Below are 57174 nucleotides of genomic sequence, written 5' to 3' on the forward strand. Positions count from 1 at the left end.
CGGCGCGTCGTCCGGGATCGGCGCGGCCGTCGCCCGCCGCCTCGCCGCCGAGGGCGGCTGGCACCTCGTGCTCAACGGACGGGACCGCGCGCGCCTGGAGGAGGTGGCCCGGGGCACCTCGGCGGTCGCCTACCCGGCGGACCTGTCCGGCCCGGGCGCGGAGCGGCGGCTCGCGCGGTTCGCGCTGGACAGCGCCGGCCGGGTCGACCTGTTGGTGGCCGGCGCCGGAATCGGCTGGTCAGGACCGTTCCACACCATGCCGCAGCGGGCCATCGACGAGGTGTTCGAGGTCAACGTGCTCGCCACCCTGCGCCTGGTCAGGCTGCTGCTGCCCCGCATGGTCGGACAGGGCGCCGGCCGCGTGGTCCTCATCGGCTCCCTCGCGGGCACGGTGGGAGTGCGCGACGAGGCGGTGTACTCCGCCACCAAGGCCGCGCTGGGCGCCTTCGCCGACGCCGTGCGCTACGAGCTGCGCGGCACCGGGGTGGGCATCAGCCATGTCGTGCCCGGCGTCGTGGACACGCCGTTCTTCGACCGCCGCGGGGTGCCCTACCGGCGCTCCCGCCCCAAGCCCGTACCGGCGAGCCGCGTCGCCGACGCGGTGTGGGACGCGGTCGCGCGGGGCCGGGACGAGGTGTACGTCCCCGGGTGGACGCGGGTGCCTGGCCGAGTGCGCGGCGCGGCGCCCGCCCTCTACCGGCGCCTCGCCGCACGCTTCGGCTGAGAGGGGCGGGCGTTCACCCGCACGGGGGCACAGGCCGGTTCACCCGCACGGGGCACACCGCACCGGGCACAGGAAGGAGCGGACGGTGGGAGGAACAGCACCGGGCGGCGGCGTCGCGCGGCCCCTCGCGGCGGCCCTCGCGCCGTTCGCCGTCGTCGCGGCCGCGCACATCGTCCCGGCCGCCACCTGGCTGCCGCGCTTCCGCTCCGCCTGCCTGCCGCGCCTGGCCGGCCTCGGCCGCCCCGGCCACGTGGCGCTCACCTTCGACGACGGCCCCGACCCCGAGTCCACACCCCGTTTCCTGGACGAACTGGACCGGCTCGGCGTGCGGGCCACGTTCTTCGTCCTGGGCGAGGCGGTCGTACGCCATCCGGAGCTCACCCGGGACATCGCCGGGCGCGGCCACGAACTCGGCGTCCACGGCTGGACCCACAGCCGCCCCTGGCTGCCCGCCCCCGGCCGGGACCTGCGGGAGACCGCGCTCACCGTCCGCGTCGTGCAGGACGTCACGGGCCGCCGCCCGGTCTGGTACCGCCCTCCGTACGGCATCCTCACCGCCGGCCGCTGGGCGGCGGCCCGGAGGCTCGGCCTGCGTCCGGTGCTGTGGACCGCCTGGGGCCGGGACTGGACGGCCGAGGCCACTCCCGCCTCCGTGCGCGCCACCGTCGGCGCGGACCTGCGCGGCGGCGGCACCGTCCTGCTGCACGACTGCGACCGCGCCTCCGCGCCCGGCTGCTGGCGCTCGGCGCTCGGCGCCCTGCCCGGTCTGGTGACCGCCTGCCGGGACGCCGGACGGGAGGTGGGCCCCCTGACGGAGCACGGGGTGGGCAACGACCGCCCCGCCCGGCACGACACCCGGCGGACGGGCCGTCCCCGCCCCCGCCGCCTCACTCCCGCGTCCGCCGCCGCAGCAGATACGTGTCCATGATCCAGCCCTTGCGCTCCCGCGCCTCGGCACGCAGGCGCTCGATGCGGGGAGCCGCCTCCGCGATCGGACCGGAGGCGAGGATCTCGTCCGGGGTGCCGATGTAGGCGCCCCAGTAGATGTCGATGTCCTGGTCGGCGTACCGCGTGAAGGCCTGGTGGGCGTCGAGCATCACGACGACGTCGTCCACCCCCTCGGGGAACCCCTCCGCCAGTCGCCGACCCGTGGTGATCTGCACCGGCCGGGCCACCCGGTTCAGACCCGTGCGGTGCCGGGCCACCAGCGCGGAGACACTGCTGATCCCGGGCACGACGTCGTACTCGAACTCCACCGAGCCCCGTGCCAGCACCTCTTCGAGGATCCCGAGGGTGCTGTCGTACAGCGACGGATCGCCCCACACCAGGAACGCGCCCCGCCCGTTCTCGCCGAGCTCCCCGGCGATCAGCCGCTCATAGACGTCCGCGCGGGCGCTGCGCCAGTCACCGACGGCGGGGGAGTAGCCGGCGCCCTCCGCCCGGCGGTCCCGCTCCGGGTCCCGCGCCTCCACCACGCGGTACGTCCCCTCCCGCACGTGCGCCGCCAGGATGTCCCGGCGCAGCCCTACGAGATCCGACTTCACCTCGCCCTTGTCGAGGACGAAGAACACGTCCGTGTCGCGCAGCGCCCTGACCGCCTGAAGGGTGAGCTGTTCGGGGTCGCCCGCGCCGATGCCGATGACATGGATCTTTCGCACGCCCCGAGTCTGCCGTACGGCGCCGACGGCGTGCGCACCGGTGCCGTACCGGGCGCTACGACCCGCCGCGCAGCCGCGGTGCCCGCCCGGCCGCGTCCACGGGGCCGGCCGTCCCGTCCTCCACCGCGTCCGCCAGCTCCCGCGCCCAGCCGACCAGGGCGGCCGTGTCCATGCCGTGCGGGTCCCGGACCCCGGTCTCCGTCGTCCACCGCGTCACCGCGCCCGCGCCACGCCGCAGCAGCCGGGCGCCGCCGGTGGTGTTGCCGCGGGCCGCGTGCGTGAGCCCCACCGCCAGTTGGGCCAGTCCGCGCCACAGCGTGCGCTCGGCGTCCGGCCGCGTCTTCCAGGCGTCCTCGAAGACCTCGTGCGCGTGGAACGGCCGGCCGGCGTCCAGCAGCGCCTGCGCCTCGGCCACCGTCTCCGCGGGGGTGCGCACCACGCCCTCGGGCTGCCGGGGCACCCCGTCGGCGCCGTAGGGCAGGGGGCGCCCGAGCCCGTCGCGCGGCCGGGCGTTGCGCGCCCGCCCCTCACTGTCGCGGTCCCGCGCGCCGTCGGGCCGCCTGGCGGATGTGCTGCTCATACGCCGATTCTCCCCCCGGCCCCGAGCCCCTTTCGGCGCGGCCCCCGGCGTGCGGTAAAGTGACGTTCGCGCGATCACACGGGTCACCCCGGCGTGAGCGCGACGGGACGTGGCGCAGCTTGGTAGCGCACTTGACTGGGGGTCAAGGGGTCGCAGGTTCAAATCCTGTCGTCCCGACTCGTGAGAGTCGCAGTTCAGGGCCGGTTTCGGAGACATCCGAGATCGGCCTTCGCGTTTCCGGGGTCCGATGGGGGACCGAGTGTCCTCGACCGGCGCAGCGGCCGTGATCACCGGGCTCGGCGGGAAGCGGCGCACGAACCGCCGGGAGACCGGCGAGGTGCGCGAGCGCCACGGGCACCAGGGCCGCCGCCCTCACAGCGGACGCCGCCGCCGCGCGGCCTCGCGGACGTAGCGCTCGCGGGCCTCGGCCGCCGCCGGCCGGCCGGCCACCTCGGCCACCGGCACGTCCCACCACGCCTCGGCCGCGGGCGCGTCGGACGGGTCGGTCTCGACGTACACGCACGTCGGCCGGTCGGCGGCGCGGGCGGTGCGCAGGGCCGCGCGCAGTTGGGCCACGGTCCCGGCGCGCAGTACGTCCATGCCGAGGCTGGCGGCGTTGGCGGCCAGGTCCACGGGGAGCGGCGGCCCGCTGAACGAGCCGTCCGGGGTCCGGCGGCGGTACGCCGTGCCGAAGCGCTCGGCCCCCACCGACTCCGACAGGCCGCCGATCGAGGCGTACCCGTGGTTCTGGATCAGCACCACCTTGATCGGCAGCTCCTCCTGGACGGCCGTGACGATCTCGGTCGGCATCATCAGATAGGTGCCGTCGCCGACCAGCGCCCACACCGGGACGTCCGGGGCGGCCTGCTGCACGCCGATCGCGGCCGGGATCTCGTAGCCCATGCAGGAGTAGCCGTACTCCACGTGGTACTGGCGCGAGGAGCGGGCCCGCCACAGTCTGTGCAGGTCGCCGGGGAGCGAGCCGGCCGCGTTGATCACCACGTCCGTGTCGTCGACCACCGCGTCCAGCGCGCCGAGCAGCTGCGCCTGGCTCGGCGCGGCGCTGTCGTCGTCCGCGCGGTACGCCGCCTCGACCACCCGCTCCCAGCGCTCCTTGCCCCCGCGGTACTCGGCCTCGTAGGCGGCGGCCACCCGGTGGCCGGCCAGGCCCTCGGCGAGCGCGGCCAGCCCGGCCCGGGCGTCGCAGACGAGCGTGGCCGCCGCCAGCTTGTGGGCGTCGAACGCGGTGATGTTGAGGTTGACGAAGCGGACGTCCGGGTTCTGGAAGAGGGTGCCGGAGGCCGTCGTGAAGTCGGTGAACCGGGTGCCGACGCCCACCACCAGGTCGGCGGTGCGGGCGAGGTCGTCGGCGACCGCCGTGCCGGTGTGCCCGATGCCGCCCACGTCGGCCGGATGGTCGTGGCGCAGCACCCCCTTGCCCGCCTGCGTGACGGCGACCGGGATGCCGGTGGCGCCCACCAGCGCCTTCAGCGCCTCCTCGGCCGCGCTGTGCCGGACACCGCCGCCGGCCACGATCAGCGGACGGGCGGCGCGCCGGATCGCGGCGGCGGCCCCGGCGAGTTCGTCCGGGTCGGGAGCGGGCCGCCGTACCCGCCACACCCGGTCGGCGAAGAACTCCGCCGGCCAGTCGTGGGCCTCCGCCTGCACGTCCTGCGGCAGCGCGAGCGTGACCGCGCCCGTCTCGACCGGATCGGTCAGCACCCGCATCGCGTTGAGCGCGGAGGGGATCAGCGCCTCCGGACGGGTGATCCGGTCGAACCAGCGGGAGACCGGCCGCAGGGTGTCGTTGACCGAGACGTCCGCCGCCGAGGGGTGCTCCAGCTGCTGGAGGAGGGGGTCGGCGACGTGGGAGGCGAAGTAGTCGCCGGGCAGCAGCAGGACCGGCAGGCGGTTGATCGTGGCCAGCGCCGCGCCCGTGACGAGGTTGGTCGCGCCCGGCCCGATGGACGTGGTGACCGCCTGGGCGGAGAGCCGGCCGCGCTGACGGGCGTAGCCGACCGCCGCGTGCACCATCGCCTGCTCGTTGCGGCCCTGGTGGTACGGCATCACGTCCGCGTGGTCGACGAGCGCCTGGCCGATCCCGGCGACGTTGCCGTGCCCGAAGACGCCCCACATGCCGGCGATCAGCCGGTGCCGTACGCCGTCCCGCTCGGTGTGCTGGGCGGCGAGGAAACGCACCAGTGCCTGGGCCACGGTCAGCCGGACCGTGGGCGTGCCCGGCGCCTCCGGCTCGCCCGGTCCGCTCGGCTCGGTCATGGTCGGTACCTCACTGGAGTAGGGATCCGCACCGGGATCGGGGAGTTCACTGGGCAGGGGCCGTGTACAGGGGCAGCCGGGGATCGACCGGCCGGCCGGGCCAGGTGTCGCGGACCCAGGCGTGGTCGGGGTGGTCGCGGATCAGCCAGGCGCGCTCGGGGTCCGGGCCCGCCATCACGTTGAGGTAGTACATGTGGTGTCCGGGCGCGGCGATCGACGGTCCGTGCCAGCCGTCCGGGATCAGGACCACGTCGCCGTCGCGCACCTCGGCCAGCACGTCCGTGCCCCGGCCGTGTCCGGACGGCGTGACCCGCTGGTAGCCGAGGCCCGGGACGCCCTCGTGGGCGGCGAACTCGAAGTAGTAGACCTCCTCCAGCACCGACTCCTCGCCGGGACGGTGCTCGTCGTGCTTGTGCGGCGGGAAGGAGGACCAATTGCCGCCCGGCGTGAGCACCTCGACCGCGATCAGCCGGTCGCACTCGAACACCCCGGCGGCCGCGAAGTTGTTCACCTGCCGGGAGCAGGCGCCGCTGCCGCGCAGCTCCACCGGTACGCCGGCGGCGGGGCCGTACCGCGCGGGCAGGCGGCGGGTGCAGCGGGCGCCGGTGAGCGCGAACCGTCCGCCGCCGGGCGCCGAGAGGGTCGTACGGGCGTCGCGCGGGACGTACGCGAAGTCGCTCACGCCGCCGAACACGCTGTCGCGGCCGGTGAGGCGGAAGGCGTCCCCGCCGAACTCGTCGGCGCAGCTCACCTCGCAGCCGCCGCTCAGCGGAAGCACGATCCACTCGCTGTCGCCGGTGTCGAAGGTGTGCGTGCCGCCGGCCGGCAGGTCCAGGACGCGCAGGTGGGCGTGGCCCCAGCCGGCGGACCCGGGGGAGACGGCCACGCCGTACGGTCCGTCGGCGGCCTCGCCGGCGGGGAGGTGGTAGGGGCTGGTCAACGGACTCCTCCTCGGCGGGCGGACGGGTTCTCGGGGGCGGGCGCGGTGCTCAACGGGACGGCTCCGTCCGGTCGGTGGCCCGGGCGAGGAGGCCGTCGACCTCGGACGCGGTGGGCATCGCGGCGGAGCAGGCGAGGCGGGAGGCGACGAGGGCCCCGGCCGCGTTGGCGTAGCGCACGGTCGCCGTCAAGTCCCAGCCGGACAGCAGGCCGTGGCACAGCGCGCCGCCGAACGCGTCCCCCGCGCCGAGTCCGTTGACGACCTCCACCGGCACCGGCGGGACCGTGACCCGGGCGCCGTCGCGGCGCACCGCGAGCACGCCCTCGGGGCCCTGCTTGACGACGGCCAGTTCCACCCCGGCCGCGAGCAGCGCCTTCGCGCAGGCCTCGGGATCGCGCACGCCGGTGGCGATCTCGCACTCGTCGACGTTGCCGACCGCCACGGTCGCGTGCCGCAGCGCCTCGGCGTAGTACGGGCGGGCCCGTTCGGCCCCCGCGGCGGCGCCGTCGGTGTCCGAGGGCCAGAACATGGGGCGCCAGTCGAGGTCGAAGACGGTGATGCCGGCCCGGGCGCGGGCCTCGAGCGCGGCGAGCGTGGCCGAGCGGCTGGGTTCCTCGCTCAGGCCGGTGCCGGTCATCCAGAAGATCCGGGCCGCGCGGATCGCGTCCAGGTCCAGTTCGCCGGGGTGGATCTCCAGGTCCGGGGCCTTGGGCCGGCGGTAGAAGTACAGCGGGAAGTCGTCCGGCGGGAAGATCTCGCAGAAGGTGACGGGCGTCGGGTAGGCGCCGACCGGTGCGACCCAGCGGTCGTCCACCCCGAACTCCTCCAGGGCCTCGTGCAGATACGCACCGAAGGGGTCGTCACCCGTGCGGGTGATGACGGCCGTGGACCGGCCGAGCCGGGCGGCGGCCACGGCCACGTTGGCGGCCGAACCGCCGAGGAACTTGCCGAACGACTCCACCCGCGCGAGGGGTACGCCGGACTGCAGCGGGTAGAGATCGACCCCGATGCGGCCCATGGTGATCAGATCGAAGATCCGGGCGGACTCGACTGGCTCGGTCATGCGTGACGCTCCTCGAACCGGGCGGGGCGGGGATCCGGGACCCCTGGGCTGCCGCTTCACAGGTCTAGATCCCCCGGGGCCGGACTGTCAATTTCTTTGTACTTACATTCGGACCTGAGGGAGCCCATGATGTGAGGTGAGGAAGGACGGAGACCGCGCGACCGCTCCCGCACACCCGCCGCCGTCCGGCCGTGGCCGCGACGGCGGCCCCCCGATCCGTACCGGCGTCTTCGGAAGGGAACTGCTGACATGACCCCCGCCCTCGACCGCATCCGGGTCGGCTCGGCCCCCGACTCCTGGGGCGTCTGGTTCGCCGACGACCCCCGTCAGGTTCCCTGGGAGCGCTTCCTCGACGAGGTCGCCGAGGCCGGCTACTCCTGGATCGAACTCGGACCCTACGGCTATCTGCCCACCGACCCGGCCCGCCTCGCCGACGAGGTGGCCCGGCGCGACCTGAGGGTGTCGGCCGGCACGGTCTTCACCGGCCTGCACCACGGCCCGGCGGTCTGGGAGGACACCTGGGCCCACGTCAGCCGGGTCGCCGCCCTCACCCGGGCCATGGGGGCGCGGCACCTCGTCGTCATCCCCTCCTTCTGGCGGGACGACAGGACCGCCGAGATCCTGGAGCCGCCGGAGCTGACCGCCGGGCAGTGGGCCCACCTGACCAAGGGCATGGAACGGCTCGGCCACGAGGTCAAGGAGGCCTACGGCCTCGACATCGTCGTCCACCCGCACGCCGACACCCACATCGACACCGAGGCCCACGTCGAGCGCTTCCTGGACTCCACCGACTCCGAACTGGTCGACCTCTGCCTGGACACCGGCCACTACGCCTACTGCGGCGGCGACAGCGTCAAGCTGATCGAGACCTACGGCGAGCGGATCGGCTATCTGCACCTCAAGCAGGTCGACCCGCGGATCCTCGCCGAAGTCGTCGCGGACGGGCTGCCGTTCGGGCCGGCGGTCCAGCGCGGGGTGATGTGCGAACCGCCGTCCGGGGTGCCGGATCTGCGCCCGGTCCTGGTGGCGGCCCAGCAGCTGGGCGTGGACCTGTTCGCCATCGTCGAGCAGGACATGTACCCCTGCCCGCCCGACCGGCCGCTGCCCGTCGCCGTACGCACCCGCCGCTTCCTGAGGTCGTGCGGCGCCTGATCCGCCCCGGCCCGCCCGCCGCCCGCCCGTGACCTCGCCGCGCTACAGTCGGCGCGGTAAGGAGTCCGAGCGCCATGTCCCACGCCGGTGACCCGGCGGCGCAGCGTCAGACACGCCCTTTGACGGGGAGCCCCATGAGCACACCGCGTGACTTGATGATCGTCGCCCTGGACGTGGCGCCCGGCCGGCCCCTGGAACGCGGCGACCTCTCGCTCGCGCTGGCCGGCGCCGAGGTCTACGACCTCCTCCGGACCGGGGCGGTACGGCTGGACGGCGACCGTCTCGTGCCGCGGGCGAGCCCCGCCCCCGAAGACCCCCTGCTGGCCGAGGCCGCCTCCGCACTGGTGCGCGAGGCGCCCTACGAGTCGCCGGCGGACTGGCTCTGGCGGCGCGGCCGCGGCCTGTCGTCGGCGTACCTGGCCGCGCTGGAGGCGGAGGGTCAGATCGGCTGGGAGCGGAACCGCTGGCTGCCCTTCCGCGGCGGACGCACCGTCCTCAGCGACACCGAGGCGCGGCGGCGGGCGGGCTACCGCTGGGCGGCGGACGAGCCGGTGCTGCTCGCCCTGGCCGCGGCCGCCGGGATCCGCGACGAGCTCACCCCGGCGGAACCGGCGGTCACCGACGACACGGTGCTCACGGTGCTGGCCGCCGTCCACGACGCGGTGATGGAGCTGGAGGCCGTGCGCCAGCGGCGCGCCATCGAGGACGCGGCCTTCGCGAACGTCTGGCGGGGGGCGTGAACACCTCCGGCGGTCACGCGGCCGGGTGACGCCCGCACGGATCCCGGCGCCCTCGTGCGTCCGTCCCGGGACGGACCCCGCGCGTCCCGGTACCGGCCTCAGGCGCCGCGCGTCCCGGCGCCGACGCCGGCCCCAGGCGTTGAGCGCGGGCCCCGCGTCCCGCGTCGGCGGGCGGTGGCGCGACGGCGCTCCTATGCTGAGGACGTCGGGTGGCGGGGGCCGTACGACACCGGACGCGCCGCCGGCGCCCTGACCGGTCCCGTCGGCGTCCGCCGCGGAAGGACGCCCTCGCCCGTCCCGCCCTCGTCCACGACGACCGCGGGCTCCGCAACCACGCGCCGGGAGTCACCCCATGACGCACGCGTGCACACGGCGACTGCGCGCGGGAGCCGTCGCGGCGACCGCCGCCGCGATCCTCACGGCCCCGCTCGCCGCGCCCGCGGCCGGCGCCACGGCCGTCGCCGCCTCACCGGCGCCGCCACCGCCCTCCGCCTCCCCTTCCTCCGGCGCCGACGAGGTCCGCACCCTCGACCCCGGGGTGACCCGGCGGATCGACCGGGCCGTACGCCAGGTCATGGACGAGGCGCGGGTCCCCGGTGTGATCGTGGGGCTCTGGACACCGGGCCGGGGCCAGTACGTGAAGTCCTTCGGCGTCGCCGACAAGAGCACCGGCCGCGGGATGAGCGCCGGCCTGTACTCACGGATCGGCAGCGAGACCAAGACGTTCACCGTGACGGCGCTGCTGCGGCTGGCCGACCGTCACAAGGTCGGCCTGGACGACCCGGTGGGCAAGTACGTCGCGGGCGTGCCGGACGGGGACCGGATCACTCTGCGGCAACTGGCCGGAATGCGCAGCGGGCTGTTCGACTACACGTCGGACGCCGCCTTCGTCAAGGCGCTCACCTCCGACCCGCGGCGCTCCTTCACTCCCCGGCAGCTGCTCGGATACGCCTTCGCGCACCCCGCGCTCTTCCCGCCCGGCCGGGAGTTCTCCTACTGCAACACCAACCTCGTCCTGCTCGGCCTCGTGGTCGAGAAGGCGAGCGGCCGGCCGCTCGCCGACCACCTGCGGACGGAGGTGCTCGAACCGGCCGGGCTGCACCACACCCTGCTCCCGAGCGGCGCGTACTTCCCCCGGCCGCACCCCCAGGGCTACACCGACCAGACCGCGAACGGCGAGGTCGCCGACACGGCCGGCTGGAACCCCTCGTGGGCCTGGGCGGCCGGCGCGATGGTCTCCGACCTCGACGACCTGCGGGTCTGGGCGCGCACCGTGGCCACGGGCGTCCTGCCCGACGGCCGCGACCTGATCAGCCCCGCCCTGCAGAAGCAGCGGCTGACCACACCGCCGACCGCGGTCCCCGGTGCCGGGTACGGCCTCGGCGTCTTCGACGTCCACGGCTGGATCGGCCACAACGGCTCGCTGCCCGGCTACGAATCGCTCACCGTGTACCTGCCGTCCGCCCGGACCACCCTCATCGTCCTGCTGAACACCGACATCGCCCACCAGGGCGTCGAGCCCAGCACGCTCCTCGGCGAGGCCATCACGAAGATCGTCACCCCCGGGCACGTGTTCGACCTGCCGGGCCGGCCCGCCGCCACTCACTGACACGCGCCGGACGGCGTGCTCTCAGAGGCTGATCGCGTACACCTTGCGCAGCGTCTCGTGCACCGTCCACGTCGTACGGTCGCCCTCCCGCAGCACCGCCATGTCCCCGGGACCGACGCGCAGCGTGGGCCCGCCCTCGACCTCGATGGTCGCCGATCCGCTCACCACCACGAACACCTCGTCCGCCTCGGTGTCGGTGACGACTCCGGGGGTGATCTGCCAGACGCCGCGGACCTGGCGGCCGTCCGCCGACTCGTGCACCACCTTGCCCGTCACCTCGGGCGACCCGGAGACGATCTGGCCGGGGTCGAGCGGCTCGGGGACGAGTTCGGCGTCGGGCACGTGGAACGAGAAGCTGTCGGTCATACGGCGACCCTAGCCGCGGCCACCGGGCCTTCGGCCTGGACAGAGTGTGGGGGACGAGGGCATGCGGGCGGACACTTCGTCGCGTGACGGGGCGCGGTGGGTGGCGCGCGTTCCGGCGGGGGAAACCCGCGGCGGCGCGGTGGCGGGGCGCAGGGACGTCGAGGAGGCGCGAAGGCGCCGTGGCGCCGTGGCGGGGGCCGTGAAGTGGCGGGCGAGGGCGGGCCGGGTGATCGTTGACAGGACCTACGCCCCGCCCGCGAAGAGAGCAGCCCATGGCGGACCCCACGGCGCCCGTTCCCCCGCGGTCCGCGCACGACGCCAGGTCCCTGCTGCTCTTCGGCGGGGTCTACGGCGCCGTGGTGGCCAGCGCGATGGTCGCCGCGCTCACCGTCCACGGCCACGACTCGGCCGCCAGCCGCCGCTACGACGCCGCCTGGCTGCTGGTGACGGCGTTCGCCTCCGCCCTCGCGCACGGCTACGCCCACTACATCGCCGAGCGCGGCCCGCACCGCCGCGGCCAGGCCCTGCGGGCGCTGGCCGCCGAATGGCCGCTGGTCGTGGCGATGCTGCCCACCGCGCTCATCCTGGCGGGCGCGGGCTGGGGCTGGTGGCCCGCGGACGGCGCGGAGTACCCGGCGTTCGTCTTCAACGTCGGGCTGCTGTTCGTCCTCGGCCTGGTCTCGGCCAGGTGGGCGGGCCGCCGATGGGCGATCGCGCTGGCGACCGGTCTGGGGGACGCCCTGCTCGGACTGATCGTGGTGGTGGCCAACGCGATCATCAAGTAGCGGGCCACACGGATGCGTCCCGGACCCGCGGTGGGTCCCGCGGGTCCGGCGCCGGTTCGGGGGTTCCGGCACCGGACCCGGGGTCGGCGCCGCACCCGTCCCCACGGATGTGCGGCGCGGGGGCCGCCGCCGCTCACGGCGGTCCCGGTCTGTGTACTGCTTGAGTCACGCAACCATATGCGACTTACTTGAGTCAAGCAAACGCGATCTCGCGACTCCGTCGCCCACAGGCTTCGCGGGCCCCGTCCCGGGGCGGGGGAGCGGGTGGAGCGACCCGGGGGTGCGCTCTCGGTGCTGACGGTGCATCAGTACGGGGATCGGGGTACCCGAGGCGTCGGTGGCGTGGCGCGACCGGGGCTCGGCGCCGTGGGGTCGGCCTTTCCGGTCCGGCCCGGTCCGGCCCGGCTCGGCCCGACTCCGTGCTCGTCGTCCGCCGCGCCGTACGCGCCGTCGGCCGCCTGAGGGGGGCGGCCGACGACGCGGCCCCCGGTGTGCGCATCCGCAAACTACTTGAGTAACGCAACGATATGGTAGGCTGGGCCGTATGCCCATTGCATCATCGCCGACCGGCCCCGTCTCACCCGAGGTGTCCGAGATCGAGCGTGCTCTGACCAGGATCACCTACCTGAGCACGCGGGCCCGGCAGCACGAGAAGCTGATGGGCCTGGCCGGAGTGCCGCTGGACCGTGCGGCCGTCGCGCTGCTGCGCCAGATCGCCGACTCCGAACCGCAGCGCCCCGGCGAGCTGGCCAACCGCCTCGGTGTGGAGGCCTCCCACGTCACCCGAACGGTGCAGCAGCTGGAGAAATCCGGTCACGTCACCCGCGTCCCGGACCCCGACGACCGCCGCGCGCAGCGCATCCGGCTCACCGACGCCGGCCGGGACGCCATCGCCCGCATCCGTGAGGTCGGCGCCCGCGGCATGGAGGTCGCCCTGTCCGGCTGGTCGGCGGAGGAGCTGCACCAGCTCGCCACCCTGTTCCACCGCATGGTCGACGACTTCGTCGCCTACGCCAAGGACGTGGACGCCGAACACGAGGGCGCGTCGGAGACCGCCCCGAGCGGCGGCTGAGCACCGACCGCGCCGGGCACCCGCTCGCGTACGGTAAGGTTTACCTGCGCGTTCACGCGGGTCACCGCACGAACGCATCGGGACGTGGCGCAGCTTGGTAGCGCACTTGACTGGGGGTCAAGGGGTCGCAGGTTCAAATCCTGTCGTCCCGACTCGCGAAAGCGTGAGTCGAAGGCCGTATCGGAGCAGTCCGGTACGGCCTTCGGCCGTTTCCCGGCGCACCCGCCGACTCCGTGGCCTGCCGACTCCGCGCACCCGTCGGCTCCGCACCCTTCCGGCTCGCACCCGCCGGGTCCGCACCGCTCTCGGACGGCACAGCCATCGGCCGGTCCGCGCGGCGGCCGGTCCGCGCGGCGCCGGCCCCCGAGACGTCCGTCCCGAAGGTGTCCTTCCTCGAGGCGGCGTCGTACCTCCCCTTGACTGTGGCTCCAGGCGGCATGACACTCCAGTAGGGAATCCTAGTGAACGGGTAGGGAATCATGGGGCGCCTTGAGCCGGTCACCGGCCGTGCGAGCCGCAGCCGTGCGGCGCGGCCCTCGCCCCTCCTCGCCGCGCCCCTCCTCACCTCCCGCCGGCACATCGACCTGCTGCGCGTCTGCAGCGCGATCGGCCGCTAACCGGCCGCCATCCGGCCGCCTGAGCCGAGCCGGGGCCGTCCGTCCCGCCGCTGTGACCTCCACGTCGTCCGTCATCGCTTCCGCAGCGCGCGCCTGAGCGCGCCCGTACCCGGGGAGACCCATGTCCGTCACACCGCAGGCCGCCCGCCCGGCCGCCCGGCCCGCCCCCGCTTTCCGGGGCCGCATCGGCGCGGACCCGCGCGGCGGTCACTACGCCGTGCCCCGCCGCTACCGCCTCCACCTGTCCACCGCCTGTCCGCAGGGGCTGGCCATCGCCGTCGCCCACGGCCTGCTCGGCATCGGCGACACCTGTCCGGTGACCTTCCTGCCGGCCGTGCCGGACCGTCCGGGCGGCGGTCACGCGGCACTGCGCCCGTTGTACGAGGCGAGCGCCCACCGTTACCGGGGACCGGCACTCGCGCCGGTGCTCAGCGACGACTGGTCCGGACGCATCGTCAGCACCCACGCCCCCGACATCCTGCGCGACCTGGACGAGCACTTCGGCGACGGCCGCACCACGCTGTACCCGGGGGACGCCGAGGCGGGGATCCGGGACGTCGAGCGCCTGTGCGCGCAGGACATCGACGAGGCCGCCCAGCGCGCCGGACGGGCCGACGCCGCCCCCGAGGAGCGCGCCGAGGCGCTGGAGACGCTGCTGGGCGCACTGGGCGAACCAGAGCGCCGGCTGACCGGCAGGCAGTTCCTGCTGGGCGACCGACTCACCGCCGCTGACGTGGTGTTGTGGGTGACCCTGGTCCAACTCGACACCGTGCACCGCCATCACCTCGACGCCCACGCCGTGCACCGCGTCGCCGGCCACCCCGCCCTGTGGTCCCACGCCCGCCGGCTCGCCGCCCGTCCCGCCTTCGGGGCCCACCTCGACCTCGACGGCATCGCCCGCCGGCACCACGTCGGCTGCCGGGGTCTGGAGGCCGCGGGCTCGGCCGTCCAGATCCTCGACTGGGCCGCCCACACCGACGGCGCCCGCCGCGCCCCCCGGCCCTGAGACGTCCGTGCGGTGTTCCAACTGGTGGACCGGACGTTGACTTCCACCAGGACCACTGACTTACTTACGGCAGAACGGTCATGAGCGTCAGCGACAAGCCCTGGCTCGCTGACCGGCAACCCTCGCACCGCGGTGGGGTGCCCCAGGTGACGACCGGACCGGACGACGTTTCGGTAAGCGCGAGGGCCCCTCGGGGCCGGAACGGTGACAGGTGACGGACATGGACGCAGCCCCCCGGACGGCCCCGCGCCGTCCCCAGGGCTGCGTGCCGCCGACCGCTCGACTCCTCGTCGCCGACCGCGCCGTCGACCTGCTCCGGGTCAACAGCGCCCTGTGTACGGCGTCCGGCCGCAGCCGGGGCTGACGACCCACCGCAGCCCCCGGCTCCCCGACGAACACCGCCCGAGCGGTGTGCCGTTGCCCTCCCGGCCCCCGGTCCCGTACGTCGTCCTCGGCGCGCCGCCCCCTCCGCGAAACGGTTGTCCGTCCTCGCGGTGACGAGGGCCGCCGTACCACGGCGGGTTCCGGGTCCCCGACTCCGCTGGAGCCGCCATGAGCGAACCCCTGGGGACTGTCGTGTCCCTCGACACCACAGCCAAGACACCGGACCTGTCTCCCGAGACCGGCCCCGACCCGACCGGCCCCGTCGACACCGGACCCGCCCAGACCGAAGCCGGTCGGATCGGACCCGCCCCGACCGGCCCCGCCGAGACCGGGTCCACCGAGCCCCGACCCGCCGAGACCGGGTCCGCCGAGCCCCGACCCGTCGAGGCCGGCTTCGCCGAGGCCGGCGAAGCCGCACCGCCGGCGCACGACCGGCGGGTGAGGCCGCTGCGCCGTCCCGGCCGGTGGGTCGCGACCGCCGTCGTCCTGGTCCTGGCCGCCCAGTTCGTCCACGGACTGGCGACCAACCCGTTCTACCAGTGGGACCGCTTCGCCTACTGGTTCTCCCGCCCCACCATCCTGGAAGGCCTCCTCACCACCCTGGAGGTCACCGCCCTCAGCGCCGTACTGGGCCTGCTCGGAGGCGTCCTGCTCGCCCTGGCCCGGCTCTCCCGCAGCCCCGTGCTGCGCACGGCCGGCTGGCTCTACGTCTGGGCGTTCCGGTCCGTCCCGCTGATCGTGGTGCTGATCTTCCTCTACAACTTCTCCGCGCTGTACCAGACGTTGAGCATCGGCGTCCCTTTCGGGCCGGCCTTCTTCCGCTTCGACGAGTCTCGGCTGGCCACCGACATGGCCGTCGCCGTGGTCGGCCTCAGCCTCAACGAGGCCGCCTACGCCGCCGAGGTCGTCCGCGGCGGCGTCCTCTCCGTCGACCAGGGCCAGCACGAGGCGGCCGCCGCCCTCGGCCTGCCCAGGCACCGCCGGTTCACCCGGATCGTCCTCCCACAGGCCCTGCGCTCCATCGTGCCCAACTACGTCAACCAGCTCATCGGCCTGGTCAAGAGCACGTCCCTGGTCTTCTACGTCTCGCTGCTCGACCTGTTCGGCGCCGCCCAGACCATGGGCTCGACCTACCCCGGCGACATCGTGCCGCTGCTGCTCGTGGTCACCGTCTGGTACCTGATCCTGACGAGCCTCTTCTCCGTCGCCCAGTTCTACGTCGAGCGGTACTACGCCCGCGGGGCCACCCGGACCCTGCCGCCGACGCCCCTCCGAAGACTGCGGACCGCGCTGACCGAGGCGCGGGTCCGCCTGCGCGGCGAGGCCGCCGTATGAGCACCGGACCCGGGAGCGCGCCGAGTGCCCCGGCCGGCGTCGAGGCACAGGGCGCCCACGAGTCCTACGGCGCCCACCGGACGCCGGGCGGCGCCGGCCCGGCGATCCGGCCCGGCGGGGTCACCGTGCTCCCCGCCCCCTCCGACGACGGCAAGTCCACCCGCGCAGCAGGGACTTCCTGAGCAAGGCCCTGCGCGCTTCGCCGCCCCGCGCACCACCGCGGCCCGCCGGGCCCGCGTCCCCCACGCCCCCCGCCACACCCGACAAGGACAGCCATGCCCACCTCCAGCCTCCCCGGCCGGCTCCTGCGCCACCTCACCGCCACCGCCGCCGTCGCCTCCCTCGCCCTGTCCCTCGCCGCCTGCGGGGGCGACAGCGACGCGGCCACCACCACCGGCAGCGCGGCGGACGGCACGGTCACCGTGGGACAGCTGTCCAACGGCGCGGCCCGGCAGACCACCCTGAAGGTGTCCGAGGTGAAGGCCCTCAACGCCGAACTGCCCGCCGCCGTACGCGAGAGCGGCAGGCTCGTCATCGGCGTCGGCGCGCTGCCCGCCGGTTTCCCGCCGCTGGCGTACGTCGGCAGCGACCAGAAGACCCTCACCGGCGCCGAACCCGACCTCGGCCGCCTCGTCGCCGCCGTCCTCGGCCTGAAGCCCGAACTGCGCGACTCCACCTGGGAGAACCTCTTCGTCGGCGTCGACAGCGGCAAGGTCGACGTCGCCTTCTCCAACGTCACCGACACCGAAGAACGCAAGAAGAAGTACGAGTTCGCCTCCTACCGGCAGGACAACCTCGCCTTCGAGGTCGCCGGGAAGAGCACCTGGAACTTCGACGGCGACTACGAGAACCTCGCCGGCCGCACCGTCGCCGTCAGCTCCGGCACCAACCAGGAGAAGATCCTGCTGGAGTGGCAGGCGAAGCTCGCCAAGGAGGGCAAGAAGCTCACCGTCAAGCACTACCAGGACCAGAACAGCACCTATCTGGCTCTGGCCGGCGGCAGGATCGACATCTACTTCGGCCCCAACCCCGCCATCGCCTACCACACCCGGCAGACCGCGAACACACCGCGCGCCACCCGCAACGCGGGCGAGGTCTCGGGCGCCGGCCAGACCCTCCAGGGCCTGATCGCCGCCACCGCCAAGAAGGGCAGCGGACTGGCCGAGCCGATCGCCGACGCCATCGACCACCTGATCAAGGACGGACAGTACGCCAAGTGGCTGGCCGCCTGGAACCTCTCCAACGAGGCCGTCACCGACTCCCGCGTCGACCCGCCCGGCCTGCCCCTCGACAACTCCTGAGCCGGCCGCGGGGCCTCTCGTACGAGAGGCCCCGGCCGCCGAGCTCGAACGTCCCCGAAGGAAGGAACAACCCACCCGTGTCCCCGAACCCCTTCGCGCATCTGCACCTCGCCGTCGCCCTCGACGGCACCGGCTGGCACCCGGCCTCCTGGCGGGACCCGGCGGCCCGCCCTCGCGACCTGTTCACCGCCGGACACTGGGCCGATCTGGTCACCGAGGCCGAGCGCGGCCTGCTCGACTTCGTGACCTTCGAGGACGGCCTCAGCCTCCAGTCCTCGCACCCCTTCGACCCGGACGCCCGCACCGACCAGGTCCGCGGCCGGCTCGACGCCGTCCTCACCGCCGCCCGGATCGCCCCGCTTACCCGGCGCATAGGCCTCGTGCCGACCGTCGTCACCACCCACACCGAGCCGTTCCACATCTCCAAGGCGATCGCCACCCTCGACTACGTCAGCTCCGGCCGCGCCGGACTGCGGGTGCGCGTCAGCGCGCGCCCCCACGAGGCCGCGCACTTCGGCCGCCGCACCGTCCCGCGCATCGACGCCTACGACAGCCCCGACGCCCGGGACGTGGTCACCGACCTGTTCGACGAGGCCGCCGACTACGTGGAGGTCGTCCGCCGGCTGTGGGACAGCTGGGAGGACGACGCCGAGATCCGCGACGTGGCCACCGGCCGCTTCGTCGACCGCGACAAACTGCACTACATCGACTTCGAGGGCCGCCGCTTCAGCGTCAAGGGCCCCTCCATCACCCCCCGCCCGCCGCAGGGCCAGCCGCCCGTCACCGCCCTCGCCCACCAGACCGTCCCGTACCGGCTGGTCGCCCGGCAGGCCGACATCGGATACGTCACCCCACACGACACCGACGACGCCCGCGCGATCGTCACCGAGATCCGCGCCGAGCAGGAGGCGGCCGGCCGGGCGGACGAACCGCTGCACGTCTTCGGAGACCTGGTGGTCTTCCTCGACGACGACGCCTCGGCCGCCACGGCCCGCCGCGAGCGGCTCGACGAGCTCGCGGGCGAGCCGTACACCGGCGACGCCCGGATCTTCGCCGGGACCGCCGTACAACTCGCCGACCTCTTGCAGGAGTTGTCGTCGGCCGGGCTCACCGGGTTCCGGCTGCGGCCCGCCGTCGCCGGCCACGACCTGCCGGCCGTCACCCGAGGACTGGTACCCGAACTCCAGCGCCGCGGCGCCTTCCGCCGCGCCTACGAGGCCGACACCCTTCGCGGCCTGCTGGGCCTGGCCCGCCCCGCCGACCGGTACGCCGCCACCGTCTGAACGGCAGGAGACCCACGACCATGAGCAAGCCGCTCAAGCAGATCCACCTGGCCGCGCACTTCCCCGGCGTCAACAACACCACCGTGTGGAGCGACCCGGCCGCGGGCAGCCACATCGAGTTCAGCTCCTTCGCCCACTTCGCGCGCACCGCCGAACGCGCCAAGTTCGACTTCCTGTTCCTCGCCGAAGGGCTGCGCCTGCGCGAACAAGGTGGGAAGATCTACGACTTGGACGTCGTCGGCCGGCCCGACACCTTCACCGTCCTCGCCGCCCTGGCCGCCGTGACCGACCGCCTCGGCCTGACCGGCACCATCAACTCCACCTTCAACGAACCCTACGAGGTGGCCCGCCAGTTCGCCTCCCTCGACCACCTCTCCGGCGGCCGCTCCGCCTGGAACGTCGTCACCTCCTGGGACGCCTTCACCGGGGAGAACTTCCGGCGCGGCGGCTTCCTGCCGAAGGAGGAACGCTACGCGCGCGCCGAGGAGTTCCTCGCCACCGCGGGCGAACTCTTCGACTCCTGGCACGGGGACGAGATCGTCGCCGACCCCGAGACCGGGGTCTTCCTGCGCGACGCCAAGGCCGGCGCGTTCGTCCACCAGGGGCAGCAGTTCGACATCCACGGCCGGTTCGACGTGCCGCGCTCGCCCCAGGGCCGACCGGTGATCTTCCAGGCCGGGGACTCCGAGGAGGGCCGCGAGTTCGCCGCCTCCGACGCCGACGCCATCTTCAGCCGCCACGCCTCCTGGGACGACGGCCGCGCCTTCTACCGCGACGTCAAGGCCCGCCTGGCCAAGTACGGCCGCCGGGACGACCAGTTGCTCATCCTGCCCGCCGCGACCTTCGTTCTCGGCGACACCGACGCCGAGGCCGAGGACCTCGCCCGCGAGGTGCGCCGGCAGCAGGTCAGCGGCGCGACCGCGATCAAGCACCTGGAGTTCGTCTGGAACCGGGACCTGTCGTCGTACGACCCGGAGGGCCCGCTGCCCGACATCGACCCGGACACCGGCGAGGACCACATTGCGCGCGGCCGTGCCCAGGTCCGCATGTACCGGGACCCGTTGGCCACCGCCCGGGAGTGGCGCGAACTGGCCGCCGCCAACAACTGGTCCATTCGCGACCTGGTCATCCACACCGGCAACCGGCAGACCTTCGTCGGCTCGCCCGCCACCGTGGCCAAGACCATCAACGAGTTCGTCCAGGGCGACGTCTCCGACGGGTTCATCCTCGTCCCGCACATCACCCCCGGCGGCCTCGACCCGTTCGCCGACAAGGTCGTCCCGCTCCTGCAGGAACAGGGCGTCTTCCGCACCGACTACGAGGGGACGACCCTGCGCGACCACCTCGGCCTCGACCACCCCGACGTGGCGCGCCATGGGCGGGTGGCGTCGTGAAGTTCCTCGCCATCACCCTGATCGTGCACCGCCCGGACCGGTGACGGGCGTACTGAAGTCCATCCACGAGCGCTTCCGGGAAGTCCTCGACGACGCGGTGCTCGCCGAGGGACCAGGCTTCGACGGCTTCGGGGTGGGGGAGCGGCACGAACGGCCCGGCGCCGACGAACTCCTCATCACCACGATCACCCACGACCACGCGGCCCGGGTGCGTTCGTACGAACCGCCGGCCGAGGGGTGGCACCGCGGATGACACCGGCCGGGCGGGCCGGGGAACGGCGCCGGCGCTCCGTCCGCGCCCGGCCCACCCGCCCGGCGTCCCGTCGCGGGTGGCGCGGTGGGCGTGGCGGGATGGCGCGGTGGCGCGGTGGCGCGGTGGCGTGGCGGCCGGGTGGGTCAGGCGGCGCCGAACGCCGAGAACGCCCACCCCGTCGCCCGGTGCGTCGCGTCGTCCGGCAGCGCGGCGCGGGCGTCGCGCAGCGCCTCGGCCAGGGACAGCCCCGCGGCGATCCCCCGGTGCAGGGCCAGCATCAGCGGCACCACCGCCTCGTCGTTGACGGGCGCGCTGCACGCCACCACCCCGGCCGTGCCCAGCGGCAGCAACGCCGCGACCAGACCGAGGAGTTCGTCCGCACCGACCGAGGCGAAGCGGGCGGTGTCGCAGCAGGACAGGATGATCCGGTACGGGCTGCGGGCCAGCCGCTCGAGGTCGTGCACGATCAGGGGCCCGTCCGCCATGCTCAGCGAGGAGAACAGCGGACTGTCCGCCCGGAACGTGCCGTGCGCGGCGATGTGCGCGAGCGCCGCCCCGTCCAACTCCCGTAGCACCCGCGAGACATGGGCGCCGTCCCCCTCCAGGACGACGGGAGCGCCGTAGCGGCCGGCCAGCTGCGGCACCTCCGCACCGCCGGTCGCCAGGTGCGGACCGCGCACCAGCACCCGGCGGCCGGACCGCGGCGGCCGCGTCTCCCGTGCCCGCAGCCAGCTGACCGCCGACGGCGACACGCTCAGCACCCGCTCTCGCAACGACGGCAGCAGCGCCCACGGCACCCGGTGCAGCGCACCCGGCGGCACCACGACCACCGGCCCGCGGCCCAGCTCCCGCGCGGCCGGACCGAGCAGCAACTCCTCCAGGCGGCGGCCCGCCGCCTCCACCAGCGGCAGCCGGGCCGCCGCCCCCGGGTGCGCGAGGCGCCGAAGCCCCGCCTGCACGTACTCCGCCTCCAGCACCGCGTCCGCCAGCCGCCCCGCCTCGAAACGCCTGACCCGCCCCTGCCCGCACAGCAGCACGTGCACGCGCCCGTCGAGCACGGCCAGTTCCACCAGCCGCGCGTCGCCGAGCCGCTCCAGCAGCCGGCCGGGCTCGAACCGGTCGCCACCGCCGGGCGCCGCCCCCCGCAGTCGCAGCGTGCGCGAGCGGATCTCCCGCTCCAGACGCCGTTGTTCGCGTTCCAGCGCGACGACCGGCTGCCCCTCCTGGCGGGCGTCCTCGGCCCGGGCGGCGATCTCCCTGAACGCCGTCAGCGAGCTGAGCAGCGCGGGGTCGGCCGGCGGCCGGGTCGGCGGCGCGGACAGCACGGTCGCCCGCCACCGCTCGCTCCACACCAGCGACCGCCGCGGCCGGCCCGAGGCGTGCGCCGCCTCCTGGGCCAGCGCGGCCAGTTCGGCGCCCTGCGCGGTCGCCCGGGCACGCAGCTCCGCGGCGCCCAGCGTCATCCGGTGGTCGTCGAGCACGTCCAGCCCCCGCCGGCACGCCTCCAGCACACCCCGCCGCGAACCCGCCGCCCGCGCCCGCAGCGCCTGCGCCGCCCAGCCCGTCATCCGGGCCGGCGGCGGCCCGCCGTGCCGGCTGCGGGCGGCCCGCGCCAGATGCCGTTCCGCCTCCGCCGGCCGGCCCAGCGCGAGCGCGATCCGGCCCGCCAGCAGCGACGCCTGCGGCGCGGCGGGCGAACCGAAGGCGGCCAGGCGGCCGGCGACCTCGGCGGCGTCCGCGACCAGCCGCCCCGAGCGGCGCCCGGTGTCGACCCGCGCCTCGATCAGCACCAGCCGGGCGTGCGTCTCCCACCAGGCGCGCCGCTGCCCCGCGAACAGCCGCACCGCCACCGCCGCCCGCGCGATCGCCGTGTGCGGGTCGTCCGCCAGCCGGGCCGCCCGTGCCGCGGCCAGCAGCAGTTCCGCCTTGCGGGTCGACTGGCCGCCCAGCCGGTCCAGTTCGGCGATCGCCGAGTCCGCCTCGGCCAGCGCCTCCGGTGCCAGACCGGCCGCCATCAGCACCTCGCAGCGCCGGACGCTCAGCATGAACGTCGGCGTGCCCAGCTTGGCGTAACGCTCCTCGGCCTCGTCGAGCAGCCGCAGCGCCGCCGGGATGTCGCCCTGCCGGAAGGCAGCCAGACCCCGGCTCTCCACGGCGTCGGCCTTGTCGTGCTCCTGGCCGGTGGTGTCCCACAGCGCCTCGGCCGCCGTGAAGTCGGCGTCCGCCCGCTCCACCGCCCCCAGCGCCAGATGCACCGTCGCCCGCAGCGTCAGCGCCCGCGCCGTCCAGATCACGTCGTCCGCCTGCCGCAGCACGGGCACCGCACGGCGTACGTCCTCCAGCGCCTCACGGTGCCGGCCCAGCACCCACCACACGTACGCCCGCCGGAACAGCACCCGCGCCCGGGTGTGCCCCGTGCCCCGGGCCACGCCCCGCTCGAACGCCGCCAGCCCGTGCCGGGTCCGTCCCGCGTGCACCAGCGCCACCCCGAGTGTGGCCAGCACGTCGGCCTCCCGCTCGGCCGAGTCCGCCCGCGCCGCGAGATCCCGGGCCCGCCGCAGATGCCGCAGCGCCAGACGCATGTCGCCGAAGTCCCGCTGCCAGATGCCGATCACCTGGTGCGCCACCGAACCGTGCAACGGCGACGGGCCGGCCTCCAGCAGCCCGCGGGCCCGGTCCAGCGCCTCGTTCGGGGCGGCGAACACCATCGGCAGCAGGTCGAGGGCCGAATCGCTGCTTCCCGCTGTCACGCCTCGGATGGTAGTGGCCCCCGCGCCCCGGCCGCACCGGGCCCCAAAGTACCCGACGATGTATCAATCGACGCACCGGCGACTCTGACTGACGACCGCCGCCTCACCGGGAGGACACTCCATGGCGCCACAGCGATTCCGTGAACAGTTCGACCAGATCCAGCGCTCGATGCCCGGCATCCCCCTGGCGATGGGCCCGGACGACGCCGCCGAGTTCCTCTACGAGAAGGGCGTCGTCCTCGCCCGCGACGGCGAGGAGGCCCGCATGGTCGAGGACGCCGTCCGCGCGCACTTCACCGAGGCCCCCGGCCTGTCCGCCGACCGGGTGCGCCGGGCGGGCCCGGAGACCAACCGCACCGGCGTCACCCGCATCCAGGTCGGCGACCGGGGCCACGGCGACCGCGAAGGCGACCAGGCCGTCGCCCACGCGCTGCGCGCCCTGCGCCAGCACGAGGGCCGCGCCGGCCGGCGGCTGGTGAGCCGCAACCACGTCGTGTCGATCGCCTCGGTCAACGCCTGCCCCGGCGACGAGCCCGTGCCCGCCCCGCGCCACCGGGGCCTCAACCCCGCGCCCGCCGACATCCCCTACGACGCCGGCACCGCCGTGGCCGTCCTCGTCATCGACACCGGCCTCATGAGCGACCACGGCCGCGTCCCGCTGCTCGCCCACGTCCGCGGCGACGCGCAGATCAGGGAGACCGACGACCACGGCGTCCTCCAACAGTACGTAGGCCACGGCACGTTCATCGCCGGGCTGGTCGCCGCCGTCGCCCCCGGCACCGACATCACCGTCCGAGGCACCCTCAACGACGCGGGCGCCGTCCTGGAGTCGGACTTCGGGCACAAGCTCTTCGAGGCCGTCGACGAGGGCGGCTGGCCCGACATCATCAGCCTCTCCGCCGGCACCTCCAACGGCCGCACCGACGGCCTCCTCGGCGTCGACGCCTTCATGCGCGAACTGCGCGCCCGGGGCAGCCTCCTGGTCGCCGCCGCCGGCAACAACGCCAGCGCCACGCCGTTCTGGCCCGCCGCCTACGCCGACCTGCCCGAGTACGCCGACTGCGTGCTGTCGGTCGGCGCGCTGCGCGGGGACGGCGAGCACGGCGCCTGCTTCAGCAACCACGGCGGCTGGGTGAAGGCGTACGCCCCCGGCGAGCGGCTCACCGGCGTCCTCACCGGCTTCGACGCCCCGGTGCCCTACGTCTACCAGCACTCCACCTACGACACCTGCCGGTTCGGCTTCACCTACGCCTGCACCTGCCAGTCCCCGCGCCACACCGGCCTGTTGAGCGAAGGCCGCGACAACGGCTCGGCCAAGGCGGACCAGGTGATGTTCGAGGGGTACGCGCACTGGAGCGGGACCTCCTTCGCCACCCCCGTCGCCGTCGGCATGGTGGCCGCCCACATGACGGCGCACAAGGAGCGCGACGCGCGCGCCGCCCGGCGCCGACTCCTCGAAGGCAACACCGAGTACGCCGAGGTGCGCGGGGCGCACGTGCCCGCGCTGCGCCCCCCGACCTGGCGCCCGTCGCCCGTCGTACGGCTCGACCCCCCGGCATGAGCACCGCGACCCTCACAGGGACCGGAACCCTCCCTTCCACGGCGTACGATTGCTTGCCGTACACGAAGGGTGAGTCCGTGGACCGTGCAGATGTCGGCGCGCTCGTCCGGTCCGCCGTCGACGGTGACGCCGCGGCCTGGAAAGCGCTGGTGGAGGGGCTCAGCCCGCTGGTGTGGTCGGTGGTGCGAGCGCACCGGCTCTCCGACGCGGACGGGCACGAGGTGTACCAGACCGTGTGGTTCCGCTTCGCCCAGCACCTCGGGCGGATCCGGGAACCCGACAAGGCGGGCTCCTGGCTGGCGAGCACGGCCCGCAACGAGTGCCTGAAGACGCTGCGGAGCCTGAGCCGGCTGACGGTGACGAGCGATCCCCGGCTGCTCGACCGCGTCAGCGAGGAGAGCACCCCCGAACAGTCGCTGCTCGACTCGGAGGAGGCCGCCGCGCAGAGCGAGCGGGTCCGCAGACTGTGGCAGGAGTTCGAGCGGCTCGGCGACCGCTGCCGCCAGTTGCTGCGGGTGCTGATCGCCTCGCCGCCGCCCAGCTACCAGGAGGTCTCCGCCGCGCTGGGCGTCGCGGTGGGCAGCATCGGACCACTGCGCCAGCGCTGTCTGCGGCGGCTGCGCGCACGACTCGACGCACGGGAGACCCAGTGAACGACGACATCGGCAACGGGGACGAACCGGGCGGCGACCCGGAGGAGTTCGACGACACGGTGCTGGAGGAGGAGCTGCGGCGGGCCGCCGCCGTCCTCGACCCCGTCCCGGACGAGCTGCGCCAACTCGCCCTGGACGCCTACGCGCTGCACGACCTGGAGACCCGGGTCGCCGAGCTGACCTTCGACTCCCTGGTCGACGCGATCCCGGTCAGGGGCGCCATGGACGTCCCGCGCATGCTCACCTTCCAGGCCGGCGCGCTCACCGTCGACGTGGAGGTCACCGGGGACGGCCTGCTGGGTCAGCTGATGCCGCCGCAGCCGGCCGGCATCGAGGTGCTGCACGGCCCGCGCCCGGGAACCGGGCTCACGGCCGACGGCCTCGGCCGCTTCACCGGCGAGGCGCCGCCCGCCGGACCGTTCGCCCTGCGGGTGCGCACGGGGGGCGAGGTGGTGGTCACCGAGTGGCTGCGGGCGTGAGCCCGCCCGCCGTCCGCACCGGCCCGCCCGCCGCCCGCACCGCCTGGCCCGCCGCCCTCACCAGGTGACCGGCAGGGTCTGCGGGCCGCGGATCATCGTCCCGCGGCGCCATTCGACCCGGCCGGGCGGGACCGCGAGCCGCAGACCGGGCAGTCGGCCGAGCAGCGTGTCGACCAGCAGCTCGATCTGCAGCCGGGCGAGGACCGCGCCGGTGCAGTAGTGCGGGCCGTTGCCGAAGGCGAGATGCGGGCAGGGTGCGCGGTCGGGGTCGACGCGGTCCGGGTCCGGGAAGACGGCCGGGTCGCGGTTGGCGGCCAGGTAGGAGACGTAGACGGGCTCGCCCGCGGCGATGCGCACCCCGTGCAGCTCCACGTCCTCCAGCGCGATCCGGGCCAGGCCCACGGTGCTGCGGTGCGGGATGTGGCGCAGCAGCTCGTCCAGGACCGGGCCGCGCTCCCCGGGCCGCTCGCGCATCCGGGCCATCAGCTCGGGGCGGGTCAGCAGCAGGTACAGCATCTGGCCGCAGTTGTGGGTGACGGCCTCCCCGCCTATCTGGAGGGGACCGGCGAGACCGACCGCCTCCTCCTCGCTGATCTCGCCCCGGCCCACCGCGGTGCCGAGCAGCGACAGGACGTCCTCGGCACCGCTGTCCCGGCGGGCGCGGACGTTCCGCCTGATCCAGCCGTACATGCCCTCCTTGGCGCGGTCTGCGGCCTCGGCGCCACCGCACATGGAGATGATCTGCCGGGTCCAGGTGTGCACCTGCTCCCGGTCGGCGGGCGGCACCCCCATCACCTCGCTGACCACCGCGATCGGGAAGGGTTCGAGCACCCGCTCGACCAGATCGGCGGGCGGTCCCTCCCGGATCACGGCGTCCACCAGCTCGTCCAGCAGGTCCTGGGCGCGGGGCCGCAGCCGCTTCATCGCGCCGACGGTGAAGGCCGCGGAGACCGGCTTGCGCAGCCGGTTGTGGTCGGGCTGGTCGGCCCACGCCAGCGAGCCCGGGCGCGGTTTGAAGTGCGGTGCCAGCCGGGTCACCTGCCGCCGGGTGACCTCCGCGCGGCTGAAGCGCGGATCGTTCGTGATCAGCTTGACGTCGTCGTAGCGGGTCGCCAGCCAGGCCCAGCCCTCGCCGTGCGGCAGGCGTATGCGGGTGATCGGGCCCTCCCGCATCAGCTCGGCGAGTACGGGGTCGAACTCCGTGCCCGCCAGGTCGAGGGCGGGCCAGTCGCGTATCGGAGGCGGCGCCGGCTCCTCGACGGGGGGCGCGGTGACCGGAGCGACCTGGATGGCAGGGGCGGCAGGGCGCGGCGCCACCCGGTCGGGCGAGGGCGTGGTGATCTCCTGCGTCATGCATCCACCCTCACCGTCACCCGCCCGCTTGTCGCGCGGAAGCGCTTTGGCGGGCGGCCATACGGGTGGCCCGGCCCCGCCCCGGCGCCGGCGGGCTCCCAGCCGCGGCCGCGCCGCCCGGTCGGCGCGGAACGGCTCCGCCCCCGGCCGGCGGGAGGGCCGGGCGGGGGCGGAGCGGGGCCGTGCGGGCCGGCGGGCCCGTCGGGGACGGGTGCGCCGGAACCCGGGTCAGCTCAGGGCGGCCAGGGCCTCGTTCCAGGTGGCCGACGGGCGCATGACCTCGGCGGCCTTGGCCGGGTCGGGCTGGTAGTAGCCGCCGATGTCGGCCGGCTTGCCCTGGACGGCGTTCAGCTCCTCGACGATCTTCTGCTCGTTCGCGGCGAGCGTCTCGGCGAGCGGCGCGAAGGCCTTGGCGAGGCCGGCGTCGTCGGTCTGCGCGGCCAGCTCCTGCGCCCAGTACAGAGACAGGTAGAAGTGGCTGCCGCGGTTGTCGATGCCGCCGACGCGACGGGTCGGGGACTTGTCCTCGTTGAGGAAGGTCGCCGTGGCCCGGTCCAGGGTGTCGGCGAGGACCTTGGCCTTGGCGTTGCCGGTGGCCTCGGCGTACTGCTCCAGGGACGGCACCAGGGCGAAGAACTCGCCGAGGGAGTCCCAGCGCAGGTAGTTCTCCTTGACCAGCTGCTGCACGTGCTTGGGCGCGGAGCCGCCGGCGCCGGTCTCGAACAGGCCGCCGCCCGCCATCAGCGGGACGACCGACAGCATCTTGGCGCTGGTGCCCAGCTCCAGGATCGGGAACAGGTCGGTCAGGTAGTCGCGCAGCACGTTGCCGGTGACGGAGATGGTGTTCTCGCCGCGGCGGATGCGCTCCACCGACAGCTTGGTGGCCTCGACGGGGGACAGGATCTTGATGTCCAGGCCCTCGGTGTCGTGCTCCGCCAGGTACTCCTCGACCTTCGCGATCAGGTTGGCGTCGTGGGCGCGGGTCTCGTCCAGCCAGAAGACGGCCGGGTCGCCGGTGGCGCGGGCACGGGTGACGGCCAGCTTCACCCAGTCCTTGATCGGGGCGTCCTTGGTCTGGCAGGCGCGGAAGATGTCGCCGGCCGACACGGTCTGCTCGATCACGACCTCGCCGGCCTGGTCGACGAGGCGGACCGTGCCGGTGGTGGCGACCTCGAAGGTCTTGTCGTGGCTGCCGTACTCCTCGGCCTTCTGCGCCATCAGACCGACGTTCGGGACGGAGCCCATGGTCGACGGGTCGTAGGCGCCGTGGGCGCGGCAGTCGTCGACGACGGCCTGGTAGACGCCCGCGTAGGAGGAGTCCGGGAGGACGGCGAGGGTGTCGTGCTCCTGGCCGTCCGGGCCCCACATGTGGCCGGAGGTGCGGATCATGGCCGGCATGGAGGCGTCGACGATGACGTCGGAGGGCACGTGCAGGTTGGTGATGCCCTTGTCGGAGTCGACCATGGCCAGCTCCGGGCCCTCGGCGAGCTCGGCGTCGAAGGAGGCCTTGATCTCGGCGCCCTCCGGCAGGCTCTCCAGGCCCTTGAAGATGCCGCCCAGACCGTCGTTCGGGGTCAGGCCGGCCGCGGCGAGCGTCTCGCCGTACTTCGCGAACGTCTTCGGGAAGAAGGCGCGCACCACGTGACCGAAGACGATCGGGTCGGAGACCTTCATCATCGTGGCCTTCAGGTGCACGGAGAACAGCACACCCTCCTGCTTGGCGCGGGCGATCTGCGCCGTGAGGAACTCGCGCAGCGGCGCGACGTGCATCACGGAGGCGTCGACGACCTCGCCCTTCAGGACGGGTACGGACTCGCGCAGCACGGTGGTCGTGCCGTCGTCGCCGACGAGCTCGATGCGCAGCGCGCCGTCCTCGGCGATCACCGCGGACTTCTCGGTGGAGCGGAAGTCGTCCACGCCCATGGTCGCCACGTTCGTCTTGGACTCGGGGGTCCAGGCGCCCATGCGGTGCGGGTGCGTCTTGGCGTAGTTCTTGACCGAGGCGGGGGCACGGCGGTCGGAGTTGCCCTCACGCAGGACCGGGTTGACCGCCGAGCCCTTGACCTTGTCGTAGCGGGCGCGGATCTCGCGCTCCTCGTCGGTCTTCGGGTCGTCCGGGTAGTCCGGCAGCGCGTAGCCCTGGGCCTGCAGCTCGGCGACGGCGGCCTTCAGCTGCGGGATGGAGGCCGAGATGTTCGGCAGCTTGATGATGTTGGCCGCGGGCGTCTTGGCCAGCTCGCCCAGCTCGGACAGCGCGTCGGGGATGCGCTGGTCCTCGTTCAGGTACTCCGGGAACACGGCGATGATGCGCCCGGCCAGCGAGATGTCACGGGTCTCCACGGCCACACCGGCCTGCCCGGCGTACGCCTTGACCACCGGCAGGAAGGAATACGTCGCCAGGGCCGGGGCCTCGTCAGTGTGTGTGTAGATGATGCTCGAGTCAGTCACCGGGTGCTCCGCTCCACGTCCACGTCTGCAACATTGCTCGACATCAAGATATCTCGTGATCGGCCCCGGCTCGACAGGGGTCCGGCACGGGCCGCGCCGGGGACGCCGCCGTCGGCCGCCGCCCCGTAGGCCGTCGCCGCGGGCCGGGCCGGCTCATCCGCCCGCCACCTCGCGCTCGATCCAGCGGCAGATCACCTCCACCACGTACGCCCGCTCCGCGCGGCTCAGCTCGCGCCCTTGGGGTATCCGGTGCCAGCGCTCCAGGCAGCCGCGACAGCAGGTGGCGGTGGCGTGCTGGGCGACGAAGACCGGGTGGCCCCGGTAGGGCGTCTGCTTGCCGTCCTTGTACGGCGCGGCCGGCGCCAGCCGCTGGGTGATGAGGTCGCGCGCGTGCCACCGCAGGGTGGCCGGCCCGCGCGTCTCGGCGGTGACCCGGTCCCGGCCGCGCAGGTGGAACCGGGCCCGGAACGGCTGGCGCCCGATGGCGTCCAGTCGCCGGTCGAGCCACGCGGGCGCCGGGACGGCGTCGGGATCGGCGTCGGGATCGCGCGGGGTCCCGGTCCCGGATCCGGCAGCCGGCCCGCCGACCGGTCCGGTCGAGGGGTGGCGCGCGGGTCCGGTCGACGGATGGCGCGCGGGTCCCGCTGCGGGCTTGCGAGTGGGCCCGGCCGCCGGTTCGGGCGTCGGCTCGGGCATCGGGGCGTCGGAGGAGGAAACCATGCTCTTTCGAGCATATGGCCGAGCGCGCCGCGCCGCCGGACCGCGCCGGGTGCGCGAAGGCGAGAGGGCGGGCACCGCCGGCCGGTGCCCGCCCTCCCGCTCCCTGCCGTCAGAGCACCCCGGTGCCGGACCCCGCGTCCGCGCCGCTGCGCTGCTGCGGTATGGCCGCCGTGCCCTGGTGCAGCGCGACCGTCCGGGTCGGCGCGGGGATGCTGATGCCCTCGTCGCGGTAGCGCCGGTGCAGGCGCTTGATGAACTCGTGTTTGATCCGGTACTGGTCGCTGAACTCGCCGACGCCCAGGATGACCGTGAAGCCGATCCGGGAGTCGCCGAAGGTGTGGAACCGGATGGCGGGCTCGTGCTCCGGCAGCGCGCCGGTGATCTCGTGCATCACCTCGGCCACCACCTCCAGCGTCACCCGCTCGACGTGCTCCAGATCGCTGTCGTAGCCGACCCCCACCTGCACCAGGACCGTCAGCCGCTGCTCGGGCCGGGTGAAGTTGGTCATGTTGGTCTTGGCGAGCTGCCCGTTGGGGATCACGACCAGGTTGTTGGAGAGCTGGCGGACCGTCGTCTGGCGCCAGTTGATGTCCTCGACATAGCCCTCCTCGCCCGTGCTCAGCCGGATGTAGTCACCGGGCTGGACCGTCTTGGAGGCGAGGATGTGGACGCCGGCGAAGAGGTTGGCGAGGGTGTCCTGCAGGGCGAGCGCGACCGCCAGACCGCCCACGCCCAGAGCGGTGAGCAGCGGCGCTATCGAGATGCCCAGGGTCTGGAGCACCACCAGGAAGCCGATCGCCAGGACCAGTATCCGGGTGATGTTGACGAAGATCGTGGCCGATCCGGCGACCCCGGAACGGGACTGGGTGACCGTCCGCACCAGACCGGCGATCACCCGGGCCGCCGAGAGGGTGACCACGAAGATGACCCACACGGTCAGGATCTGGTCGACGTGGTGCTGCACCGTGCGGTGCAGGGGGAGTATCGCGGCCGCGGCCGCCGCGCCGCCCGCGATCGCCGCCCACGGCACGACCGTGCGCAGCGCGTCCACGATGACGTCGTCGCCGCTCCACTTGGTCCGCTTGGCGTGCTTGGCGAGCCAGCGCAGCAGCGTGCGCGAGAGGAACGCCCCGGCCAGGCCCGCGGCGACGGCGATGCCGGCGAGGGTGAGATCGTCCAGGGTCATGGCGCGGTTCACCGGCGGCCTCCCGAGGGCCGCTTGGCGGCGTACGGGGCCGCCGAGGGCCGGATGTGAGGTTGCGTCACGTTGTCACCTGCTCGGTTCCGGGATGTGCTGGCGCGCCGCCGTGTTCGGGGATCCCGAAGGCTCCGCGTGCGGCGCGATCGCTCATCCTGCCGTATCCGGCGGGGCGGTTCGCACCGTGACCGGCCCGGTCACCCGTAGCGGTGCACCGCCCCCGCGGCTCACCGCCCCGGGCGTCTCACCCGCCCCCGGCGCATCTCACGCCTCCCCGAACGCCCCGTGCCGCCCCGCCCCCGCCGCGAACCGCCCGGCGCCCTCGATCCCGCCCGGCAACACGGCGGCGCCGTAGCCGAGTTCGCGGTGCATCGCCTCCTGTTCCGGCCGCCCCTCCTGGTCCAGGGCCGAGGCGCGGTCGGAGCGCAGGCAGTCCTGCGGGAACCCCGCGATCGCGGCGGCCAGCCGCTCCGCCTCGGCACGGGACCGCCCGGTCGGCACCACCCGGTTCACGAGCCCCATTTCGTACGCCTCCGGGGCCGGCACCGGGCGCCCGGTGAGGATCATGTCCAGGGCGCGGCCGGTGCCGATCAGCCGGGGCAGCCGGACCGTGCCGCCGTCGATCAGCGGCACGCCCCAGCGGCGGCAGAACACCCCGAACACGGCGTCCTCCTCGGCCACCCGCAGATCGCACCACAGCGCCAGCTCCAGACCGCCCGCCACCGCGTGACCCGCGACGGCCGCGATCACCGGCTTCGACAGCCGCATCCGGGTCGGCCCCATCGGGCCGTCGCCGTCCTCGGCGACCCGGTTGCCGCGGTCGGTGCCGACCGCCTTCAGGTCCGCGCCCGCGCAGAACGTGCCGCCCTCGCCCCACAGCACCGCGACCCTGGCCTCGTCGTCGGCCTCGAACGCACGGAACGCCGCGGCCAGTTCGGCGGCGGTCGGCCCGTCCACCGCGTTCCTGGCCGCCGGCCGGGACAGGACGACGGTGCTGACGTACCCCTGGCGTTCGACGCGTACCGGCATGGGCGAGGGCCTCCTTCGGCGGACGGGAACGGCAGATTACTCCGCACTCGCCACGCGCGGCCGACCTCGAACGCGCGGTTGACCTCGATATTGCTCGAGGTTCTACGTTTCCCTCCATGAGCATGGAGACCACCGCCTGGACGCAACTGCGCAGCGTCATGGACGCCCAGCAGGGACACCGTCCCTTCGCCCGCGCCACGCTGCGCCGCATCGCAGCGTTCGCCCGCCCCCACCGCCGCCGCATCGTGTACTTCGTCGCCCTGGGGGCGGTGACGGCGCTGCTCGCCGTGGCCACCCCCGTCCTCGCCGGCCGGGTCGTCGAAGTCATCGTCGCGCACGGCGACCGGGCGACGGTCGTCCGCCTGGCGCTGCTGATCGCCGCGATCGCGGTGGCCGAGGCGGCGCTCGGAGTCCTCGGCCGCCGCCTGTCGGCGACGCTCGGCGAAGGGCTCATCCTCGACCTGCGCACGGCCGTCTTCGACCATGTGCAGCGCATGCCCGTCGCCTTCTTCACCCGCACCCGCACCGGAGCGCTCGTCTCCCGGCTCAACAACGACGTCATCGGCGCCCAGCGCGCCTTCAGCAGCACCCTGTCCGGCGTGGTGAGCAACGTGGTCACGCTGCTGCTCACGCTCGCCGTCATGCTCACCCTGTCCTGGCAGATCACCCTGCTCGCCCTGGTCCTGCTGCCGCTGTTCGTGCTCCCGGCCCGCAGGATGGGCGCCAGGATGGCCCGGATGCAGCGGGAGGCGGCCACGCTCAACGCCGCGATGAGCACCCGGATGACCGAGCGCTTCTCCGCCCCCGGCGCCACCCTCGTCAAGCTCTTCGGCCGCCCCGAGGAGGAGTCGAACCAGTTCGCGGCCCGCGCCCGCCGGGTCCGGGACATCGGCATCCGCACGGCGACCGCGCAGTCGGCGTTCATGACCGCGCTGACCCTGGTGTCCTCCCTCGCGCTCGCCCTGGTCTACGGCCTCGGCGGCTGGTTCGCCCTGCGCGGCTCCCTGGAACCGGGCGCCGTCGTCTCCCTCGCCCTCCTGCTGACCCGCCTGTACGCGCCGCTCACCGCGCTCGCCGGGGCGCGCGTGGACGTGATGAGCGCCCTGGTCAGTTTCGAGCGGGTCTTCGAGGTGCTCGACCTGAAGCCGCTGATCGAGGAGAAGCCGGACGCCCGCGAGGTGCCGGACGGCCCCGTCGCCGTCGAGTTCGACGACGTCCGCTTCGGCTACCCGCCCGCCGAGAAGGTCTCCCTCGCCTCACTGGAGGAGGTGGCGACCCTCGGCACCACCCCCCGGGCCCTGGAATCCGACGGGGAGGGCGGGACGCCCGGCGGCGACGAGGTCCTGCACGGCGTCTCCTTCCGCGCCGAGCCCGGCCGGACCGTCGCCCTGGTCGGCTCCTCCGGCGCCGGGAAGTCCACCGTCGCGCAACTGCTGCCCCGCCTGTACGACGTCGACGCGGGCGCCGTACGCGTCGGCGGCGTGGACGTGCGCGACCTGAGCGCCGCCTCCCTGCGCGCCACGGTCGGCATGGTCACCCAGGACGGACACCTCTTCCACGACTCGGTGCGCGCCAACCTGCTCCTGGCCCGCCCGGAGGCGAGCGAGGAGCACCTGTGGGAGGCGCTGCGCCGGGCCCGCCTCGACGCCCTGGTCCGCACCCTGCCCGAGGGTCTGGACACGGTCGTCGGTGAGCGCGGCTACCGCCTCTCCGGAGGCGAACGCCAGCGCATGACCATCGCCCGGCTGCTGCTGGCCCGCCAGCGGGTCGTCATCCTCGACGAGGCCACCGCCCACCTCGACAACACCTCGGAGGCCGCCGTCCAGGAGGCCCTGACCGAGGCCCTGGCCGACCGCACCGCACTGGTGATCGCCCACCGGCTGTCCACGGTGCGCGCCGCCGACCTCATCCTGGTCGTCGAGGCGGGCAGGATCGTCGAACGCGGCGCCCACGACGAACTCATGGCGGCCGACGGCCGGTACGCGGAGCTGTACCGCACACAGTTCGAACAGCGCCCGGACGCCTCCCCGGCCGGCCCCGCGCCGGAGAACGCGCCGGCCTGACCGCGGCCCCCCGGTTCCCACCGTGACGGTGTCCTCGGCGGGACCCGGCGCCGTCCCCTCCCGGCGGCGTCTTCGGCGCGGCGGAGACCGAGGCCGCCGCGGGAGGAGGGCAGGCGGTGTGGAGGAGGTGTGCGCGGCGGACGGCGTGTGATCCCCCGTGCACGCGGTGCGTGTTAGCCTGCCCGCCGCCATGACCGAACGTGCGTACGGAGGAGGCGCGGTGGGCCCGGACGGCTGCCGGACCAGGACATGACCAGCATCGCCCAGGAGGACGACGTGCTTCGGGTGCGCGACCTCGGGGCGGAACCACCTGGGCCGGCGAGGACGACTTCGTCGAGGCGACACGGGCAAGGCTTCCGGCAAACCCTGACGCGTACGGCGTCCACAATCCGCGGCGGCAGGAGCGGCGCCGCGATCGCGGCGACCGCGCTCCTCGCTCTCGCCACGGGCTGCGGCTCGGGCGCCGGCGAACCCATCGGCGGCTCCACGAGCCGCCCTGCGAGCGGCGCGACGAGCCATCCGGTGAAGGACACCAGCGTCACCGCCGAGCCGGGCGAGCGCTTCACGCTCACCGTCGGCCAGAACGCCTCCACCCGCGAGTACTGGTACCTGGTCGCCCCCGAGCCCGACCCCTCGGTGCTGGTCAGCCGCGGCCAGGACTACGCGTCGAACTCCGGCGGGGAGCCGATGCCCGGCGCCGGCGGCCGGCTCACCTTCACCTTCGAGGCCACGGGCGAGGGGACCACCCGGTTCACGCTGCTGCACTGCACCTTCACCACCTGCCAGGGCAACGACTCCACGCGGCCGCCGGCAACGACCGGACCCGCCGCCGGCCCGACCACGGGGGCGGCCCCCTCCGCCCGGGCCCCCGAGCGCATCACGTACACCGTCACCGTCGGCTGAGCCGCACCGCACCGCCGGACGGGGCGACAGACCCGAGGCCCGGCCACTTACGACGTCGCACCGCCCCCGCCGGACCGCACGCCGGGACGGCTGACCCACGCGCGGGTCGGCCGTGTCTGATCCGACCAGCCGGTCCGGGCGGGGCGGCGGGCGCGGGGCCACAGTGCGACGGCCGGCCGCGGGACTGGAGAGCGGGGCGGACGCGCTCGGTGGTCCCCGGCTGGGCCGTCACCCGCATACTGCGATAAGATGCGACAAAATACGAGGCTTGCCGATTCCGAGCGGCTCAGCCGCTGTGCACGGTAAGGTCGGCGGCCGACGTCCCGCTGATCGATCAGCGGGAAGCGCACCCGGACAGCGCCGGGGGACAGTCGTCCTCCCGCATCCTCATCTCCGTAGGTCGGCGTCCATGGACCTCAACACCATCACCGAAGTGGTTCGGCGACCGGCCGAACGGCCGGGCACGGACTGGCACGAGGGCGATGCCTGGCTCGCGGGCGGGACGTGGCTCTATTCCGTGGAGCAGCCGGACCTGCGGCGGTTGATCGACCTCACGGCGTTGCGTTGGGAACCCCTCGTCGTGTCGGACGAGGGCCTGGAGATCGGCGCCACGTGCACGGTCCGGGACCTGTACGCCTTTCCGTGGCCGAAGCACTGGACCGCCGGGATCCTTCTCCGGACGAGCTGTGAGGCGTTCCTGTCCTCGTTCAAGGTCTGGAACGCGGCGACCGTCGGCGGGAACATCTGCATGTCCTTGCCCGCCGGTCCGATGATCACGCTGACGGTCGCGTTGGAGGCGCGGTACGAACTGTGGGCGCCCGACGGCTCCGTGCGCTTCGTCGACGCACTCGACTTCGTCACGGGCGACCACCGCAACGTCCTCGCCCCGGGGGAGATCCTCCGGCGCGTCACCGTTCCGGAGCGTGCGCTGCGCAAACGCAGCGCGCACCGTCGCTTCGCACTGACCCGGCTCGGCCGATCGACGGTGTTCCTCGTCGGCACGCAGCGGCTGGGGGCGAGCGACCTGATGCTCACCGTCACGGCCGGTACCACCCGGCCGGTCCGCATGGTCTTCGACTCCCTGCCCGACGTCCGGACCCTGCGCCAGAGCCTCGACGCCGTGCCGGCCGACGTCTGGTTCGCCGATCCCAATGGAACCCCTGACCACCGTCGGCATCTGACACGGCACTTCGCCGAGGAGATCTGCCGCGAACTCGCGGCTGGGGACCTGGCATGAGTTACACGGTGAACAGCAAGAGATTCGACCGGGAACCGGCCCCCGGTCAGTGCCTGCGCACCTTCCTGCGCGAACTCGGCCACTTCGGCGTCAAGAAGGGGTGCGACGCGGGCGACTGCGGAGCCTGCACGGTGTGGCTGGACGGCGCACCGGTGCACAGCTGCATCACCCCCGCCTTCCGCGCGGACGGCCGAGAGGTGACCACGATCGAGGGCCTCGGACGGCCGGGCGCCCCGCATCCGATGCAGCGGCAGTTCGAGGACGCCCCCGGCTTCCAGTGCGGTTTCTGCACCGCGGGGATGATCATGACCTCGGCGACCTTCACCGAGGCGCAGAAGGCGGATCTGCCGAGGGCGTTGAAGGGCAACCTCTGCCGCTGCACCGGGTACCGGGCGATCGAGGACGCGGTGATGGGCGTCAGCGCGGTGGAGACGGCGGCACCGGGGAAGGCCGTCGGGACGAGCGTCGGCGCGCCCGCGGGCCATGACGTGGTGACGGGTCACGCCGAGTTCACCATGGACACCCACATCGACGGCCTGCTGCACCTCAAGGTGCTGCGCTCACCCCACGCGCACGCCCGGATCCTGTCGATCGACAAGAGCGCCGCCCTGGCGGTGCCCGGCGTCCACCGGGTGTACACCTGGGAGGACGTCCCCCGCAGACGCTTCACCACGGCGATCCACACCGATCACCTGGTCGACCCGGACGACACCCGTATCCTCGACGACACCGTCCGCTTCGCCGGCCAGCGCGTCGCCGCGGTCCTGGCCGACACGGTCGGGGCGGCGGAGGAGGGCTGCCGGCGTCTCGCGGTCGAGTACGAGGTGCTGCCGGCGGTGTTCGACCCGGAGGCCGCGATGGCCGACGGCGCACCACAGCTGCACGGTTCCCACGACCCGTTCGTCCGCGACCCCGTCCACAACATCCTGCTCGAACTCCACTCGCACATCGGTGACGTCGACGCCGGGTTCGCCGCGGCCGACGTGGTCCACGAAGGCACGTACTTCTCACCGCGGGTGCAGCACGCTCACCTGGAGACCCACGGTTCCATCGCCTGGATGGAGAACGGCCGGCTGAACGTCCGCACCAGTTCGCAGTCACCGTCGATCGCCAAGGTCAAGCTGGAGTACCTGTTCGCGCTGCGACCGGATCAGTTGAGGGTGTTCTGCGGGCGGGTCGGCGGCGGGTTCGGCGGCAAGCAGGAGGTGATCGCCGAGGACCTGGTCTCCCTCGCCACCCTGGACACCGGACGGCCCACGTGTCTCGAGTACACCCGCGAGGAGGAGTTCACCACGGCCTCGCCGCGGCACCCGATGACCCTGACGGTCAAGCTCGGCGCGAAGGCCGACGGAACGCTCACCGCCTTCCAGGTGCGCAACGTGTCGAACACCGGGGCCTACGGCAATCACGGCGGTGAGACGCTGTACGCGGGCGGAGCCGCCGTCATGATCTACCGCTGCCCCCACAAGAGGTACGACGCGTACTCCGTCTACACGAACACCGTGCCGAGCGGGGCGCTGCGGGGTTACGGGATGACGCAGCCGGCGTTCGCGGTGGAGTCGGCGATGGACGAACTGGCCCGCGCCCTTCACATCGATCCGCTGGAACTGCGCCGGCGCAACATCGTCCGGGCGGGTGAGCCCCTGGTCGCCCTGCACGACGGCCCCGACGACGTGATCTTCACCGAGGACGGACTCGCCGAGTGCATCGACCGGGTGGGCGACGCCCTGGCCCGTACGGCCGGCCGCCCGCCCCCCGGCCCCGAGTGGCTCGTCGGAGCCGGTGCGGCGAGTTCGCTGCACGAGACCGCCCCTCCCACGGAGCACCTCTCCGAGGCATGGGTCACCCTGGGTGACGATCTCATCTACGAACTCGCTGTCGGCACCGCCGAGTTCGGCGAGGGAACCTCAACGGCCCATGTCCAGATCGCGGCCAACCAGCTGGGCACGACGCCCGCGCGGATCCGTCTGGTGCAGTCCGACACCGACCGCACGGGATTCGACACCGGCGCCTTCGCGAGCGCAGGCCTCTTCGTGGCGGGCAACGCGGTCCTGCGGGCGGCCAACGCCGTGCGTGACCGCATCCTGGAGTTCGCCGCGGCGAACACGGGTGTCCATGTCGTGATGTGCGTGATGGACGACGACGGTGTCGTCTGCGGGGACCGGCGGGTGTCGCTGGCCGAACTCGTCGCGCTGGCCCGGACGCGTGGGATCCGCTTCACCGCCGCACGCAAGGCGTACGGCTCGCCCCGGAGCGTCACCTCCAACACGCAGGGGTTCCGGGTCGCCGTGCACCGTATGACGGGTGAGATACGGATCCTGTACAGCGTGCACGCGGCGGACGCCGGAGTGATCATCAACCCGGCGCAGGTCAGGGGACAGGTGGAGGGTGGAGTCGCCCAGGGGATCGGCTTCGCGCTGACCGAGAACCACCACGTCGACGACAGCGGCGTCATGGTCAACCCGAACCTCCGCAACTATCGCATCCCCGCCTACGCCGACATCCCCCGCACCGAGGTCCTCCTCGTGAGTTCGGCGGACTCGGTGGGCCCCATGCGGGCCAAGGGCATGGCCGAGTGCTGCGTCAACCCGGTGGCCCCCGCGCTCGCGAACGCGGTGCATGACGCGACGGGCGTCCGATACCGCGCGTTGCCGCTGACCCCGGAACGCGTCTACGGCCGGCTCCCCGCGGAGCAGTCGGTGCCGGCGGGTTGAGCCGCATGAACGCCGAGAGGAACGTAGCCGCCGCGGCCACGGCGATCATCGGTCAGAAGGTGCTGCCCGGGTGGGAACGGGAGTACGAGTCGTGGCAGGAGGACCTCAACGCCGCGGCCGCCTACTACCCCGGTTTCCTCGGCGCCGAGATCTCCCCGCCGACACCGGTGCAACCCGACTGGATCGTCGTGTACCGGTTCGACTCGGTGGCGCATCTGCAGGCGTGGATCAACAGCGGGACCAGGCAGACATATCTCGACGTCGGGGCCGGGTACTTCGACGGTCCGGCGACCCAGCAGGTGGTCAGCAGCGGCACCCAGTCACTGGATCCGCTGGTCACCGTGGTCGTCACCCACCGCGTCCCCGCGAACCAGGTCGACGACTTCCTCGACTGGCAGCGCCGCCTGGTCCAGGAGGAGAACAAGTTCGAGGGGTTCCGGGGGACCGAGCTCTTCCGGCCCATCGAGGGGCTCCAGGAGGAATGGACCACGCTGTACCGCTACGACAGCGCCGAGCACCTCGACGCCTGGCTGACGTCGCCCCAGCGGCGGGAGATCCTGGCCGAGGGCGAGAAGTTCAGCGACTTCAGGCTGCACACGATCGACAACTCGTTCGGCAGCTGGTTCGCCTTCGAGGGCAACGGCAGGGAGGCGCCGCCGCCGCCCTCGGAGACCAGGACATCCCTCGCCGTCTGGGTCGGTCTGTACCCGACTGTCGTACTGCTGACGCTCGCCCTGTCCCCTCTGCGCATGCCGCTGTGGATCGGCCTGCTCGTGGGCAACCTGCTGTCGAGTTTCATCATGAGCTTCCTGACGATGCCGTTCTACGTGAACCCGCTGCTCGGGCGGTGGCTGCGATCGCCCCCGGACGGACGGGCGGTGAGAACCGACCTCCGTGGCCTCGGTGCCGTCGCCGCGCTGATGGCCTTCTGGGCCGGCGTCTTCTACCTCGTCACGGACCGGCTGTGGACACTGCCCTGACCGGCGACCAGCGGGCGGTCGCCGTGCGTGAGGGCCGACCCGGCGCCGGGCACGAGGCGCCCCTCGGCACCGGCGCCGCGCCCGGCCCGACGGCAACCGTGCCGTCGGGCCGGCCGCTGACGCCGGACCTGCCGCACCGATCCGGCTCCGGTCAGGCCGGCGGCGCCTTCCACTGGACCTCCCGGTGCTCGTACCGGATCCTGAACGAGGGCGCTGACGTGCGGGAAGGCAGCTTCAGCTGATCGTCGCGGTCACGTGGCCACGCCGATGGGGTCAGCAGGCGAAAGGAGCCGGTGCCATGACGTCACCGGAACAGCGTCCGGACCCACCGAGCCGTCCGGAGGACGCCGCCACGGACCCGAGCGGGCTGATGGATCTGCTGGGCGTCGCCGCGGTGCTGCTGGAGGCCGACGGGCGGATCGACATGTGGAGCCCGCAGGCCGAGCAGCTCTTCGGCTACACCCGTACCGAGGCGCTCGGGCAGTACGCGGCCCCACTCCTCCTGCACCCGGAACACCGGGATGCGGCGATCACGCTCTTCGCTCAGGTGATGGGGACCGGCCGGGGCTGGGCCGGCGCCTTCCCCGTACGGCACAAGGACGGCAGCACCCGGATGGTCGAGTTCCGCAACATGCGGCTGACGGACAGCGTCGGCGACCACTACGCCCTCGGGCTGGCCACCGACCGTTCCACGCTGCGGCAGGTGGAGCGCAAGGTGGCGCTGTCCACCCGACTGGTCACCCAGGCGCCGATCGGTCTGGCCGTCCTGGACACCGACCTGCGGTATGTGGAGGTCAACCCGGCCCTGGCGGCGATGCACGGCGTCCCCGTGGCCGAACACGTCGGACGTGGGTTCGCCGAGATCCTCCCGGACTCGTCCTTCCACACCGTGGAGGCGGAGATGCGGCGGGTCCTGACGTCGGGGGTCCCCGTGGTGGACCGGCAGGTGGTGGGCCGCACACGCGCCGACCAGGAAAGGGATCGTGCCTGGACGGTGTCGTTGTACCGGCTGGAGGACCAGCACGGGAAGGCACTGGGCGTCGCCAACGTGGTGGTGGACGTCACCGACCGGTACGAGGCCGCCAGAAGGGCCGACCGGGCCCAGCAGCGCCTGCGCCTGGTGGCCGACGGCTCGGCCCGTATCGGCACCACTCTGGAGGTGGAGCGGACCGCACAGGAACTGGCCGACGCCGTCGTACCGGGCATGGCCGACATGGTCGCCGTGGACCTCCTGGACTCGATCCTGCAGACGGGGCACACGCACACGGGCGAGCGGGACGCCCTGTTCCGCGCCCTGGCGGTGAAGACCGCCTACCCCACCGACGCCGCCGAGGCGATCGTGTCGCCCGGCCGGCTCGCCGCGTACCACGCCGACCACCCCGCGGCTCATTGCGTCCGCACCCGCAAGCCTTACCTGATCAGCCACCTGGTCAGCGGTGACCACGGTCGGATCGCCGCGGACTCCGAGGCCGCGCGCCTGTTCGCCGAGGCCGGCATCCACAGCGACCTGGCCGTCCCCCTCATCGCACGGGGCAAGGCCATCGGCGTCATGGGCCTGGCCCGCGCCGGCAACCCTCTGCCCTTCGACGAGGACGACGTCGCCCTCGCCTGCGAACTCGCCTCCACAGCGGCGCTGAGCATCGACAACGCCGTTCTCCACCATCACATCCGCAGTGCCGCCGAAACCCTCCAGCGCAGCCTGCTCCCACAGATCTCGCCCCGGCACCCTTGCCTGGAGGTCGCCGCCCGCTACCTGCCGGCCCAGGCCTTCGGCGAGGTCGGCGGCGACTGGTACGACGTCATCCCACTCGGGGACGACCGCACCGCGCTCACGGTCGGCGACGTCATGGGCAGCGGCATCGAGGCCGCCACGGCGATGGGCCGACTGCGCACCGCCACCTCGACCCTCGCCCGCCTCGACCTCGACCCCGCCCGCATCCTCACGCACCTCGACGAGATCATCCTCGGCCTGCACCCGTGCATCGCCACCTGCGTGTACGCGGTGTACGACCCCCACCGTGCCCGCCTGCAGGTGGCCTCCGCCGGTCACCTGCCGCCGGTTCTGACACGGCCCGGCAGGGGGGCGGAACTCCTCGATCTCCCGACCGGCGCCCCTCTCGGTGTCGGCGGCGTCGGCTTCGAGACCACCACCCTCGACCTGGAACCAGGCGACCAGCTGGTCTTCTACACCGACGGACTGGTCGAGACCCGGAGCGACCCCATCGACGAACGCCTGGACGACCTCACGCGTCTTCTGACGAAGCTGGACCCCTCCACGGAGGACACCTGCGACCGGCTGCTGCGGCGGCTCCGTCACCCGGGCGGTCACGACGACGTCGCCCTGCTCGTCGCACGGGCACACCCGCAGCCGAGTGCCCGCCCGGACGGCCGGTGACGACCCTTCTCGGCGTGACCGGCGTGACCGGCGTGACCGGCGTGACCGGCGTGACCGGTGACCGGGGTGACAGCGGTGACCGGCGGCGTGACAGGGGTGGCAGGGCGGCCGGCGGGTGCCGGGCCTGCGCGAGGAAGGACGGCCGGGAAAGACCGTCCACGCCGGAACGTCCCGACGAGACCGGTCGGCCCCCTTGCCGTGGCACCTCCCGCAGGGGCGCGGCACCGCCGTGGGACCCGGCCGGCGGGCGCGGCACCGCCGTCGGACCGGCCCCCGGCACGGCACCCGGGGGCACGGCGGTCAATCTCAGAGTCCTCTGATCCGGGCCCGCTAGCGTCCGCCCCATGGTGCGCGACTACCTCATCATCGGGGCCGGACCGGCCGGACTGCAGCTCGCCGCTCTGCTGGAACGCGAGGGACGCGACTACGTCGTCCTGGAGCGGGGCAGCGGGCCCGGCACGTTCTTCACCCGCTTCCCCCGGCATCGCCGGCTCATTTCGATCAACAAGGTCAACACCGGGTACTCCGACCCGGAACTCGCCCTGCGCATGGACTGGAACTCGTTGCTCGCCGACGACCCCGAGCTGCGGTTCACCCGGTACAGCGAGAGCTACTTCCCGGCCGCCGACGACCTGGTGCGCTATCTGGGCGACTTCGCCCGGCGCAGTGGTGTCCGCGCCGAGTACGGCGTCCAGGTCACCCGCGTCTCCCGCGACGGCGACGGCTTCTTGGTGCGTGACGACACGGACCGGTCCTGGCGGGCCCGGCGCCTCGTCGTCGCCACCGGCGTCTCCCTCCCCTACATCCCCGACATCCCCGGCATCGACAGCGCGGAACGCTACGACGACTTCGACACCGACCCGGCCTCCTTCACCAACCAGCGGGTCCTCGTCCTCGGCAAGGGGAACTCCGCGTTCGAGACCGCGGACGCCCTCATGGAGAAGGCCGCCGTCATCCACGTGGCCGGACCGCACTCGCTGAAACTGGCCTGGCAGACCCACTTCGTGGGTCATCTGCGCGCGGTGAACAACAACTTCCTCGACAGCTACCAGCTCAAGTCGCAGAACGCCGTCCTGGACGGCACGGTCGAGCGGATCGAACGAGGGGCCGACGGCGGCTACCGGGTGGAGTTCCGCTACGCCCGGACCACCGAACGGATCCGCGAACTCCACTACGACCGCATCCTGCTGTGCACCGGATTCCGCTTCGACGCCTCGCCGTTCGACGCGAGTTGCCGCCCGGACCTCGCCGTCGACGACCGGTTCCCCGCCCAGACCTCCGCCTACGAGTCGGTGAACGTCCCCGGCCTGTACTTCGCCGGCACGCTCACGCAGCAGCGCGACCTCAAACGGTCCACGAACGGCTTCATCCACGGCTACCGCTACGGCGCGCGCGCCTTGCACCGCATCCTCGACGCGCGCCACCACGCGGCCCCATGGCCGGCCCGCGCCCTGCCCGCCGCACCGGACGCCGTCGCCGACGCGCTCGTGGAACGCGTCAACCGCTCCTCCGGCCTGTGGCAACAGTTCGGCTTCCTCGGCGACGTGGTCACCGTCCACGAGGACCGCGCCCTGTACCAGGAGGAGGTCCCCCTCGACTACGTCGCCGACGGCGGACTCGGCCCCGCCGCACACCGCTTCGTCGTCGACCTGGAGTACGGGCCCGACCACGACCAGGTCGACCCGTTCGACGTCGGCGTGCCCCGCGTCCGCGAGAACGACGCCGAACACGCCATGGACTCGACCTACCTCCACCCCGTGGTGCGCCACTACCGCGACGGCACCCTCGCCGGCACCCACCACCTGGCGGAGAACCTGGAGAACGACTGGGACATCCCGGCCGTCCACCACCAGCCGCTCGCCGCGTTCGTGAAGTCCTGCCTTGGCTGAGCAGTTCCCCGGCGCCGTGCTCGACCTCCTCGACGAGGCGGGCGACCGCCCCGTCTTCGAGCACGGCGACCGGGTGGTCACGGCGGCCGGACTCCTCGCGTCGGTGCGGCGGGTGACGCGCGGTCTGCGCGCCGCGGGAGTCCGTCCGGGCGACGGCGTCGCCCTGCTGCTGGGCGTGGGTCCCGAGGCGTTCGCCGCCGTACTCGCCGCCCACGCCGTGGGCGCCCGCGTCGTCGGCGTACGGCCGGGCCTCACGGAAGGCCAGCGGCACCACCTGCTCGTCGGCACCGTCTACCAGGTCACCGACCGTCCGCCCGGCAGGGCGGGCGAGCGGTCCGGCACGGTCGACGCGGCGGGCGGCACGGCGGGCGGGCGGCTCGGCGGGCCCGGCGCACCGGACGGCACCGTCCTCCTCCTGGACGACCTGCTCGCCGCCGAGGACGACGGGATCCGCCCGCCGGTCTCGGCCCGCCCGCAGGACATCGCCCGGCTCATCCACACCAGCGGCAGCACCGGCGTCCCCAAGGCGTGCGCCCAGACGTACGCCGCGATGACCGCGGCCTGGGCGGCGCACCCCGACCGCTGGCCCCCCGCGATCCGCGAACTCGCCCCGCGCCTGGAGCGGTTCCTGGTCTTCGGGACCCTGGCGAGCCAGGTCATGCTGGAGTACGGGCTGCTCGCCCTCGCCGCAGGGGGCACCCTGGTCACCGCGGACGCCCCGGCCTTCCCCGACAGCCTGGTGCGCCACCGGGCCACCGGCAGCGTCATCACCGTGGCACGGCTGACGAAACTCGTCGCGAGCGTCCGGGCCCGGCCCGTGGACCTCGGCGCCCTGCGCGCCCTGATGGTCTCCGGCTCACCCGTCGGCGCCGCCCGGCTGCGGGAGGCCGCCGACGTGCTCGGACCGGTCGTCTTCCACGGATACGGCCAGACGGAGACCGGCATGATCTCCATGGCCACCCCGCACGACGAGCCGGGCTCGCTGGGCGTCCCCCCGGTCGAACTGGAGGTGCGGGACGCCGAGGGGCGGCCCGTGCCGCCCGGCACGGACGGGGAGCTCTTCGTCCGCACCCCCGCCCAGGGCTGCGGCTACTGGGGCGAACCGGAGTCGACCGCCGAGGTGTTCACGGACGGCTGGGTCCGCACCCGCGACATCGGCCACCTCGACGGGGAGGGCCGGCTCTGGCTGACCGGACGCGCCCGGGACGTGATCATCGTCAACGCCGACGTGCACTACGCGGGCCCCGTCGAGCGGGTGCTCGCCACGCACCCGGCGGTGGCGGAGGCGTACGTCGTGGCCGTGCCCGACGACAGCACCGGCGAGGCGGTCCACGCCTTCGTGGTGCCCGCCGCCGGGCGCGCCCCGGACCTCGGGGAACTGCGCGCGCTGGTCACGGCCGAGCTGGGCGGGGCCTGCGCGCCGACCCGGCTCACGCCCATCGAGGAGGTGCCGCTCACCGCCGCCGGGAAACCCGACAAGCGGCGGCTCGCGGCGGGCGGTTGAGAGCCGCGGACAGAAGTGGGCCCCGGCGGGCGGCGCGCCCGGCACGCGCCCTCGCCGCGTTGCTGGAAGGCCCTGGTAGCTCCGCTACCAGGGCCTTCCAACGCCTTGCGATCGCACGCACCGGACACCGCCCGCTGATCGGAACCCACTTCTGTCCGCGGCTCTAACGGGCCGGATCGGGGTCGCCTTCCGGAGCGCCCTCCGTCTCGGGGGTGCGTGGTGCGGCCGTCTCCTCGGCGGGGACGGCCGCGTCGTGCACCAGGGCGTCGAGTTCGGCGTCCAGCCGGGCGGCGGGGTCCCCGGCCCCCGCGGTGTGGGCCCGCGGGTCGCTGCCGCGCAGGGCGACCGCCGTTCCGGCCAGGGCCATGGGGAGCGCGATGAGGACCGCGGCGGTGCGCATACCTCCCGGCAGGGAGAGGACCAGCGCGACGAGCGGGGGCCCGAAGGCGCCGCCGGACTTCCCGACCGCCGCCGCCCAGCCGCCCGCGGTCCCCCGGATGGCCAGGGGGTAGATCTCGGCCGTGTAGGGGCCGATGAGCGCGATGACCCCGGCCGTTCCGGCGAACAGCAGCATGACGGCCGTCAGCAGCACGGGCCGGCCGCCGTCCGTCCCGACGAGGGCCAGGACGAGCAGGGCGGCGACGGTCAAAGCCGCGTAGGCGACCATGGTGCCCTTCGCCGACCAGCGCATGTACAGCCACGCGGCCACCACACAGGTGGGGATCGACAGCAGCGAGGAGAGGAACAGCAGCGTGGCCGCGGACATGCCGTGGTGGTGCGAGGACTCCAACTGGCTGGGCAGGAAGGTGATGAAGCCCCAGTAGACGAGGCCCCAGGCGAGCGCGTAGCCGCTGACCACCAGTGTCTTGACCCGGTGGGAGTGCTTGAAGAGGGTCGAGGCGGGCACGCGCCGGGTACGCGCCCGCTGGGCGGTGAAGGCGGCCGATTCCGGTATCCACCGGTTCAGGCCGATCAGGATCAGCACCAGCGGGAGCTGGGCGAACCAGGCGATCCGCCACCCGGTGAGCGGGATGAGCACCGCGGCCAGCCCGGCGGCCGCCATGTAGCCGCCGGTGGTGGTGAGGCCCGCCTGGAGCACCATGACGGCGGCGCGCCGGCCGGGCGGCAGACTCTCGGTCATCAGCGCGTAGACGACGGGCAGCATGCCTCCGGCCGCCATCCCCATCAGCGCGCACATCACGAGGACGCCGCCGAAGGTCGGCATGGCGCCGCACACCGTGGTGCCGAGGAAGAGCAGGGAGGCGATGAGGATCGTGGCCCGGCGCCCGATGCGGTCCGCGGCGCGGCCCCCGAGCAGCGAGCCCACCACCGTGCCGCTGAGCGCCACGGTGGGCAGCCATGCGATCCCGGAGGCACTGAGGTGGAACTCGGTGCGCATGCCGGGCTGGATGAAGGCCAGCGTGGCGGGCTTCATCTGGTCCACCATCAGCGCGAAGCTCAGCACCCCGATGAGGCGGCGCCGGTCCGTCTCGGAGGTCACGGCCGGCGTGGGGGCGGCCGCCGGTCCCGTACCGGGGGGCTGCACCACGGAGAACCCGGAGACGAGCACGCCCACGACGATGGCGAGCATCGCGGCCCACATCGCCCACGAGGTGCCCGTCATGGCCATGTGGAAGTCCATGGACGCCGAGTCCACGAACATCCACACGTGCTGGCCCACCCCGGCGCAGGTCAGGGCGACACCGGTCCAGAACGTCAGGGGCCGGGGGATCAGCGCGGTCGGCTCCGCGGGTGTCATCCCTCTCCTCCTCGTACGTGGGCGACGGGGCAGCCGCCGGTCGGCCGCTCCTCAAAGTACCGTGCGGCCAGGCGCAGTCGGCGGGCGTGCAGCACCATGACCGTGCCGAGCACCAGCTGGCGCACGCCCCGGGTGACGTCCTCCACCGCGTCCCGGGCCCGGACGAGGCGCCGCAGCGCGCGCAGCCGGCGGGGCCCGGGGGCGAGGCCGCGGGGGATCAGCAGACAGGGCGCCCGGTGCGGGATGGACCGGGTGTGCGAGGCCGTCGAGTCCAGTCGGAAGCGGCGCAGCACCTCTCGCACGGCGGCCCGCAGCACCAGCGGCGACAGCCGCCACGCCGGGCACGGACGGTTGGCCGCCACCCCGAACGGGATGTGGTGGACGTCCCGGGCGGACAGCGACGCCCACCGGTCCGGGTCGAAGACGTCCGGCCGGTCGTAGCCGGTGGCGTGGTAGTCCGGGTAGCTGAAGCACACCACCGACCCGGCCGGCAGCACGGTCCGCCCGTCGAGCGGGATCTCGTCCGTGGTGATGCGGTGCGCGATGCCGAACAGCGGGTACCGCCGCATCGTCTCGTCGAGCACGTGCGCCAGGTACCGGTCGTCACCGGGGTCGTCCGCGAGCCGCCGCTGTACGCGCGGGTGGCGGGCCAGGGCGAGAAGCAGGTGCGCGGTCGCCTCCGAGAGCTGCACGACGGCCGTGTTGAAGAACGTGCCCTGGAGGTAGAAGACCTGCTCCCGCGGGGACAGCGCGGCCGGCAGCCGGTGCGGCACGTCACCGGCCGCCAGCCGCTCGCGCAGGTACGCCGTCAGCCGAGCCCGGCGCCGCGGATGGCGCAGTCCCGTGCACTTCAGGGCGCTGATCACGTCGTCGGCGTGCGCGGTGATCAGCCGCCGGGCGCGCGGCGGGCACGGCTCGCGGAACACCAGCTCGTAGCAGAACTCCGCCCAGGCGGGCATCACCAGGTCGCGCAGCCGCACCAGGCTGATCCGGTCCGCGGGCAGCGCGTCCAGGACGCCGGCGACCGCGCGGCGGGCCGCCGCCTCCAGGTCCGCCGAGGCGCCGGCGAGGATCCGCCGGGTCGTCGCGGCGACGTCCTCGTAGCGCGGGCCGGGCTCCAGGTGCTCCTGGTGCACCTCCGGGCCCGGCGCCAGCCAGTACCAGAACAGGTCGGACAGTCCCGCCCCCTCGCTCCGCCCGTTCGCGGCCGGGTGGGCGTACACCCGCTCGAACACCTCGGGTCCGTGGACGGCGTCGGGCAGGGTCACCGCCCGGTCGCCGTTGACCTTCTCGAAGATGCGTACGCGCAGCGCCACCACGGCCCGGGGCAGCCACCACGTCTCCGTCCCGGCGCTCACCACTCCCCGCCCTTCCGCACCACCATGTCGGCCGTCAGATCGGCGTTCCGGCGCCCGCCGCACAGGGCGAGCGTGTGGTCGTACTCGTCCCGCAGCGTGGCCAGCACTCGGCGCACTCCCGCCTCCCCCTCGGCGGCCAGGCCCCACACCACGGGCCGCCCGAGGCCGACGGCGCGCGCGCCCAGGGCCAGCGCGACCGCCACGTCGCTGCCCCGGCGCACCCCACCGTCGAACAGCACCGGCACCCGGCCCGCGACCGCCTCGACGAGCGCGGGCAGGCAGTCCACGGCCGCCGGGACCGCGTCGCTCTGGCGGCCGCCGTGGTTCGACACGATGATCCCGGCCGCGCCGTGCTCGACGGCCGGCCGCGCGTCCTTCGGGTGCAGCACCCCCTTGACCAGGACGGGCAGCGCGGTGCCGCGCACCATCTCCGCGAGGTGCGCCCAGCCGGCCTCCGGCGACATAGGGATGTCGATGAGGCCGCCCGGCGGGGCGCCGGGCAGGTCGCGCATGTTCTCCGCGGCGTATCCGGGCGGCAGGTCGGTGAACCCGTTGCGCAGGTCCCGGGAGTGCCGTCCGAACACCGGGGAGTCGACGGTGAGGACCAGGGCCGTGCAGCCGGCGTCCTCGGCCCGCCGGACCAGGGCCGCGGTCACCTCGCCGCGGGGGTGCGGGTAGAGCTGGAACCACACGGCGGCATCCGGCGCCGCCCCGCGGGCCGCGGCGACGACCTCGCGCACCGCGGTCGTCGCCGCCGTCCCCGTCACCAGGACGGCGCCCTCGGCCGCGGCGGCCCGGGCCGTGGCGAGCTCCCCGTCCGGGTGGACCAGCCGGTGGAAGGCGGTGGGCGCCACGAGCACCGGCGCCGTACGCGGGGCGCCCGGCAGGTCGACGGACGTGTCCCGCCGCGCGCTGCCGCGCAGCACCCGCGGCAGCAGCGCGTACCGGTCGAAGGCCCGCTCGTTGGCGGCCAGGACGCGTTCCTCGCCCGCCCCGCCCGCTACGTAGTCGTAGACGACCGGGTCCAGCGTCTCACGGGCCCGCTCGTGCAGTTCGCGCAGCGTCACGGCGCCACCGGGGCGGGGCCGTTCCGGTGCGCGGCGAGGAAGGCCGCCAGCGGGGCGCGGTGGTACTCCTCGCTGTCCCACTCGTTCTCCAGGTTCTCGGTGAGGTGGTGGTCGGCGACGAACTCGCCGTCCCGGTACCAGCGGACGACCGGATGCAGATAGCGGCCGTCCAGACCCGACACGTCCTGCTGGGACTTGCGGCCCGCGGAGACGTCGAAGGGGTCCACCCGGTCGTGGTCCTCCCCGTACTCCAGGGTGATCACCGCGTAGGCGGCCACCTCGCCGAAGTCCCCGGCGCGCACGGCACCCGGCACATGGGCGACGGGCACCTCCTCGGCGTAGCGCAGCGTGCCGTCGGGGCCGAGGAACAGCAGGTCGCCGAGGACGGCGAACTGCTGCCACAGCGCGGAGGACCGGTTGACCCGGGTGATCACCGCGTCGACGGCCTGCTCGGTGGCCTCCCCGAGCACCGTCGTCGGCCAGGGCACGCCGTCGTGGCGCTGCCGCAGCCCGCGGTGCAGCGCGCGCACGGTGTAGCGGAAGCCGTGGATGAAGCCGGTCGTGGCCTTCCCGAAGTCGCGGCCCTGCATCAGCGTTCCCGCGAAGTAGAGGCCGGGCACGTTGACCGACTCGCCGAGCGGCGTCAGGGCCGGGAAGCGGCCGTCGACCATCGTGTCCGGCGTGCACGTGTCGTCGAAGACGGAGCGGTCGAAGCGGAATCCGGTGGCGACGATCACCCGGTCGTAGCGGAGTTCCTTGACCACCTCGTCGACCCGCTCGAAGGCGACCCGCACCCGGTAGCCGTCCTGTCCCTTCTCGATGGAGAGGACCCGGCCGTCCAGGAGGGCGTTCTGCGACTTGAGCTGGTAGCTGTCCAGGAAGTTGTTGTAGACCGCGCGCAGGTGCCCCACGTAGTGCGTCCGCCAGGCCATCTTCAGCGAGCCCGAGCCGACGAGGTGGATGACGGCCGCGTTCTCCATCAGGTTGTCGGCGGTCTCGAAGGCGGAGTTGCCCCGGCCGATGATCAGGACCCGCTGGTCGGTGAAGGTCTCCGGATCGGTGTCGATCGTGTCGTACCGCTCGGCGAGTTCGACGCCCGGGATCGACGGCAGGTTCGGCACCGGCATCCCGGTGGCGACCACCAGGTGCCGGGCCCGCCACTCCGTGCCGGAAGCGTCGGTGACCGTGAAGCAGCCGTCCCCGCGGGTGACCTTCTCGACGGGGGTGTCGTACCGCACGCGCACCCCGGTGCGGGAGGCGAAGTCCCTCAGGTAGCGCACCAGGTCGTCGGCCGGCGGGAAGTAGCGGGGGCTGTAGCGGGTGAACACCAGCTCCGGATCGTCGCTCAGCAGGGAGTTCCAGTCCATCCGCAGCCGCAGCTCCGGATCCTGGTACCCCGTGTGCACCTTGTTGTTCGAGATCAGGTAGCGGTGGCGGGGGAACCGCGTGAAGAACGTGCCCGGCCCACTGCCACGCTCCAGGACGACGTAGTCCGCTCCGTCCCGCTCCAGCAGGGCGGCGAGCTGCAGCCCGGCGGGGCCCGCCCCGATGATCAGGTAGTCATGGGTCATGCTCCGGAAGCTAGCCAGTGGATCTCAGAGCGCTTTGAGATTCACCGCCTACGTTTCGTCACGTGCTCACCACCACGGACACACTCTCCCTCACCGGCCCCCCGGACTCCGCCGACCTGCGCCGCGCGGCCGCCCCGCTCACCGTCCTCGTGGACGAGGAGGTCCGGGCGCGCCTCGACCGCGGCCGCCGCTTCCTGCACGGACTGCGGCACGGCGCGGGCGGGGGCCCCGCGATCTACGGCGCCACCACGGGCTTCGGCGCCCTCGTCGGCTACGCCGGGCGCGCCGACGAGGCGGACCAGTGCGACAACACCCTGGCCCACCTCGGGGCCGGCCAGGGGCCGGACCTGCCGCCCGAGATCTGCCGCGCCGCCCTCCTGCTGCGCACCTGGTCCCTCGCCCAGGGCGTCTCCGGGGTCTCCACCGAGGTCGTCGAGCGGCTCGCCGCGATGTTCGCCACGACCTTCTCGCCCGCCGTCCCCCGCTACGGCTCCGTCGGGGCGAGCGGCGACCTCATCCCGCTCGCCTACGCCACCCAGGCACTGCGCGGCCGGGGACACGCCTACCTGGACGGCCGCCGCATGCCGGCCCAGGAGGCGCTGGACACCGCCGGGCTGCGCCCGCTCGCCCTGAACGGCCGCGACGCGCTCGCCCTCGTCAACGGCACCTCCGTCACCGCCGCCGCCACGGCGCTGGCCCGCGACGCCGTCCGCGCCTCCCACCGCTCCCTGCGGGCCCTCACCTGCCTGCTGGCCGACCTCCTCGGCTGCGACCCCGGCTTCCTCGACGCCGACCTGCTGCGCGCCTACGGCCATCCCGGGGCCGTCCACGTCGGCGCGCGGATGCGGGCCGCCCTCGACGGCGTCGTCCCTTCCGGCACCCGGCCCCTGCAGGAGCCGTACAGCATCCGCTGCGCCCCGCAACTGCTCGGCGCCGTCGAGGACGCGCTGGGTTACGTCGACGGCGTGGTCGCCGCCGACCTCGGCGGCATCAGCGACAACCCGCTCCTGTTCCCCGGCGTCCCCGGCTCCGCCGACGACGGCACGGCGGGGGGCAAGGTGGTGCACGGCGGGAACTTCTTCGGGCAGCCCGCGGCATTCGCCGCCGACCTGCTCGCCTCGGTCACCGCCCAGCTCGGCAACCTCGCCGAGCGCCAGCTCGACCTGCTGACCGACCCGGCGCGCAACGGGGGACTGCCGCCGATGCTCGCCACGGCGCCCGGTCGGCAGCACGGACTCCAGGGCGTGCAGCTCGCCAGTACCGCGTTCGTCGCGGAGATCCGCCGCAACGCGACACCGGCGAGCACGCAGAGCCTGCCGACGAACCTGCACAACCAGGACGTCGTCCCCTTCGGCACCCAGGCCGCCCTGCGCTCCTACGACATGGCCGAACTGCTCGGCCTGCTGTGCGGCTCCCTCGCGCTCGGCCTGCGCCAGGCCGTCCACGTCGGCGCCAGGCGGCCCACCGCGCCCCGGTGCGCCGCCCTCCTCGACGTCCTCAGCGACGCGCTCGACCCGGTCGATCCGGACCGGCCACTGGACGCGGACGTCCGGACGGCGGCACGCCTGGTCGCCATCCACGCCACGCCCTGACCGCGCGGTCGGCGGCCGCCGGGGGGGGACGGCGCGCTCTGCGGCAGCCGGAGGGTGAACCGCGCCCCCCGTCCCGGCCGGCCCGCCGCCGCGACCGTGCCGCCGTGGCTCGTGACGACCTCCCGCAGCAGGGCCAGTCCCAGCCCGTACCGGCCGCCGCCGCCCCGGTGGAATCTGCGGAACAGCCGCTCGGCCTCACCGGCGTCGAAGCCGGCCCCGGTGTCGGTGACCGCCAGCTCCACCGTGGTGCCCGACCGGGACACCGCCACCTCGATGCGGCCGCCGGGCGGGGTGTGGGTGACGGCGTTGGCCAGCAGCTCCCCGACGGCGCGGCGCAGGGCGGACGCGACGCCGTCGACGTACAGCGGATGCGGCGGCCCGTCCACGCGCACGGTCAGGCCGCGCTCGCGGACCCGCTCCGCCTCCTCGGCGGCCGCCGCACGGGCGAGCGCCACCAGGTCCACCCGCCGCCGCATCGCCCGCCACGCCTGTCCGGCCGTGAGGGTCGCCGACGACAGCAGGTCGTCCAGCACCTCGCCGAGCCGCCCGAGGGAGCCGGCCAGCAGCGCCAGGCCCTCCTGGTGCGCCGCGGGCAGACCGTCGGCCGCGGCCCGGCGCGCCAGCACCTGCGCCCGGGTGTGCACCTGGGTGACCGGTGTCCGCAGCTCGTGACTGGCGTCCGCGACGAACCGCCGCTGCCGGGCCAGCGCCTCCGCCAGCGGCGCCACCGCCCGGCGCCCGAGCAGTGTGCCGGTGCCGGCCGAGGCGGCCAGTCCCACCGCCTCGGCCACGCCCAGCGCGCACCACAGATGGCCGCGGTCGGCGAGCTGGAAGCGCAGGTCCAGCACGGCCTGCACCACGGCCCCGTCGTCGCGGACCTGGGTGCGCACCAGATAGGAGGAGTCCTGGCGCCGCACCGTGCGTTCGACCGGCGCGCCGGTCGCACGCACCCGGTCCAGGTCGGCGCGCAGCGGGAAGCCGGCCGGCGCGTTGGGCATCGGCGTCGCGCCCGGCCCGTACAGCCACATGCACACGGGAGGGCGCGACAGGTCGCCGTGGGCGGCGCCGAAGCGCACCTCACGGCGCACCTGGTCGTCCTGCGCGTGCGTCATCACGGCGTACGCGACCGCGCCGACGACGATGATCAGCAGGGTGACGATGAGGCCGGTGGTCCAGGCGATCCGCCGCCGGGCCCGGCGCACCGCCCCGTCCCCGGACCGGCCCGCCTTCCTCACAGCGCCCCCAGCCGGTAGCCGAGTCCGCGGACCGTGCGCACCGCCCTGCGGCCGAGTTTGCGGCGCAGGTAGTACACGTAGGTGTCGACGATGGACGGCGCGTGCGCCTCCTCGAACACGACGCGGCGCAACTCCGCCCGCGAGTACACCGCGTCGGGGCGGGTGGCCAGCGTCCACAGCAGCGCGAACTCCCGGGCGGCCAGGGCGATCCGTTCGCCGTCCGCGAGCACGACCTCCCTGCGCCCGACGTGCAGATGGCCGGAGCCGATCCGCAGCACCTCGCCCGCCTCCAGCGAGCGTCGGCGCAACGCCCTCAATCGAGCCGTGAGTTCGTCAAGGTCGAAAGGTTTCGCCAGATAGTCGTCGGCGCCGGCGTCCAGCCCGTCCACCCGGTCGCGCACGCTGCCCATCCCGGTCAGCATCAGCGCCGGTGAGCGCACCGGGCGGGACCGCAGCCGACGCAGCAGGTCGAGACCGTCCAGCACCGGCAGCCGCCGGTCGATGACGAGGACGTCGTAGGTGTGAGTGAGGCCGAGGTGGAGGCCCCGGTGCCCATCGGTGGCGACGTCCACCGTGTATCCCTCGTCCCGCAGTACCTCGGTGAGCAGCTCGATCAGCTCCCGGTCGTCCTCGACCAGCAGCAACCGCCAGGAATCCCGCCCGTGCTCCTGCGTCACTCCGCCCTCCCTCGCCGCAGCCCGGCCTGTCAACGCCCGCGCAGCTCAGGTGAGTTCCGTAATCGGCTTGCCAAATGCGAGGCCGCCGCCGCACCGGCGCCCGAGCGGCGGTATCGCGCCACCGCGCACCCATCCGCAAACCGCCCCAAGCCGGGCAGGGCCGGGGCGGGAGCCCGACGTACGCCTGATCCTCCATCAGGCTGGGGGGTGACGGCGGGCGGCGTGAGGAGCCGCACCCCAAAGATTCCCGGGCCCTGTTGGAGCGACTGCGAGGAGAGACATGAGGATGACGGAACTCGCCTGGTTCAAGTCCAGCTACAGCGGCAGCCAGGGCGACAGTTGCGTGGAAGTGGCAATCGCGGGACAGGCCGTCGACGTGCGGGATTCCAAGGACGTGTCCCGCCCGGCCTTCGCCGTCGGCCGTGAAGGCCGGGGACAGTTCGTGCGGTTCGCGTCGGAGCGCTGAGGGACTTGAGGGCGTGCTGTCCGCCGGAGCGGCGGACAGCACGCCCTCAGCGCGTTCGGGTGCGCTCGGTCTCGTCCGCGGAACTGTAGCCGAGGGCCGCGCGGTTGATGAGACGGTCACCGAGGTCGCGCACGGGCGCGGGCCTCGGCTTCTGTACGGCGTTCTTCGTCGTGGACTTCTTCGGGGCAGGCTTCCTGCCGCCCGTCCGCTTGGCCGGTGCCGCCTTCGCCTGCTGGGCGTTCTTCGCGGCCGGCGTGTTGCGTGCGGAGTACCTCTTGCGGACCGCTGAGAGTCTTTCGCGCTCTCGGACGGCTACGTTGGCGGGAAGGGCGTCGGTGAGAGCGCGGGCCCGGCTGAGCGCGTAGCGCGCTGTGCTCCAGTTCTTCTTGTCGACGGCCAGATTCGCCAGCCTGATGGCTTGCTGCAAGGCCTTGATCTTCGCGGACTGCCGCTGGGGTATCTCGGATTCGGCCCCACTGCTCCGCCGCTGCCCGGCGGCACGGGTGCCCCAGTCCGTACCCGAGGTCAGGACGACGACCGAACGGGGATTGCTGCTCTGGCTCCGACGTACCACGTGCCTTGTTCCTTGGTCGAGCGGTGGGGCATGCCCTGGGGCGGCCACCAGGCGGGGCCACCCCAGAGACAGGTTAGTCGTGGCCGAAGCCATGAGCGGGAGCGGCGGCAGAAATCATCGTGCGCTCATCGCTCGTACGACAGGTACCTCGCCATCCCCTCAGTCGGCCGCAGTCCCGCTCCTTGACGGACAGGCGGCTGCGCACACCAGGAATTTGCACCCCTTCGCCGTTCTTGTCGAACTCGCCTGTGGCAACGTCCTGCTCCGGGACCCGGTAGGCCCCGCCGCCCAGAAACGGCGAAACCTTCGACGGCCTGCTGAAGACGGGCCGGGAGTCGGACGGCGATGTCCTGGTGCGCGGCGAGGAGCGCACGGCCAGACGACGGCTCGACGGCGTCGAACGGGCCCAGGGTGCGGGCGCCTTCCAGGGCATCGGGTCAGTGGTGGAAGGCCAGGAGTT

Annotated in this window: 48 protein-coding genes, 2 tRNA genes, 2 pseudogenes and 1 riboswitch (2 of these 53 running past the window's edge); of the genes and pseudogenes, 32 read left to right on the forward strand and 20 right to left on the reverse strand. The window is 73.8% G+C overall.

All coding sequences use genetic code 11. From position 1 onward, the window contains the following. Both ACH5A8_RS22955 and ACH5A8_RS22960 read left to right on the forward strand, forming a co-directional pair. Nucleotides 1–724: the 3' portion of an SDR family NAD(P)-dependent oxidoreductase gene (locus ACH5A8_RS22955; protein WP_399004742.1), read on the forward strand. The gene continues 125 nt to the left of window position 1, outside the view; the window shows 724 of its 849 coding nt (coding positions 126–849); its start codon lies off the left edge, out of view; the stop codon is at nt 722–724. 85 nt (nt 725–809) lie between these two features. Further along, nucleotides 810–1652, forward strand: coding sequence for a polysaccharide deacetylase family protein (locus ACH5A8_RS22960; protein WP_399004744.1), 843 nt, complete (start codon nt 810–812; stop codon nt 1650–1652). Here ACH5A8_RS22960 and cobF read toward each other — a convergent pair. Next, entirely contained in the window at nt 1612–2382 is a 771-nt protein-coding gene (gene cobF / locus ACH5A8_RS22965) for a precorrin-6A synthase (deacetylating) (protein ID WP_399004746.1), read from the reverse strand. The genes ACH5A8_RS22960 and cobF overlap by 41 nt on opposite strands. Before the next feature lie 55 nt (nt 2383–2437). Further along, nucleotides 2438–2962, reverse strand: coding sequence for a DUF309 domain-containing protein (locus tag ACH5A8_RS22970; RefSeq protein ID WP_399004748.1), 525 nt, complete (start codon nt 2960–2962; stop codon nt 2438–2440). 103 nt (nt 2963–3065) lie between these two features. Here ACH5A8_RS22970 and ACH5A8_RS22975 point away from each other — a divergent pair. After that, nucleotides 3066–3139: transfer RNA gene (locus tag ACH5A8_RS22975), tRNA-Pro, on the forward strand. 195 nt (nt 3140–3334) lie between these two features. Here the strand turns inward: ACH5A8_RS22975 and iolD are convergent. From iolD to iolC, 3 genes are read right to left on the reverse strand one after another with little or no spacing between them, the layout of a single operon-like run. Next, nucleotides 3335–5239: a 3D-(3,5/4)-trihydroxycyclohexane-1,2-dione acylhydrolase (decyclizing) gene (iolD, locus tag ACH5A8_RS22980; RefSeq protein ID WP_399004750.1), complete on the reverse strand. Its 1905-nt coding sequence runs from the start codon at nt 5237–5239 to the stop codon at nt 3335–3337. A gap of 46 nt (nt 5240–5285) precedes the next feature. Beyond that, nucleotides 5286–6179, reverse strand: coding sequence for a 5-deoxy-glucuronate isomerase (gene iolB / locus ACH5A8_RS22985; RefSeq protein ID WP_399004752.1), 894 nt, complete (start codon nt 6177–6179; stop codon nt 5286–5288). A gap of 49 nt (nt 6180–6228) precedes the next feature. Next, nucleotides 6229–7242 carry a 5-dehydro-2-deoxygluconokinase gene (gene iolC, locus ACH5A8_RS22990; protein WP_399004754.1) on the reverse strand — a complete coding sequence of 338 codons (1014 nt, stop codon included), beginning with the start codon at nt 7240–7242 and terminating at the stop codon, nt 6229–6231. Between the two features lie 249 nt (nt 7243–7491). On the opposite strand from iolC, the gene ACH5A8_RS22995 reads away from it, so the two are divergent. The 3 genes from ACH5A8_RS22995 (at nt 7492) to ACH5A8_RS23005 (ending at nt 10743) form a co-directional block, all read left to right on the forward strand. After that, nucleotides 7492–8394 carry a sugar phosphate isomerase/epimerase family protein gene (locus ACH5A8_RS22995; protein ID WP_399004756.1) on the forward strand — a complete coding sequence of 301 codons (903 nt, stop codon included), beginning with the start codon at nt 7492–7494 and terminating at the stop codon, nt 8392–8394. Between the two features lie 134 nt (nt 8395–8528). Continuing rightward, nucleotides 8529–9134 (forward strand): GPP34 family phosphoprotein, encoded by a 606-nt coding sequence (locus ACH5A8_RS23000; protein WP_399004758.1) that lies wholly within the window; start codon nt 8529–8531, stop codon nt 9132–9134. A 352-nt stretch (nt 9135–9486) separates the two neighbouring features. After that, entirely contained in the window at nt 9487–10743 is a 1257-nt protein-coding gene (locus tag ACH5A8_RS23005) for a serine hydrolase domain-containing protein (RefSeq protein WP_399004760.1), read from the forward strand. A 21-nt stretch (nt 10744–10764) separates the two neighbouring features. On the opposite strand, the gene ACH5A8_RS23010 is transcribed toward ACH5A8_RS23005, so the two are convergent. Continuing rightward, nucleotides 10765–11109: a cupin domain-containing protein gene (locus tag ACH5A8_RS23010; protein WP_399004762.1), complete on the reverse strand. Its 345-nt coding sequence runs from the start codon at nt 11107–11109 to the stop codon at nt 10765–10767. Between the two features lie 272 nt (nt 11110–11381). Here ACH5A8_RS23010 and ACH5A8_RS23015 point away from each other — a divergent pair, with 272 nt between their 5' ends. The 12 genes and pseudogenes from ACH5A8_RS23015 to ACH5A8_RS23070 all read left to right on the forward strand — a co-directional run. Beyond that, nucleotides 11382–11894, forward strand: coding sequence for a hypothetical protein (locus ACH5A8_RS23015; RefSeq protein ID WP_399004764.1), 513 nt, complete (start codon nt 11382–11384; stop codon nt 11892–11894). A 544-nt stretch (nt 11895–12438) separates the two neighbouring features. After that, nucleotides 12439–12966 (forward strand): MarR family winged helix-turn-helix transcriptional regulator, encoded by a 528-nt coding sequence (locus ACH5A8_RS23020; protein WP_399004766.1) that lies wholly within the window; start codon nt 12439–12441, stop codon nt 12964–12966. Between the two features lie 78 nt (nt 12967–13044). After that, nucleotides 13045–13118: transfer RNA gene (locus ACH5A8_RS23025), tRNA-Pro, on the forward strand. Between the two features lie 327 nt (nt 13119–13445). After that, complete coding sequence (locus tag ACH5A8_RS23030; RefSeq protein WP_399004768.1) at nt 13446–13583, forward strand: putative leader peptide; 138 nt, start codon at nt 13446–13448, stop codon at nt 13581–13583. Between the two features lie 121 nt (nt 13584–13704). After that, a complete protein-coding gene (locus ACH5A8_RS23035) occupies nt 13705–14589 on the forward strand; it encodes a glutathione S-transferase C-terminal domain-containing protein (RefSeq protein ID WP_399004770.1) in 885 nt (294 codons plus the stop codon). 76 nt (nt 14590–14665) lie between these two features. Then, nucleotides 14666–14775: riboswitch (SAM riboswitch) on the forward strand. Between the two features lie 34 nt (nt 14776–14809). Continuing rightward, entirely contained in the window at nt 14810–14953 is a 144-nt protein-coding gene (locus tag ACH5A8_RS23040; protein ID WP_399004772.1) for a hypothetical protein, read from the forward strand. Nucleotides 14954–15141: 188 nt separating this feature from the next. After that, complete coding sequence (locus ACH5A8_RS23045; protein ID WP_399004774.1) at nt 15142–16308, forward strand: amino acid ABC transporter permease; 1167 nt, start codon at nt 15142–15144, stop codon at nt 16306–16308. After that, the gene (locus ACH5A8_RS23050; protein WP_399004776.1) at nt 16305–16490 is read left to right on the forward strand and encodes a hypothetical protein; all 186 of its coding nucleotides are present in this window, start codon (nt 16305–16307) and stop codon (nt 16488–16490) included. Before ACH5A8_RS23045 ends, ACH5A8_RS23050 begins: the two co-directional genes overlap by 4 nt. Nucleotides 16491–16583: 93 nt before the next feature. Next, nucleotides 16584–17609, forward strand: coding sequence for a transporter substrate-binding domain-containing protein (locus ACH5A8_RS23055; RefSeq protein WP_399004778.1), 1026 nt, complete (start codon nt 16584–16586; stop codon nt 17607–17609). A gap of 77 nt (nt 17610–17686) precedes the next feature. After that, the gene (locus tag ACH5A8_RS23060; RefSeq protein WP_399004780.1) at nt 17687–18892 is read left to right on the forward strand and encodes an LLM class flavin-dependent oxidoreductase; all 1206 of its coding nucleotides are present in this window, start codon (nt 17687–17689) and stop codon (nt 18890–18892) included. 20 nt (nt 18893–18912) lie between these two features. Beyond that, complete coding sequence (locus ACH5A8_RS23065) at nt 18913–20286, forward strand: NtaA/DmoA family FMN-dependent monooxygenase (protein WP_399004782.1); 1374 nt, start codon at nt 18913–18915, stop codon at nt 20284–20286. Then, nucleotides 20283–20479 (forward strand): annotated as a pseudogene (locus ACH5A8_RS23070) (LLM class flavin-dependent oxidoreductase); the annotation flags it as partial. The gene ACH5A8_RS23065 and the pseudogene ACH5A8_RS23070, both read left to right, overlap by 4 nt. Nucleotides 20480–20682: 203 nt before the next feature. Here ACH5A8_RS23070 and ACH5A8_RS23075 read toward each other — a convergent pair. Further along, on the reverse strand, nt 20683–23247 hold the full coding sequence (locus tag ACH5A8_RS23075; RefSeq protein ID WP_399005301.1) for a CHAT domain-containing protein: 2565 nt from the start codon (nt 23245–23247) through the stop codon (nt 20683–20685). A 163-nt stretch (nt 23248–23410) separates the two neighbouring features. Between ACH5A8_RS23075 and ACH5A8_RS23080 the strand changes: the two genes are divergently transcribed. The 3 genes from ACH5A8_RS23080 (at nt 23411) to ACH5A8_RS23090 (ending at nt 25982) form a co-directional block, all read left to right on the forward strand. Further along, entirely contained in the window at nt 23411–24850 is a 1440-nt protein-coding gene (locus ACH5A8_RS23080; RefSeq protein WP_399004784.1) for a S8/S53 family peptidase, read from the forward strand. Between the two features lie 77 nt (nt 24851–24927). Beyond that, nucleotides 24928–25503 (forward strand): RNA polymerase sigma factor, encoded by a 576-nt coding sequence (locus ACH5A8_RS23085; RefSeq protein ID WP_399004786.1) that lies wholly within the window; start codon nt 24928–24930, stop codon nt 25501–25503. Next, entirely contained in the window at nt 25500–25982 is a 483-nt protein-coding gene (locus ACH5A8_RS23090) for a hypothetical protein (protein WP_399004788.1), read from the forward strand. The genes ACH5A8_RS23085 and ACH5A8_RS23090 overlap by 4 nt, the downstream gene beginning before the upstream one ends. A gap of 57 nt (nt 25983–26039) precedes the next feature. On the opposite strand, the gene ACH5A8_RS23095 is transcribed toward ACH5A8_RS23090, so the two are convergent. From ACH5A8_RS23095 to ACH5A8_RS23115, 5 genes are all read right to left on the reverse strand, one after another. Next, nucleotides 26040–27335, reverse strand: coding sequence for a cytochrome P450 (locus tag ACH5A8_RS23095; RefSeq protein WP_399004790.1), 1296 nt, complete (start codon nt 27333–27335; stop codon nt 26040–26042). A gap of 228 nt (nt 27336–27563) precedes the next feature. Further along, nucleotides 27564–29783, reverse strand: a complete 2220-nt coding sequence (locus tag ACH5A8_RS23100) for an NADP-dependent isocitrate dehydrogenase (RefSeq protein WP_399004792.1) — start codon at nt 29781–29783, stop codon at nt 27564–27566. Nucleotides 29784–29936: 153 nt separating this feature from the next. After that, nucleotides 29937–30503: a DUF4186 family protein gene (locus ACH5A8_RS23105; protein ID WP_399004794.1), complete on the reverse strand. Its 567-nt coding sequence runs from the start codon at nt 30501–30503 to the stop codon at nt 29937–29939. Between the two features lie 109 nt (nt 30504–30612). Further along, nucleotides 30613–31701: a mechanosensitive ion channel family protein gene (locus ACH5A8_RS23110; RefSeq protein WP_399004796.1), complete on the reverse strand. Its 1089-nt coding sequence runs from the start codon at nt 31699–31701 to the stop codon at nt 30613–30615. Nucleotides 31702–31965: 264 nt separating this feature from the next. After that, on the reverse strand, nt 31966–32730 hold the full coding sequence (locus tag ACH5A8_RS23115) for a crotonase/enoyl-CoA hydratase family protein (protein WP_399004798.1): 765 nt from the start codon (nt 32728–32730) through the stop codon (nt 31966–31968). Nucleotides 32731–32852: 122 nt separating this feature from the next. On the opposite strand from ACH5A8_RS23115, the gene ACH5A8_RS23120 reads away from it, so the two are divergent. The 9 genes from ACH5A8_RS23120 (at nt 32853) to ACH5A8_RS23160 (ending at nt 46415) form a co-directional block, all read left to right on the forward strand. Beyond that, the gene (locus ACH5A8_RS23120) at nt 32853–34793 is read left to right on the forward strand and encodes an ABC transporter ATP-binding protein (protein WP_399005303.1); all 1941 of its coding nucleotides are present in this window, start codon (nt 32853–32855) and stop codon (nt 34791–34793) included. Between the two features lie 522 nt (nt 34794–35315). Beyond that, nucleotides 35316–35696 (forward strand): protease inhibitor I42 family protein, encoded by a 381-nt coding sequence (locus tag ACH5A8_RS23125; protein ID WP_399004800.1) that lies wholly within the window; start codon nt 35316–35318, stop codon nt 35694–35696. A 409-nt stretch (nt 35697–36105) separates the two neighbouring features. Beyond that, complete coding sequence (locus tag ACH5A8_RS23130) at nt 36106–36933, forward strand: FAD binding domain-containing protein (protein ID WP_399004802.1); 828 nt, start codon at nt 36106–36108, stop codon at nt 36931–36933. Next, nucleotides 36930–39647, forward strand: a complete 2718-nt coding sequence (locus ACH5A8_RS23135) for a molybdopterin-dependent oxidoreductase (RefSeq protein ID WP_399004804.1) — start codon at nt 36930–36932, stop codon at nt 39645–39647. Before ACH5A8_RS23130 ends, ACH5A8_RS23135 begins: the two co-directional genes overlap by 4 nt. A 5-nt stretch (nt 39648–39652) precedes the next feature. After that, entirely contained in the window at nt 39653–40627 is a 975-nt protein-coding gene (locus ACH5A8_RS23140; RefSeq protein WP_399004806.1) for an antibiotic biosynthesis monooxygenase, read from the forward strand. After that, nucleotides 40612–40869, forward strand: a complete 258-nt coding sequence (locus ACH5A8_RS23145; protein WP_399004808.1) for a hypothetical protein — start codon at nt 40612–40614, stop codon at nt 40867–40869. Before ACH5A8_RS23140 ends, ACH5A8_RS23145 begins: the two co-directional genes overlap by 16 nt. A gap of 56 nt (nt 40870–40925) precedes the next feature. Beyond that, nucleotides 40926–43022: a SpoIIE family protein phosphatase gene (locus tag ACH5A8_RS23150; protein ID WP_399004810.1), complete on the forward strand. Its 2097-nt coding sequence runs from the start codon at nt 40926–40928 to the stop codon at nt 43020–43022. A 344-nt stretch (nt 43023–43366) separates the two neighbouring features. Then, nucleotides 43367–44911 (forward strand): NAD(P)-binding domain-containing protein, encoded by a 1545-nt coding sequence (locus ACH5A8_RS23155; RefSeq protein WP_399004812.1) that lies wholly within the window; start codon nt 43367–43369, stop codon nt 44909–44911. Continuing rightward, entirely contained in the window at nt 44904–46415 is a 1512-nt protein-coding gene (locus tag ACH5A8_RS23160; RefSeq protein WP_399004814.1) for a class I adenylate-forming enzyme family protein, read from the forward strand. Before ACH5A8_RS23155 ends, ACH5A8_RS23160 begins: the two co-directional genes overlap by 8 nt. A gap of 163 nt (nt 46416–46578) precedes the next feature. Here the strand turns inward: ACH5A8_RS23160 and ACH5A8_RS23165 are convergent, their stop codons facing one another. Genes ACH5A8_RS23165 through ACH5A8_RS23180 form a run of 4 tightly spaced genes read right to left on the reverse strand, consistent with a single transcriptional unit; the run spans nt 46579 to nt 52170 of the window. Further along, on the reverse strand, nt 46579–48174 hold the full coding sequence (locus tag ACH5A8_RS23165; protein WP_399004816.1) for an MFS transporter: 1596 nt from the start codon (nt 48172–48174) through the stop codon (nt 46579–46581). After that, on the reverse strand, nt 48171–49532 hold the full coding sequence (locus ACH5A8_RS23170) for a cytochrome P450 (protein WP_399004818.1): 1362 nt from the start codon (nt 49530–49532) through the stop codon (nt 48171–48173). Before ACH5A8_RS23170 ends, ACH5A8_RS23165 begins: the two co-directional genes overlap by 4 nt. Next, nucleotides 49529–50599 (reverse strand): alpha-hydroxy acid oxidase, encoded by a 1071-nt coding sequence (locus ACH5A8_RS23175; RefSeq protein WP_399004820.1) that lies wholly within the window; start codon nt 50597–50599, stop codon nt 49529–49531. The genes ACH5A8_RS23170 and ACH5A8_RS23175 overlap by 4 nt, the downstream gene beginning before the upstream one ends. Then, nucleotides 50596–52170 carry an NAD(P)-binding domain-containing protein gene (locus ACH5A8_RS23180; RefSeq protein ID WP_399004822.1) on the reverse strand — a complete coding sequence of 525 codons (1575 nt, stop codon included), beginning with the start codon at nt 52168–52170 and terminating at the stop codon, nt 50596–50598. Before ACH5A8_RS23180 ends, ACH5A8_RS23175 begins: the two co-directional genes overlap by 4 nt. Before the next feature lie 62 nt (nt 52171–52232). Here ACH5A8_RS23180 and ACH5A8_RS23185 point away from each other — a divergent pair, with 62 nt between their 5' ends. Further along, nucleotides 52233–53762, forward strand: a complete 1530-nt coding sequence (locus tag ACH5A8_RS23185) for an aromatic amino acid ammonia-lyase (protein ID WP_399004824.1) — start codon at nt 52233–52235, stop codon at nt 53760–53762. A gap of 98 nt (nt 53763–53860) precedes the next feature. Here the strand turns inward: ACH5A8_RS23185 and ACH5A8_RS23190 are convergent. Continuing rightward, nucleotides 53861–54874, reverse strand: a pseudogene (locus ACH5A8_RS23190) (sensor histidine kinase); the annotation flags it as partial. Between the two features lie 119 nt (nt 54875–54993). Continuing rightward, nucleotides 54994–55674: a response regulator transcription factor gene (locus ACH5A8_RS23195; protein WP_399004826.1), complete on the reverse strand. Its 681-nt coding sequence runs from the start codon at nt 55672–55674 to the stop codon at nt 54994–54996. A 280-nt stretch (nt 55675–55954) separates the two neighbouring features. On the opposite strand from ACH5A8_RS23195, the gene ACH5A8_RS23200 reads away from it, so the two are divergent. After that, entirely contained in the window at nt 55955–56140 is a 186-nt protein-coding gene (locus ACH5A8_RS23200) for a DUF397 domain-containing protein (RefSeq protein ID WP_399004828.1), read from the forward strand. Between the two features lie 46 nt (nt 56141–56186). Here ACH5A8_RS23200 and ACH5A8_RS23205 read toward each other — a convergent pair whose 3' ends face one another. Continuing rightward, the gene (locus ACH5A8_RS23205) at nt 56187–56714 is read right to left on the reverse strand and encodes a hypothetical protein (RefSeq protein ID WP_399004830.1); all 528 of its coding nucleotides are present in this window, start codon (nt 56712–56714) and stop codon (nt 56187–56189) included. Between the two features lie 437 nt (nt 56715–57151). Further along, nucleotides 57152–57174: the 3' end of an acyl-CoA dehydrogenase family protein gene (locus ACH5A8_RS23210; protein WP_399004832.1), read on the reverse strand. The gene runs 1174 nt beyond the window's last position; only the last 23 of its 1197 coding nucleotides appear in the window; the start codon falls outside the window, past its right edge — the gene reads right to left on this strand; it ends in the stop codon at nt 57152–57154.

The organism is Streptomyces sp. NPDC018610 (genome assembly GCF_044391765.1).
Taxonomy (GTDB): domain Bacteria; phylum Actinomycetota; class Actinomycetes; order Streptomycetales; family Streptomycetaceae; genus Streptomyces.

Coding starts and splice junctions, on each gene's coding strand:
- ACH5A8_RS22970 (WP_399004748.1), bottom strand. CDS start 2,962: ATGAGCAGCACATCCGCCAGGCGGCCCGACGGCGCGCGGGACCGCGAC.
- iolD (WP_399004750.1), bottom strand. CDS start 5,239: ATGACCGAGCCGAGCGGACCGGGCGAGCCGGAGGCGCCGGGCACGCCC.
- iolC (WP_399004754.1), bottom strand. CDS start 7,242: ATGACCGAGCCAGTCGAGTCCGCCCGGATCTTCGATCTGATCACCATG.
- ACH5A8_RS22995 (WP_399004756.1), top strand. CDS start 7,492: ATGACCCCCGCCCTCGACCGCATCCGGGTCGGCTCGGCCCCCGACTCC.
- ACH5A8_RS23000 (WP_399004758.1), top strand. CDS start 8,529: ATGAGCACACCGCGTGACTTGATGATCGTCGCCCTGGACGTGGCGCCC.
- ACH5A8_RS23005 (WP_399004760.1), top strand. CDS start 9,487: ATGACGCACGCGTGCACACGGCGACTGCGCGCGGGAGCCGTCGCGGCG.
- ACH5A8_RS23010 (WP_399004762.1), bottom strand. CDS start 11,109: ATGACCGACAGCTTCTCGTTCCACGTGCCCGACGCCGAACTCGTCCCC.
- ACH5A8_RS23015 (WP_399004764.1), top strand. CDS start 11,382: ATGGCGGACCCCACGGCGCCCGTTCCCCCGCGGTCCGCGCACGACGCC.
- ACH5A8_RS23020 (WP_399004766.1), top strand. CDS start 12,439: ATGCCCATTGCATCATCGCCGACCGGCCCCGTCTCACCCGAGGTGTCC.
- ACH5A8_RS23030 (WP_399004768.1), top strand. CDS start 13,446: ATGGGGCGCCTTGAGCCGGTCACCGGCCGTGCGAGCCGCAGCCGTGCG.
- ACH5A8_RS23035 (WP_399004770.1), top strand. CDS start 13,705: ATGTCCGTCACACCGCAGGCCGCCCGCCCGGCCGCCCGGCCCGCCCCC.
- ACH5A8_RS23040 (WP_399004772.1), top strand. CDS start 14,810: ATGGACGCAGCCCCCCGGACGGCCCCGCGCCGTCCCCAGGGCTGCGTG.
- ACH5A8_RS23045 (WP_399004774.1), top strand. CDS start 15,142: ATGAGCGAACCCCTGGGGACTGTCGTGTCCCTCGACACCACAGCCAAG.
- ACH5A8_RS23050 (WP_399004776.1), top strand. CDS start 16,305: ATGAGCACCGGACCCGGGAGCGCGCCGAGTGCCCCGGCCGGCGTCGAG.
- ACH5A8_RS23055 (WP_399004778.1), top strand. CDS start 16,584: ATGCCCACCTCCAGCCTCCCCGGCCGGCTCCTGCGCCACCTCACCGCC.
- ACH5A8_RS23065 (WP_399004782.1), top strand. CDS start 18,913: ATGAGCAAGCCGCTCAAGCAGATCCACCTGGCCGCGCACTTCCCCGGC.
- ACH5A8_RS23075 (WP_399005301.1), bottom strand. CDS start 23,247: ATGGTGTTCGCCGCCCCGAACGAGGCGCTGGACCGGGCCCGCGGGCTG.
- ACH5A8_RS23080 (WP_399004784.1), top strand. CDS start 23,411: ATGGCGCCACAGCGATTCCGTGAACAGTTCGACCAGATCCAGCGCTCG.
- ACH5A8_RS23095 (WP_399004790.1), bottom strand. CDS start 27,335: ATGACGCAGGAGATCACCACGCCCTCGCCCGACCGGGTGGCGCCGCGC.
- ACH5A8_RS23105 (WP_399004794.1), bottom strand. CDS start 30,503: ATGGTTTCCTCCTCCGACGCCCCGATGCCCGAGCCGACGCCCGAACCG.
- ACH5A8_RS23115 (WP_399004798.1), bottom strand. CDS start 32,730: ATGCCGGTACGCGTCGAACGCCAGGGGTACGTCAGCACCGTCGTCCTG.
- ACH5A8_RS23120 (WP_399005303.1), top strand. CDS start 32,853: ATGGAGACCACCGCCTGGACGCAACTGCGCAGCGTCATGGACGCCCAG.
- ACH5A8_RS23130 (WP_399004802.1), top strand. CDS start 36,106: ATGGACCTCAACACCATCACCGAAGTGGTTCGGCGACCGGCCGAACGG.
- ACH5A8_RS23135 (WP_399004804.1), top strand. CDS start 36,930: ATGAGTTACACGGTGAACAGCAAGAGATTCGACCGGGAACCGGCCCCC.
- ACH5A8_RS23140 (WP_399004806.1), top strand. CDS start 39,653: ATGAACGCCGAGAGGAACGTAGCCGCCGCGGCCACGGCGATCATCGGT.
- ACH5A8_RS23150 (WP_399004810.1), top strand. CDS start 40,926: ATGACGTCACCGGAACAGCGTCCGGACCCACCGAGCCGTCCGGAGGAC.
- ACH5A8_RS23155 (WP_399004812.1), top strand. CDS start 43,367: ATGGTGCGCGACTACCTCATCATCGGGGCCGGACCGGCCGGACTGCAG.
- ACH5A8_RS23165 (WP_399004816.1), bottom strand. CDS start 48,174: ATGACACCCGCGGAGCCGACCGCGCTGATCCCCCGGCCCCTGACGTTC.
- ACH5A8_RS23180 (WP_399004822.1), bottom strand. CDS start 52,170: ATGACCCATGACTACCTGATCATCGGGGCGGGCCCCGCCGGGCTGCAG.
- ACH5A8_RS23200 (WP_399004828.1), top strand. CDS start 55,955: ATGAGGATGACGGAACTCGCCTGGTTCAAGTCCAGCTACAGCGGCAGC.